At 63.3% G+C, this 52,514-nt stretch carries 52 protein-coding genes (1 of these 52 cut by a window edge); 37 read left to right on the top strand and 15 right to left on the bottom strand.

What is annotated here, in order from left to right; translation table 11 throughout:
* Nucleotides 1-181: 181 nt before the first annotated feature.
* A complete protein-coding gene (locus tag ASN89_RS09075; RefSeq protein WP_035821285.1) occupies nt 182-1,135 on the bottom strand; it encodes a chemotaxis protein in 954 nt (317 codons plus the stop codon).
* Nucleotides 1,136-1,698: 563 nt separating this feature from the next.
* Between ASN89_RS09075 and zwf the strand changes: the two genes are divergently transcribed.
* From zwf to tal, 3 genes are all read left to right on the top strand, one after another.
* Complete coding sequence (gene zwf / locus ASN89_RS09070) at nt 1,699-3,171, top strand: glucose-6-phosphate dehydrogenase (protein ID WP_046685898.1); 1,473 nt, start codon at nt 1,699-1,701, stop codon at nt 3,169-3,171.
* 87 nt (nt 3,172-3,258) lie between these two features.
* Nucleotides 3,259-4,113: an SIS domain-containing protein gene (locus ASN89_RS09065; RefSeq protein WP_034750862.1), complete on the top strand. Its 855-nt coding sequence runs from the start codon at nt 3,259-3,261 to the stop codon at nt 4,111-4,113.
* Nucleotides 4,114-4,267: 154 nt separating this feature from the next.
* Complete coding sequence (tal, locus tag ASN89_RS09060; RefSeq protein WP_034753971.1) at nt 4,268-5,203, top strand: transaldolase; 936 nt, start codon at nt 4,268-4,270, stop codon at nt 5,201-5,203.
* Between the two features lie 67 nt (nt 5,204-5,270).
* Here tal and ASN89_RS09055 read toward each other — a convergent pair whose 3' ends face one another.
* Entirely contained in the window at nt 5,271-6,140 is an 870-nt protein-coding gene (locus ASN89_RS09055; RefSeq protein WP_058049032.1) for a hypothetical protein, read from the bottom strand.
* Nucleotides 6,141-6,344: 204 nt separating this feature from the next.
* Between ASN89_RS09055 and ASN89_RS09050 the strand changes: the two genes are divergently transcribed.
* The 3 genes from ASN89_RS09050 to ASN89_RS09040 all read left to right on the top strand — a co-directional run bounded on the left by ASN89_RS09050 (nt 6,345) and on the right by ASN89_RS09040 (nt 10,600).
* Nucleotides 6,345-7,418, top strand: a complete 1,074-nt coding sequence (locus tag ASN89_RS09050) for a FabD/lysophospholipase-like protein (RefSeq protein WP_046685900.1) — start codon at nt 6,345-6,347, stop codon at nt 7,416-7,418.
* A gap of 122 nt (nt 7,419-7,540) precedes the next feature.
* Nucleotides 7,541-9,271: a methyl-accepting chemotaxis protein gene (locus ASN89_RS09045; RefSeq protein ID WP_046685901.1), complete on the top strand. Its 1,731-nt coding sequence runs from the start codon at nt 7,541-7,543 to the stop codon at nt 9,269-9,271.
* A gap of 153 nt (nt 9,272-9,424) precedes the next feature.
* Complete coding sequence (locus ASN89_RS09040; RefSeq protein ID WP_046685902.1) at nt 9,425-10,600, top strand: tetratricopeptide repeat protein; 1,176 nt, start codon at nt 9,425-9,427, stop codon at nt 10,598-10,600.
* Here the strand turns inward: ASN89_RS09040 and hemW are convergent.
* From hemW to rph, 3 genes are all read right to left on the bottom strand, one after another.
* The gene (hemW, locus tag ASN89_RS09035; protein WP_058049031.1) at nt 10,597-11,871 is read right to left on the bottom strand and encodes a radical SAM family heme chaperone HemW; all 1,275 of its coding nucleotides are present in this window, start codon (nt 11,869-11,871) and stop codon (nt 10,597-10,599) included. The two genes, ASN89_RS09040 and hemW, sit on opposite strands and share 4 nt — an antisense overlap.
* Complete coding sequence (gene rdgB / locus ASN89_RS09030; protein ID WP_046685904.1) at nt 11,868-12,452, bottom strand: RdgB/HAM1 family non-canonical purine NTP pyrophosphatase; 585 nt, start codon at nt 12,450-12,452, stop codon at nt 11,868-11,870. Before rdgB ends, hemW begins: the two co-directional genes overlap by 4 nt.
* A gap of 138 nt (nt 12,453-12,590) precedes the next feature.
* Nucleotides 12,591-13,319, bottom strand: a complete 729-nt coding sequence (rph, locus tag ASN89_RS09025; protein WP_046685905.1) for a ribonuclease PH — start codon at nt 13,317-13,319, stop codon at nt 12,591-12,593.
* A 302-nt stretch (nt 13,320-13,621) separates the two neighbouring features.
* On the opposite strand from rph, the gene ASN89_RS09020 reads away from it, so the two are divergent.
* Nucleotides 13,622-14,512 carry a YicC/YloC family endoribonuclease gene (locus tag ASN89_RS09020; protein ID WP_046685906.1) on the top strand — a complete coding sequence of 297 codons (891 nt, stop codon included), beginning with the start codon at nt 13,622-13,624 and terminating at the stop codon, nt 14,510-14,512.
* A gap of 10 nt (nt 14,513-14,522) precedes the next feature.
* On the opposite strand, the gene ASN89_RS09015 is transcribed toward ASN89_RS09020, so the two are convergent.
* Nucleotides 14,523-14,933, bottom strand: coding sequence for a DoxX family protein (locus tag ASN89_RS09015; protein WP_082654489.1), 411 nt, complete (start codon nt 14,931-14,933; stop codon nt 14,523-14,525).
* Between the two features lie 209 nt (nt 14,934-15,142).
* Between ASN89_RS09015 and gmk the strand changes: the two genes are divergently transcribed.
* The 3 genes from gmk to ASN89_RS09000 all read left to right on the top strand — a co-directional run bounded on the left by gmk (nt 15,143) and on the right by ASN89_RS09000 (nt 18,404).
* Entirely contained in the window at nt 15,143-15,781 is a 639-nt protein-coding gene (gene gmk, locus ASN89_RS09010; RefSeq protein ID WP_080753685.1) for a guanylate kinase, read from the top strand.
* Nucleotides 15,782-15,835: 54 nt separating this feature from the next.
* The gene (gene rpoZ / locus ASN89_RS09005) at nt 15,836-16,039 is read left to right on the top strand and encodes a DNA-directed RNA polymerase subunit omega (protein WP_010400723.1); all 204 of its coding nucleotides are present in this window, start codon (nt 15,836-15,838) and stop codon (nt 16,037-16,039) included.
* A gap of 82 nt (nt 16,040-16,121) precedes the next feature.
* Nucleotides 16,122-18,404 (top strand): RelA/SpoT family protein, encoded by a 2,283-nt coding sequence (locus ASN89_RS09000; RefSeq protein WP_046685908.1) that lies wholly within the window; start codon nt 16,122-16,124, stop codon nt 18,402-18,404.
* Between the two features lie 55 nt (nt 18,405-18,459).
* Here ASN89_RS09000 and greB read toward each other — a convergent pair whose 3' ends face one another.
* A complete protein-coding gene (gene greB / locus ASN89_RS08995; RefSeq protein ID WP_058049030.1) occupies nt 18,460-19,026 on the bottom strand; it encodes a transcription elongation factor GreB in 567 nt (188 codons plus the stop codon).
* A gap of 115 nt (nt 19,027-19,141) precedes the next feature.
* Here greB and ASN89_RS08990 point away from each other — a divergent pair, with 115 nt between their 5' ends.
* The 4 genes from ASN89_RS08990 to ASN89_RS08975 all read left to right on the top strand — a co-directional run bounded on the left by ASN89_RS08990 (nt 19,142) and on the right by ASN89_RS08975 (nt 23,697).
* Nucleotides 19,142-19,729, top strand: a complete 588-nt coding sequence (locus ASN89_RS08990; RefSeq protein ID WP_058049029.1) for a hypothetical protein — start codon at nt 19,142-19,144, stop codon at nt 19,727-19,729.
* 17 nt (nt 19,730-19,746) lie between these two features.
* Complete coding sequence (locus ASN89_RS08985) at nt 19,747-21,249, top strand: sensor histidine kinase (protein WP_235501918.1); 1,503 nt, start codon at nt 19,747-19,749, stop codon at nt 21,247-21,249.
* A 30-nt stretch (nt 21,250-21,279) separates the two neighbouring features.
* The gene (locus ASN89_RS08980) at nt 21,280-21,927 is read left to right on the top strand and encodes a response regulator transcription factor (protein WP_034753998.1); all 648 of its coding nucleotides are present in this window, start codon (nt 21,280-21,282) and stop codon (nt 21,925-21,927) included.
* A 198-nt stretch (nt 21,928-22,125) separates the two neighbouring features.
* Nucleotides 22,126-23,697 (top strand): diguanylate cyclase, encoded by a 1,572-nt coding sequence (locus tag ASN89_RS08975; RefSeq protein WP_046685911.1) that lies wholly within the window; start codon nt 22,126-22,128, stop codon nt 23,695-23,697.
* 90 nt (nt 23,698-23,787) lie between these two features.
* Here the strand turns inward: ASN89_RS08975 and ASN89_RS08970 are convergent, their stop codons facing one another.
* The 3 genes from ASN89_RS08970 to ASN89_RS08960 are packed head-to-tail and all read right to left on the bottom strand — an operon-like array spanning nt 23,788 to nt 27,961.
* Complete coding sequence (locus ASN89_RS08970) at nt 23,788-24,999, bottom strand: class I SAM-dependent methyltransferase (protein ID WP_058049028.1); 1,212 nt, start codon at nt 24,997-24,999, stop codon at nt 23,788-23,790.
* On the bottom strand, nt 24,996-25,937 hold the full coding sequence (locus tag ASN89_RS08965) for a UDP-glucuronic acid decarboxylase family protein (RefSeq protein WP_046685913.1): 942 nt from the start codon (nt 25,935-25,937) through the stop codon (nt 24,996-24,998). Before ASN89_RS08965 ends, ASN89_RS08970 begins: the two co-directional genes overlap by 4 nt.
* Nucleotides 25,934-27,961, bottom strand: coding sequence for a tetratricopeptide repeat protein (locus ASN89_RS08960; protein WP_058049027.1), 2,028 nt, complete (start codon nt 27,959-27,961; stop codon nt 25,934-25,936). The genes ASN89_RS08965 and ASN89_RS08960 overlap by 4 nt, the downstream gene beginning before the upstream one ends.
* A gap of 443 nt (nt 27,962-28,404) precedes the next feature.
* On the opposite strand from ASN89_RS08960, the gene ASN89_RS08955 reads away from it, so the two are divergent.
* From ASN89_RS08955 to ASN89_RS08920, 8 genes are all read left to right on the top strand, one after another.
* Nucleotides 28,405-29,892: a flagellin gene (locus ASN89_RS08955; protein WP_058049026.1), complete on the top strand. Its 1,488-nt coding sequence runs from the start codon at nt 28,405-28,407 to the stop codon at nt 29,890-29,892.
* 84 nt (nt 29,893-29,976) lie between these two features.
* Nucleotides 29,977-30,345 carry a flagellar protein FlaG gene (locus ASN89_RS08950; RefSeq protein WP_058049025.1) on the top strand — a complete coding sequence of 123 codons (369 nt, stop codon included), beginning with the start codon at nt 29,977-29,979 and terminating at the stop codon, nt 30,343-30,345.
* Nucleotides 30,346-30,585: 240 nt separating this feature from the next.
* Nucleotides 30,586-33,264: a flagellar filament capping protein FliD gene (gene fliD / locus ASN89_RS08945; RefSeq protein ID WP_235501917.1), complete on the top strand. Its 2,679-nt coding sequence runs from the start codon at nt 30,586-30,588 to the stop codon at nt 33,262-33,264.
* 21 nt (nt 33,265-33,285) lie between these two features.
* Nucleotides 33,286-33,732, top strand: a complete 447-nt coding sequence (fliS, locus tag ASN89_RS08940) for a flagellar export chaperone FliS (RefSeq protein WP_058049024.1) — start codon at nt 33,286-33,288, stop codon at nt 33,730-33,732.
* A gap of 3 nt (nt 33,733-33,735) precedes the next feature.
* Entirely contained in the window at nt 33,736-34,062 is a 327-nt protein-coding gene (locus ASN89_RS08935) for a flagellar protein FliT (protein WP_058049023.1), read from the top strand.
* Nucleotides 34,063-34,088: 26 nt separating this feature from the next.
* A complete protein-coding gene (locus tag ASN89_RS08930; protein ID WP_058049022.1) occupies nt 34,089-35,270 on the top strand; it encodes a flagellar hook-length control protein FliK in 1,182 nt (393 codons plus the stop codon).
* A complete protein-coding gene (locus ASN89_RS08925) occupies nt 35,263-35,589 on the top strand; it encodes an EscU/YscU/HrcU family type III secretion system export apparatus switch protein (RefSeq protein WP_034787205.1) in 327 nt (108 codons plus the stop codon). Before ASN89_RS08930 ends, ASN89_RS08925 begins: the two co-directional genes overlap by 8 nt.
* 25 nt (nt 35,590-35,614) lie before the next feature.
* Nucleotides 35,615-36,361, top strand: a complete 747-nt coding sequence (locus ASN89_RS08920; RefSeq protein ID WP_082654487.1) for a flagellar brake protein — start codon at nt 35,615-35,617, stop codon at nt 36,359-36,361.
* Between the two features lie 139 nt (nt 36,362-36,500).
* Here the strand turns inward: ASN89_RS08920 and fliE are convergent, their stop codons facing one another.
* On the bottom strand, nt 36,501-36,803 hold the full coding sequence (gene fliE / locus ASN89_RS08915; RefSeq protein WP_235501919.1) for a flagellar hook-basal body complex protein FliE: 303 nt from the start codon (nt 36,801-36,803) through the stop codon (nt 36,501-36,503).
* Between fliE and ASN89_RS29460 the strand changes: the two genes are divergently transcribed.
* The 14 genes from ASN89_RS29460 (at nt 36,700) to fliR (ending at nt 48,401) form a co-directional block, all read left to right on the top strand.
* Entirely contained in the window at nt 36,700-37,044 is a 345-nt protein-coding gene (locus ASN89_RS29460) for a hypothetical protein (RefSeq protein WP_235501920.1), read from the top strand. The genes fliE and ASN89_RS29460 overlap by 104 nt on opposite strands.
* A 75-nt stretch (nt 37,045-37,119) precedes the next feature.
* Nucleotides 37,120-38,835, top strand: a complete 1,716-nt coding sequence (fliF, locus tag ASN89_RS08910; RefSeq protein WP_058049019.1) for a flagellar basal-body MS-ring/collar protein FliF — start codon at nt 37,120-37,122, stop codon at nt 38,833-38,835.
* Nucleotides 38,828-39,826 carry a flagellar motor switch protein FliG gene (fliG, locus tag ASN89_RS08905; protein WP_034787109.1) on the top strand — a complete coding sequence of 333 codons (999 nt, stop codon included), beginning with the start codon at nt 38,828-38,830 and terminating at the stop codon, nt 39,824-39,826. Before fliF ends, fliG begins: the two co-directional genes overlap by 8 nt.
* A gap of 43 nt (nt 39,827-39,869) precedes the next feature.
* A complete protein-coding gene (locus ASN89_RS08900) occupies nt 39,870-40,571 on the top strand; it encodes a flagellar assembly protein FliH (protein WP_058049036.1) in 702 nt (233 codons plus the stop codon).
* A gap of 89 nt (nt 40,572-40,660) precedes the next feature.
* Nucleotides 40,661-41,977, top strand: coding sequence for a flagellar protein export ATPase FliI (gene fliI, locus ASN89_RS08895; RefSeq protein ID WP_235194273.1), 1,317 nt, complete (start codon nt 40,661-40,663; stop codon nt 41,975-41,977).
* A gap of 32 nt (nt 41,978-42,009) precedes the next feature.
* Nucleotides 42,010-42,450, top strand: coding sequence for a flagellar export protein FliJ (gene fliJ / locus ASN89_RS08890; RefSeq protein ID WP_046685922.1), 441 nt, complete (start codon nt 42,010-42,012; stop codon nt 42,448-42,450).
* Between the two features lie 19 nt (nt 42,451-42,469).
* Nucleotides 42,470-43,708 carry a flagellar hook-length control protein FliK gene (locus ASN89_RS08885; RefSeq protein WP_058049018.1) on the top strand — a complete coding sequence of 413 codons (1,239 nt, stop codon included), beginning with the start codon at nt 42,470-42,472 and terminating at the stop codon, nt 43,706-43,708.
* A gap of 186 nt (nt 43,709-43,894) precedes the next feature.
* Nucleotides 43,895-44,407, top strand: a complete 513-nt coding sequence (fliL, locus tag ASN89_RS08880) for a flagellar basal body-associated protein FliL (RefSeq protein ID WP_058049017.1) — start codon at nt 43,895-43,897, stop codon at nt 44,405-44,407.
* Between the two features lie 6 nt (nt 44,408-44,413).
* Nucleotides 44,414-45,400, top strand: coding sequence for a flagellar motor switch protein FliM (gene fliM / locus ASN89_RS08875; protein WP_034754035.1), 987 nt, complete (start codon nt 44,414-44,416; stop codon nt 45,398-45,400).
* A 48-nt stretch (nt 45,401-45,448) separates the two neighbouring features.
* Entirely contained in the window at nt 45,449-45,883 is a 435-nt protein-coding gene (gene fliN, locus ASN89_RS08870; protein ID WP_034754038.1) for a flagellar motor switch protein FliN, read from the top strand.
* Nucleotides 45,880-46,473 carry a flagellar biosynthetic protein FliO gene (gene fliO, locus ASN89_RS08865; protein ID WP_058049016.1) on the top strand — a complete coding sequence of 198 codons (594 nt, stop codon included), beginning with the start codon at nt 45,880-45,882 and terminating at the stop codon, nt 46,471-46,473. Before fliN ends, fliO begins: the two co-directional genes overlap by 4 nt.
* A gap of 7 nt (nt 46,474-46,480) precedes the next feature.
* Nucleotides 46,481-47,239, top strand: a complete 759-nt coding sequence (gene fliP, locus ASN89_RS08860; protein ID WP_409929630.1) for a flagellar type III secretion system pore protein FliP — start codon at nt 46,481-46,483, stop codon at nt 47,237-47,239.
* A 9-nt stretch (nt 47,240-47,248) separates the two neighbouring features.
* Nucleotides 47,249-47,518 carry a flagellar biosynthesis protein FliQ gene (gene fliQ / locus ASN89_RS08855; protein ID WP_034754044.1) on the top strand — a complete coding sequence of 90 codons (270 nt, stop codon included), beginning with the start codon at nt 47,249-47,251 and terminating at the stop codon, nt 47,516-47,518.
* Nucleotides 47,519-47,534: 16 nt separating this feature from the next.
* On the top strand, nt 47,535-48,401 hold the full coding sequence (gene fliR, locus ASN89_RS08850) for a flagellar biosynthetic protein FliR (protein ID WP_046685926.1): 867 nt from the start codon (nt 47,535-47,537) through the stop codon (nt 48,399-48,401).
* Between the two features lie 9 nt (nt 48,402-48,410).
* On the opposite strand, the gene ASN89_RS08845 is transcribed toward fliR, so the two are convergent.
* Nucleotides 48,411-49,055 carry a LysE/ArgO family amino acid transporter gene (locus tag ASN89_RS08845; protein WP_046685927.1) on the bottom strand — a complete coding sequence of 215 codons (645 nt, stop codon included), beginning with the start codon at nt 49,053-49,055 and terminating at the stop codon, nt 48,411-48,413.
* A gap of 73 nt (nt 49,056-49,128) precedes the next feature.
* Between ASN89_RS08845 and ASN89_RS08840 the strand changes: the two genes are divergently transcribed.
* Nucleotides 49,129-50,025, top strand: a complete 897-nt coding sequence (locus ASN89_RS08840) for a LysR family transcriptional regulator ArgP (RefSeq protein WP_058049014.1) — start codon at nt 49,129-49,131, stop codon at nt 50,023-50,025.
* Nucleotides 50,026-50,034: 9 nt separating this feature from the next.
* Here the strand turns inward: ASN89_RS08840 and ASN89_RS08835 are convergent, their stop codons facing one another.
* From ASN89_RS08835 to flgL, 3 genes are all read right to left on the bottom strand, one after another.
* A complete protein-coding gene (locus ASN89_RS08835) occupies nt 50,035-51,294 on the bottom strand; it encodes an MFS transporter (RefSeq protein ID WP_058049013.1) in 1,260 nt (419 codons plus the stop codon).
* Nucleotides 51,295-51,339: 45 nt separating this feature from the next.
* The gene (locus ASN89_RS08830; RefSeq protein WP_058049012.1) at nt 51,340-51,783 is read right to left on the bottom strand and encodes a MarR family winged helix-turn-helix transcriptional regulator; all 444 of its coding nucleotides are present in this window, start codon (nt 51,781-51,783) and stop codon (nt 51,340-51,342) included.
* A 168-nt stretch (nt 51,784-51,951) separates the two neighbouring features.
* Nucleotides 51,952-52,514 carry the end of a flagellar hook-associated protein FlgL gene (gene flgL, locus ASN89_RS08825; RefSeq protein WP_058049011.1) on the bottom strand. The gene runs 679 nt beyond the window's last position, so only the last 563 of its 1,242 coding nucleotides appear in the window; its start codon lies off the right edge, out of view; the stop codon is at nt 51,952-51,954.

Raw genomic sequence — 52,514 nt, 5'->3', positions numbered from 1 at the left:
CGACCTACCGGACTGCCACGTGCCCAGAGGCGTGGCGGACCAGCCGTAATCGTTTGCCAGCAAGAAAAAGCGCCGGCACCCGCGAGGGTCCGGCGCTTTTTCTTGCGCAACGGCGTAGGTCGGATTAGCGGGACGAAGGCCCGCGTAATCCGACAACCGTGTTGACCATGGCCGCGCCGGATTAGCGCGACAATACCTTGCGGATCGTCTCGGCCAATTCAGCCGCCACAAACTTGGCCACATACCCATCGGCGCCGACGCCCTTGACGTGGTCTTCGTTGGTCGAGCCCGTCAGCGACGAGTGGATCACCACGGGAATGTTGGAGAAACGGCCATCGTTCTTGATGTTGCGCGTCAAGGTAAAGCCATCCATTTCCGGCATTTCCAGATCGGTCAGCACCAGCGCAACCTTGTCTTTCGCCGTCTTGCCTTCCGTCGCCGCCTGGGCAGAGATCGCCTGCAGGCGTTCCCACGCTTCCTTGCCCGTCTTGGTCATGATGAAAGGCACGCCCATCGCTTCGAGGCCTTTTTCGATCAGCGAGCGGGCCAGCGAGGAATCGTCGGCCGCGAGGATCACGGCGCCGGCCGGCAAGCGCACTTGCGGGCCGATGCTGTTTTCGTCCACGTCCGGGTCGCCTGACGGCAACACGTTGCGCAGAATTTGCTCGACGTCCAGCACTTGCGCCAGGCGCGTCTTGTCCGTGTCGCCATCGAGGCGGGCGATGCTGGTGACGAGGCCGCCACCGACGCTCGATTCGGCCGACAGGACCTGATTCCATTCCAGGCGCACGATTTCATCGACCTCTTCCACGGCAAACGCCTGTGTCGAGCGGGCAAATTCGGTCACCATCAGGATCTTCAAACCATTGCTCTTGCAGCCGACCGCCATCGGCAAGTCGATCACGGGCACGATCTGGCCACGGATATTGACCACGCCCAGCATGTGCGGGTGCGAACCGGCTACCGCCGTGATGGCCGGCATTTCCATGATTTCACGGACTTTGAACACATTGATGCCGAACAGTTCGCGGCTGGTCGAGTGATCACTGGTGCCGAGCTTGAACAGGAACAGTTCGAATTTGTTATTGCCTGTCAGGCTGGTGCGTTCATCGACATCTTGCTGCATTGAATTCATTGTGTCCCCTTGAGCCGTCTTGTAAAGTTAAGTCGCCTGCCCCTGATGCTGCGGACAATGCGGACTGCACGTCGCATGGACGTCGGATGGCGGGTTCGGGGCATGGCCGGCGCTAGCGGTGCAGTGTGTATCGTACAATTTCTTACAACCAATAGTTGCTATCGATTCGAGCTTGAATTATACGGTTTTTTACTTTCTCCAAAGCTACTTTACGCTGCCAACGGCGATCCTGACAGCATTTCTTGATGCGCTTGTTGCTACAGCGCAAATGATGACGTAGAGAATCGAACATTTCCCTGGCAACCATGGTTGCTTTGAAAAGCCAGGTGAACATCACGATACTGCGTCGGCGCCGGCGAACGGCATATAATGGCCATGCCGGCATCGCGGGCAGGGATACAGGGCAAAATGGCGACGGCAGCCGTTGGAATGTAGTAAAATTTCTTGCAATTGCCTGTTCTACGTAGTAAATTTACACCACCGATTATAGTAGCGACAGACTGGCACTTCCGGTCGGCTTCCTCCCCGCTCCGGCCCTTTTACTTTTGCGACGACACTCACTTATGGCACTTACCGATTTTGACCTGGTCCTGTTTGGCGGCAGCGGCGATTTAGCAATGCGCAAGTTGTTGCCTGCAATGTATGCGCGCGACGTCGCGAACGATTTGCCGCCGACGGCGCGCATCATCTGTGTGGGCCGCCAGGACAGCGGCCAGGATGCATTCCTGAAAATGGTGGAAACCAACTCGCGCCCGCATATCAAGGCCAGCACCTTGAATGCCGCCACCTGGAGCAAATTCTGTGCGCGCATCGTGTATGTGTCGCTCAACGCCAGCGATGCGGCCACGTACGCGCCGCTGGTTGAAGCGCTGCGCGGCGATGCCGACCTGACCCGCGTGTACTACCTGGCGACGCCGCCGCATTTGTTCGCCCTCATCTGCGACAACCTGGAAGACAACGGCCTGGTGACGCCGAACTCGCGCGTGGTCCTGGAAAAACCGCTGGGCCGCGACCTGGCCAGCGCCAAGCAGATCAATGCCGAAGTGGGCAAGGTCTTCCAGGAATCGCAGATCTACCGTATCGACCATTACCTGGGCAAGGAAACTGTGCAGAACTTGCTGGCCCTGCGCTTCGGCAATATCCTGTTCGAACCGCTGTGGCGCCGTGAATGGATTTCCGACGTGCAGATCACCATCGCCGAAAAGCTGGGCGTGGGCAACCGCATGGGTTATTACGACACGTCGGGCGCGCTGCGCGACATGCTGCAAAACCACTTGCTGCAACTGCTGTGCATCGTCGCCATGGAACCGCCGACCTCGATCGCGCCGGACGCCGTGCGCGATGAAAAGCTGCAAGTGCTGCGCTCGCTGAAAAAATTCACGCCCACCACCCTGGCGCAAAACATCGTGCGCGGCCAGTACCGCGCCGGCCACGTGGACGGCGCCACCGTGCCGAGCTACCGCGACGAGCCGGATGCGCCGGAACATTCGCGCACCGAGACCTTCGTTGCCCTGAAGGCGGAAATCGACACCTGGCGCTGGGCCGGCGTGCCGTTCTACCTGCGCACGGGCAAGCGCATGGCCGACAGTCTGGCCGAGATCGTCGTGCGCTTCAAGCAGATCCCGCACTCGATCTTCAACCAGCCCACGTCGAGCTTCCAGCCGAACTGCTTGGTGATCCGTTTGCAGCCGGACGAAGGCTTGCGCATGAACCTGATGGCAAAAACCCCAGGCGACGGCATGCGTTTGAAACCGGCGGAACTGGAACTCGATTTCCGCGAATCGTTCAAGACCCCGCGCATGGATGCCTACGAGCGTTTGCTGCTCGACGTGCTGCGCGGCCAGCTGACCCTGTTCATGCGCGGCGACGAACTGGAAGCGGCCTGGGAATGGGTCGAACCGATTCTCGACAGCTGGGAACAGAACGACAGCGCGCCGATTCCGTACACGGCCGGCACCTGGGGCCCTGCCGCCGCCAGCGCCCTGATCGGCCGCGATGGCTTGCAGTGGCGTGAAGAAGCACTACCCGAGGATTAACAGGCAATACAAGGGCCTGCCCGCAGATGGGCAGGCCCTTTATCTATCATCCCCACACTCCTGAACACCTACCAGAAGACTACCCTGATGCTGCTTGATTCCATCCGCACCCAGCTCGATTCGCTCTCCAAGTCGGAGAAGAAGGTCGCGCTGGCCGTGCTTGACCAGCCTAACCAGACGGTCAGCCAGAACATCACGGCGCTGGCGAAAAGCGCGCAGGTGTCGGAACCGACCGTGGTGCGCTTTTGCCGCACCCTGGGCTACGACGGCTGGCATGAATTCAAGCTGAAGCTGGCGCAGGGCCTGGCCCTGGCCATGCCGGGCGCGAACGAGCAGCCGGCGCAGGACGACCTGGCGGCCGACCTGGTGAATAAAATCTGCAGCCGCTCGATCAACACCCTGCTCGACCTGCGCAACAACCTGAACCCGGAAGCGATCCAGCGCGCGCTCGACATCCTGTCGCGCGCCAGCAAGATCGAATTCTATGGCCAGGGCACGTCGGGCATCGTGGCGGCCGACGCGCAGCACAAGTTCTTCCGCTCGGGCGTGCCGACGGTGGCCTACAGCGACCCGAACATCCACAGCATCGCCGCTGCCCTGCTGCGCGGCGGCGACTGCCTGGTGGCCATCTCGCAGCGCGGCAACAGCCCCGCCCTGGTCCGCTCCGTGAAACTGGCGCGCCGCGGCGGCGCCGACGTTGTCGTGCTGGCCCCATCGGGCACGCCGCTGGCCGACCTGGCGACCGTGCTGATCCCGATCGACCTGGTCTTCAACACCGACCCCTACACCCCGATTTCCGCGCGCCTGGCCTACCTGGTCGTGATCGACGTGCTGGCCGTGGGCCTGGCACTGCAACGGGGACCGGAGTTCCGCAAGAAGATGCAGAATGCGCAGAAGGCGCTGCAGGAATTCGACATGCAGTTTGATTCTTTTATTGGCTAGGCAGCAGAAATCCGGGGTCTGACCCGCCGGGTCTGACCCCGGCTCTCAATTTTGGGTTCCTGCCACTGCATTTCTTCCGCACCAAAAGGACTGAACCGCGCCCCGGATTATGTACAATACCCCGGCAAGCCCATTCACTCTTTCCCGTGCAGCCATGAACCAACTCGAACAACTGAAGCAATTTACTACCGTGGTGGCCGACACCGGCGACTTCCAATCGATCCAGGCCTACACGCCGCGCGATGCGACGACGAATCCGTCGCTGATCCTGAAGGCCGTGCAGAAGGATGAATACAAGCCGCTGCTGGAAAAGGCCGTGCGCGACCATCCGAACGCCTCGACCGCCGAAATCATCGACCGCCTGCTGATCGCCTTTGGCGTGGAAATCCTGCAAACCATTCCCGGCCGCGTCTCCACCGAAGTCGATGCGCGCCTGTCGTTCGACACGGAAGGCACCGTCGCCAAGGGCCGCGACCTGATCGCCCTGTATTCGAACGCGGGCATCCCGCGCGAGCGCGTGCTGATCAAGATCGCCTCCACCTGGGAAGGCATCCGCGCCGCCGCCATCCTGGAAAAGGAAGGCATCCGCTGCAACATGACCCTGCTGTTCTCGCTGGCCCAGGCGATTGCCTGCGCCGAAGCGGGCGCCCAGCTCATTTCGCCGTTCGTCGGCCGCATCTACGACTGGTACAAGAAATCGACGGGCATCGACTACATGGGCGCGGAAGACCCGGGCGTGCAATCGGTCCGCCGCATCTACAATTACTACCGCAAGTTCGGCTACAAGACCGAGGTGATGGGCGCGAGCTTCCGCAACACGTCGCAAATCCTCGAACTGGCCGGCTGCGACCTGCTCACCATCAGCCCCGACCTGCTGCAAAAACTGGCCGACAGCGATGCGCCGGTGGAACGCAAGCTGAGCGCCGAAGCGGCGCCATCGACCAACATCGTGCAAATGTCGCTGAACGAGGAAGCCTTCCGCTTCATGATGAATGAAGACGCGATGGCGACGGAAAAACTGGCCGAAGGCATCCGCGCCTTCTGCGTCGATTCCGGCAAGCTGAAACAGATGATCGCGGCGCTGCGTTAATTCCGGCGCGCGAAAAAAAAGCGGCGTCCGTGCATGGCACGGCGCCGCTTTTTTCATGCCCGCGGGATCAGGAGCAACGGAACGTGGCCACGCCCTGGTAATTGGCGCCATTCGCCAGCTGCGCCTTGTAGGCGGCGATCAGCAGATAGCGGCCGGCGCCGCCGTCGCCCAGCATCAGCTGCGCGCCCGTGCCGCTCGACAGGTAGCCGCCGGTGATGCTGCTCGACGCAGGCGAAGCGATGGTCGTCGAAGCCGATACCTTGCCCGTGCTGCCGCCAGCGCTGGCATCGATGGCCAGCGCTATTTTGGCGCCGGAGGCATCGAAGGACATGCTGGCCGTGCCGCTGGCAGTGCCGAAGTAGCCGCTCGACGAGACGTTCGTGCCGCCCGTATAGCTTGGCGCCGTGAACGTACCCGCATCGCAGGTGAACGTGCCGGTCGCCGGCAGCGCGGCGAGCACGTTATAGGCGACGTAATGCGCGCTGGCATTGTTGCCGGTCAACGTCGTGGCGCCAGAGATACTGCTGAACGAGCCCTTGAACCAGCGTCCCTGCGCAAAAGCGGCGTCGCCGCTGATTTCGCGCGTCACGGACGGGTTGCCCGTCAGGACGATGCTGCCGATATTGCTCACGGCGCCCGAGGTATCTTGCACCAGCAGGCTGGCCTTGCCACTGCTCTGCAAGCCGATAGCCGTGAAGATGAAGCGGCTGTTGTCGCCATTCACGAAACGCGCGCTGACGGCGCCCGTGTTTTCGCCGGTGGCGGTCGGCGTGACAGGTACCACTGGCGGCGTAACAGGCGTCACGGGCGTCACGGGTGGATTCACGGGTGGATTCACGGCAACCGCCGTGTCGGATGGGGAAGAAGAACCGCCGCCACCGCAAGCGGCGAGCGAAGCGGCGATCAGGGTCAGAACAACAGCGTGATTCAGTTGCATACGATTCCAATAAAAAAAGCAAGACATAAGGAATCCTTGGCACATGCCAAAAATTCAACGTCCAATATTATGCAACATTTCTCAAGAGAATGGTTGCCTTAAAGAAATTTATTAATACTAACAATGTGACTATAGCGAGCGCGACTGTGTCGTGGCGCCACGCTGGCGGTAAAATAGCTGACTACCGGCCGCCAACGACTACTCATGCAATCACCGATCACCATCCGCCTGGGCCGCCGCGCCCGGACGCGCATCGCCGAACACGGAGTGCGCGCCAGCGACATTGCCATCGTCCCTGCCGCCGCGGGCGGGCCGAAAGGCTTGATCCTGCACCAGCTCGATTGCTGGCTGTTCGGCGATTTTCTACCGCAGGCGCCACGCCAGCGCCACTTCGTCGGCGCCTCGATCGGCGCCTGGCGCATGGCCGCCGGCGTATTCCCCGACCCGGTGGCCGCACAGCGCCGCCTGGTGCGCGAATACGTGGGCCAGCGCTATCCCGACAAACCCGAGGCGGCGCACGTCAGCCGCACGTGTCGCGCCCTGCTCGACGCCGTCCTCGACGGCCAGGACGCGCAGCTGCTACAGCACGAGCACCACAGCCTGTCGGTGCTGGCCGTGCGCGGCATCGGCGCGCTGGCGCAGCCAGGCAAATGGCGCGACCGGCGCGGCTTCCTGCTGGCGGCCGCCGGCAACGCCGTGGCGCGCGCGCGTCTGGCCGCGTCGCTGGAACGCGCCGTGTTCCATGCCGGACCGGACGGCGCCAGCTGGCTGCGCTCGCGCTTCGACGCCTTTCATTCCCACTTCGTGCCGCTGGCGCAAAACAACCTGCGCGACGCGCTGCTGGCCTCCGGCTCCATCCCGCTGGTACTCGATGCGGTCACGGACATCGTGGGCGCGCCGCCCGGGCGCTACTGGGACGGCGGCCTGGTCGACTATCATCTGCACCTGCCCTACCAGCGTGAACCGGACCTGGTGCTGTACCCGCATTTTGCCGACCATATCGTGCCGGGCTGGCTGGACAAGGCCATGCCCTGGCGTCGCGCGCGCAGCGGCGACAGCGCACTCGACAACATGATCCTCGTCTCGCCTTCGCCCGCCTTCGTGGCCAGCCTGCCCAATGGCAAACTGCCGGACCGGCGCGACTTCCCCCATTACGGCCAGGACCACGCGGCGCGCATGCGCGACTGGCGCCGCGCCATCGCGGAAAGCGAACGCATGGCGGCCGCCTTCGCCCGCTGGGCCGAGCAGCCGGACTTGCGCCAGGCGGGCGATCTGTAGCACGGGCGTGGCTGCAACAGGCGCAAAAACAAGCGCGCGTTTCCCTCGCCTCTTGGTCACTTCTCAGTGCATACTATGTCGCACAGGCAATTTAAATCCCCTCTGCGACAGGAGTTCCGACCATGCACGCCCTCTCCCACCTTCGTATCGGCACGCGCCTGGCTGCAGGCTTTGCGCTGGTGCTGCTGCTCTCCGTGATTTCCACCTCGTACGCGCTGTACAGCGCCCACGTGAATGCCGACGCAACGCGGCAAATGATGGAAAAACCGCTGGCCAAGGAACGCCTCGTATCGGACTGGTACGTGCTGATTTACTCGGCCATCGCGCGCACCTCGATGATCGCCAAAAGCACGGACGAAACCCTGTCCAGCGTGTTTGCCGACACCATCGCCGACAGCACCAAACAGGGCAGCGAACTGCTGAAGAAAATCGAAGCGCTGCTCGACAGCGATGAAGAAAAAGCCATTTTCAAGGCGTCCATCGCCGAGCGCGTCAAGTACCAGGATGCCAAGACACTGGTGATGAATGCGCGCAAGGCCGGCAACGCGGCGCAGGCGGAAAGCGCCTACCGCGACAGCTTTGCCCCCGCGGCCGCCAAGTACCAGAACAACGTCAAGGCCCTGCTGTCGCAGCAGCGCCAGGCCATCGACGCCACGGCGCACGCCATCGAGGCGGCCAACGGGCGCAGCTTCACCCTGCTGCTGACCTTGTGCGCGCTGGTGGTGGCGCTGGGCAGCGTCTGTGCCTGGCTGATCACGCGCTCGATCACGCAACCGTTGAAGGCCGCCGTGAAAGTGGCCGAAACGGTGGCCGACGGCGACTTGCGCACGCATTTCGGTAAAGCCGCCAGCGATGAAATCGGCGACCTGATGCGCGCGCTGCACGGCATGAACGAGGCGCTGCGCAAGGTGGTGTCGGAAGTCCAGACGGGCACCAATGCGATTGCCACGGCGTCGGGCGAAATCGCCGCCGGCAACCAGGATCTGTCGGCGCGCACGGAGCAGCAAGCCAGCTCGCTGGAAGAGACGGCGTCGTCGATGGAAGAACTGACCAGCACCGTCAAGCAGAATGCGGACAATGCGCGACAAGCCAACCAGATGGCGGTGGCCGCCTCCGGCGTTGCCGAACGGGGCGGCAGCATCGTCAGCCAGGTGGTCGACACCATGGGCGCCATCGATACGGCATCGACGAAAATCGTCGACATCATCGGCGTCATCGACGGCATCGCCTTCCAGACGAATATCCTGGCATTGAACGCGGCCGTCGAAGCGGCGCGCGCCGGCGAGCAGGGACGCGGCTTTGCCGTCGTCGCCACGGAAGTACGCAGTCTGGCGCAGCGCTCGGCTGCTGCGGCGCGCGAAATCAAGACCCTGATCGGCGACTCGGTGGAACAGGTCAACAACGGTACGCGGCTGGTGCATCAGGCCGGCAGCACCATGGGCGAAGTGGTCGACAGCGTGCGCAGGGTGACCGACATCATGGCCGAGATCACGGCCGCCAGCGCCGAGCAAAGCATGGGTATCGACCAGGTCAACCAGGCCATCGCGCAAATGGACCAGGTGACGCAGCAGAATGCGGCCCTGGTGGAAGAAGCGGCGGCCGCGGCCGAAAGCATGCAGGACCAGGCGGCGCGCCTGGCGCAAGTGGCGGCCGGCTTCCAGCTCGAACACATGACTGCTACTGCGCCGGTGCGCGCCGCACGGCCGGCCAAGACGGCCATTGCCAGCACGCCAAGGCTCGCGCCACGCTCCCCCGAGGCCAAGGCAAGCAAACCGGCAGCGCCGAAGGCGGCCGGTGCTGCGGCGCACAAAACGCCATCGCACATCGCCGGCGACGACTGGGAAGAATTTTAAGCCCGGCTTTCAAGCACAGTTTCAAGCGCCGCGCCGGCGGCGGCAAGGCGCTTGAAACTATTTGACAGCGGCGCCAGGCGCGCCGATACTGGTTTCAGGTGGGACTGGCGCGCCACCGCGACATGAGACAGCCGGCGCCTCCAGGGAGAGACCATGCGCCCCTATCTTGTTGCCGCCCGTTGTTTCAAGCATCTGGGCGCCGCCCTGCTCTGCGGCGCTTTGGCGGCTTGCAGCGTCGCACCGCCCGCCAGCCTGCCCCCCATCTTCAACGACAGCGATTTCGCGCCGGCCGCCGCCATTGACGCCAGCCAGGTCTTTGCCATCGACGAGACCATGCGCCAGTATGTGGGCACGCAAGTGCGGCGCGAGGCGCGCAACAAGAATAACCGCGCGGCGCTCTATGACGCCCTGTACGACAAGAGCAGGCTGAAACTCGAATACGATGCGGCCATGACCCGCAATGCGCGCGAAACGTTTGCCGCGCGCCAGGGCAACTGCCTGTCGCTGGTGATCATGACGGCGGCGCTGGCGCATGAATTGGGTTTGCAGGTGCGCTACCAGGAGGTGCTGGGCGAGGAAAGCTGGAGCCGCAGCGGCGACATGTATTTTGTCGCCGGCCACGTCAACCTGGTGCTGGGCCAGCGCCTGGGCGAAAACCGGAATAACTACGATACCAAGGGCACGCTGGTGATCGACTTCCTGCCGTCCGGCGACGTGGCGGGCTACCGCACGCGCGAAATCAGCGAAGCGACCGTGCTCGCCATGTACATGAACAACCGCGCCGCCGAAACCATGAGCGAGGGCCAGCTGGACCAGGCGTACTGGTGGGCCCGGGCCGCACTGCTGCAAGATCCCTCGTTCAGCGGCGCCTACAACACCCTGGGCGTGATCCAGTTCCGCCATGGCGACCTGGCCGCGGCGCGGCGCACGCTCGCCCATGCGCTGATACGCGCGCCGGACAACACGGTGCTGCTGTCGAACCTGGCACAGGCGCTGGAAGCGTCCGGGCTGCCCGATGAAGCGCTGCCGCTGCGCCGGCGCCTGCTGGCGCTGCAGCCGCAGCCGCCCTTCCACTACTTCAACCTGGGCAAGGCGGCCATGCAGCAAAACGATTACGTGCGGGCGATACAGCTGTTTTCACGTGAAATCGCGCGCGACCCGTACTACCACGAATTCCACTTCTGGCTGGCGCAAGCCTATGCGCGCCTGGGCCAGCTGGAGCAGGCCGGCAAGCAGCTGGAACTGGCGATGAGCAACAGCACCACGCGCGGCGACCACACGCTCTATGCGGCCAAGCTGCAGCGCCTGCGCGCCGTCACCACGCATTAATCTTCCAGGAACATCTGCTGCAAATCGTTCAGGAAGCACAATCCCCGTTCCGTCGGGCGGATGACCTGGTGGTCGCGGTACAGCAAGCCTTTCGCTTCGGCCGCATTGAGCGGCTGCTCGATGGCGTTGAGGGCCAGGCCCGTGCGCTCGGCGAACAGGTTCGGCGCAAAGCCCTGCGTCAGGCGCAGGGTATTGAGCATGAATTCAAAACCCATTTCCTCGCGCGCCAGTTCGCGCTCTTCCTGCACCGGCTTACCGGCCAGTACCGCGTCCATGTAGGCGCGCGGCTGCTTGTAGCGGGCCTGGCGCAGCACGCGGTGCGGGAACGAGATCTTCGAATGCGCGCCCGCGCCAATGCCCAGGTAGTCGCCGAATTCCCAGTAATTGCGGTTGTGCTTTGCCTGGCGGCCCGGCTGCGCATAAGCCGACACTTCATAGCGGCCGTAGCCCGCCTGCGCCGCGCGCGCGGCGACCATGTCGGCGATGTCGGCGCTCTCGTCGTCGTCCGGCAGCACGGGCGGATACTTGGCGAACAAGGTGTTCGGCTCCAGCGTCAGGTGATACAGCGACAGGTGTGGCGGCGCGAACGACAGCGCCGTTTCCAGGTCCTGCCGCGCCTCGTCCAGCGTCTGCGTGGGCAACGCATACATCAGGTCGAGATTGAAATTGTCGAAGTTGGCGTGCGCGATCTCCACCGCCCGGCGCGCCTCGTTGTCGTCGTGGATGCGTCCCAGCGCCTGCAAATGGCGGCCATTGAAGCTCTGGATGCCGATCGACAAACGGTTGATGCCGCTGGCCCGGTAGGACTTGAATTTTTCCGCTTCAAAGGTGCCCGGATTGGCTTCCATGGTGATTTCGCAATCGGGCTCCAGTGGCAGCAAGGTGCGCACGTCCGACATCAGGCGGTCCAGGCCCGCCGCCGACATCAGGCTGGGCGTGCCGCCGCCGATGAAAATGGTGTGGATCTTGCGGCCCCAGATCAGCGGCAGCGCCATTTCCAGGTCCAGCCGCAGGGCGGCCAGATATTCCGCTTCCGGCAAGTCGCCGCGCACCTCGTGCGAATTGAAGTCGCAATACGGGCATTTTTTCACGCACCACGGGAAATGGATGTACAGCGACAGCGGCGGCAGGGCCGTCAGGTTCAGCGCGCCCGGCTGCAGGTATTTCAGGGCCGCCCCGGCCGCGCCGGAAATGCCTTCCTGCGGCGCGGGAGCGGCACCGGGCCTGGCTGCCGACTTGGCAACGGCGCCCACCAGTTTGATCGGGATCATCGCAGCTTTTCCACCAGCGCGCGCAGGGCCTGGCCACGGTGCGACAGCGCGTTCTTTTCATCGGACGTCAGTTCGGCCGCGCACTTGCCCAGCGCGGGAAGATAGAAATGCGGATCGTAGCCGAAGCCGCCATTGCCGCGCGGGGTGGCGATCATTTCGCCATTCCAGCGGCCGTCGGCGATCACCGGCTGCGGGTCGTCCGCATGGCGCACGTACACCAGCACGCAGTAGTAATACGCGGACTTGTCGGCATGCGCCTCGAGGTCGGCGATCAGCTTGGCGCTGTTGGCCGCATCCGATTTCGGCTCGCCCGCATAGCGGGCCGAGTACACGCCCGGCGCGCCGCCGAGCGCATTGACGCACACGCCCGAATCGTCGGCCAGCGCCGGCAAGCCTGTCAGGCGCGACGCGTGGCGCGCCTTTTGCAGGGCGTTTTCAACGAAAGTGTGGAACGGCTCGTCGCTTTCCGGGACGTCATACTCGCCCTGGGCGTGGACGGAAAAACCGATGGTCGAGAGCAGCTCGTTGAATTCCTTGAGCTTGCCGGCGTTGTTGGAGGCGAGGATGAGGCGTTGGGTCATGTCAGTAGTCCGGTTGAAGTGCCGACATTGTAAACCTTTTGCGCTCCCCTCACCTTGCCACGCCGCTGCCGCAAGAAGCGGCAGGCGTGAGCTTTTTGCCCGGCGCGGCGGGCAATGACATGTAAATCTGTGTAAAGATTACATGCCGAGGGCTTGCTTTTGCAGGGCGATCAGATCGGCGATGCCGCCTTGCGCCAGGTCCAGCAAACGGTTCATGCCGGCGCGGTCGAACGCGGCGCCTTCGGCCGTGCCCTGCACTTCGATGAAGTGGCCCGCTTCCGTCATCACCACGTTCATGTCCGTGTCGCAGCCCGAGTCTTCCACATAGTCCAGGTCCAGCACCGGCATGCCCTGGTAGACGCCCACCGAGATGGCGGCAACAAAGCTTTTCACGGGGATGGCGGCAATCGCGCCGCGCGCCTGCAGCTGGGAAAACGCGTCATACGCGGCCACCATGGCGCCCGTGATCGAGGCCGTGCGCGTGCCGCCGTCGGCCTGGATGACGTCGCAATCGAGGTGCAGGGTGCGTTCGCCGAACGCCTGCAAATCGAAGGCGGCGCGCAGCGAGCGGCCGATCAGGCGCTGGATTTCCTGCGTGCGGCCGGACTGCTTGCCGCGCGCCGCTTCGCGGTCCATGCGCGTGTGCGTCGAGCGCGGCAGCATGCCGTACTCGGCCGTCAACCAGCCCTGGCCCTTGCCCTTCAGGAAGCCCGGCACCTTGTCTTCGATGCTGGCGGTGCAGATGACCTTGGTGTCGCCGCACTCGATCAGCACCGAGCCTTCGGCATGCTTGGTGTACTGGCGGGTGATGCGGATGGCGCGCAGCGCATCGACGGCGCGGCCGCTCGGGCGGGATTCGAATGTCATGGGGATGTCCTGTGTGATTGGGGTTGCGGCAGCGATTCTACCACCGCGCGCCCGTCTATTTGCGGCCATGCAACAGCGCAAGGCGCAATGGCGGGCGGCGCACACATGATCCATACAATCCTGCCCCGCCAAACACAATTTTCTTTACAATGCCGTAAAACGCACACTATTCAGCAATTTCCAGGCCATCGAGCACTTCGGTCCTGTTTTGCGGCGCGGGCGGTATTGCCTGCGCTGGCTGATTAAGTGTATAAGTGACTGTATACAAGACCAAATCGGGGAATCCTTTGAGCATTTCAAGCATGACAGGCTACGCGGTTGCCACCAGCGAAGGTGCTGCAGGCACACTGACAATTGAAATCAAGAGCGTCAACTCGCGCTTTCTCGACCTGCAATTCCGGATCAACGACGATCTGCGGGCTCTGGAGCCTGATTTGCGCGCCGCCGTCATGTCCGCCATCACGCGCGGCAAAGTCGAGGTACGCCTGAGCTTTGGCCGCAAGGCCGCCACAAACGGCACGCAGGCGCTGAACCTGCCCCTGCTGACGGAACTGGCGCGCCTGCAAGCCGAAGTGGGCCAGCATTTTGTCTCCGCCCCCGTCATGACGGTGGCCGAACTGCTGCGCTGGCCAGGCGTCATCGAAGAAGCGCAAGTGGGGCAGGAATCATTGCAGGCGGACGTGGGCGCGCTGACCAAGCGCACCGTGGCCGCCTTCGTCGACAGCCGCAAGCGCGAAGGCGCGGCGCTCGAAGCCGTGCTCGTGTCGCGCATCGAAGCGATGGAAGCCATCGTCAAGCGCATCACGCCATTGATACCGCAAGTGGTGGCGGCCTTCCAGCAAAAAGCCATCGAGCGCATGCAGGATGCGCTGGGCCTGGCCAGCCAGGGCTCGAATTCGGCCCTGTCGCGCCAGGACGCCATGGAACGCATCCGCCAGGAAGTGATTTTGTACGGCATCCGCATCGACGTGTCGGAAGAACTGGCGCGCCTGTCGGCCCACCTGGGCGAAACGCGCCACATCCTCACCAAGGGCGGGCAAGTGGGCAAGCGCCTCGACTTCATGATGCAGGAACTCAACCGCGAAGCCAATACCCTGGGCGCCAAGGCGTCAGTCAAGGAACTGGCCGACGCCTCGATGGACTTGAAGCTGCTGATCGAGCAGATGCGCGAACAGGTGCAGAACCTGGAATAATCGCTCCGCCTCAGGCCAGGTGCGCTCCGGCGCGCCCCCTGTCGCTGGCGGCGATGACGACGCAGGCGACAAACAGCACGATGCTGTATTCCACGCCGCCGGCGCCATGTTCGCCCACGAACCAGCCCTTGGCCGCATGCACGAGGGCGATGCCGCCGACGCAGATGACCATCAATCCGGCCGCCGCCCAGCGCGTGTATTTGCCGGCGATGAGCAAACTGCCGCAAACGATCTCGACGACGGTAATCGCCCACACGACGGCCAGGCCACAGATAAATCCCTTGTCTTCCAGGAAACCGGCAAAGCGGGGAATGGTGCCGTTGGCGATGCGCGTGATGGCGTGCGCCATGAACATCACGGCGATGGCCACGCGCAGCAGCAACATGGCCTGGGCAACACTGAGAAACGGGAAATTTTTCATGCGCGCATCCTGTCGGCAAATAGTTATCAAGAAAAAAGCATTCCAAATTAGATAACTATTTCTTCAAGATAACAAGCAAAATATGCGCAGGGCTGGCGGCAAGGCGCATCGCGGGGCTGGCTCGCCGCCTTGCCTCTTGGTAAAATACCGAATTGGGCGGCGCCCATGCAGCGCACACGCCGCCATCACACGTATATGGAAAGATCCGCATGAGCCACCCTACCGCCTTCTCCGGCAGCCTGTTCGTGGTCGCCGCGCCATCGGGCGCCGGCAAATCGACACTGGTCAATGCATTGCTGGCGCAAGAGCCCGGCATTAAGCTGTCGATCTCGACCACCACGCGCGCGCCCCGTCCGGGCGAGCAGCACGGCCGCGAGTACTATTTCACGACGGCGGAAGACTTTGTCGCGCGCGCCGACCAGGGCGAATTCCTGGAATGGGCGGAAGTGCATGGCAATTACTACGGCACCTCGCGCATCATGGTGGAACAGCAAATGGCCGCCGGCACCGACATCCTGCTGGAAATCGACTGGCAGGGCGCGCGCCAGGTACGCAAGCAATTCCCCCGCGCGGCCGGTATTTTCATCCTGCCGCCGTCGATCGATGCGCTGGAAGAACGCTTGAACAAGCGCGGCCAGGACGAGCCGCACGTGATCACGCGCCGCCTGCTGGCGGCCGGCGGCGAAATCGCACACGCTCCCGAGTTCGAGTATGTTATTATCAATGAAGAGTTTACGGTCGCTTTGTCCGAACTGAGCGCGATCGTGAGAGCGGCCCGTTGCCGGTTTGCGCAACAAGCGGCCCGCAACGCATCGCTATTCGCCCAGCTGGGCCTGCACGCAGAATAATCGTCTCTGCACGCCAGTTCACACAGCACCACGCACACAAATTTAGGAGTTACTATGGCCCGTATCACAATCGAAGATTGCCTGAAGCAGATCCCTAACCGTTTCCAGCTGACCCTGGCTGCGACTTATCGCGCACGTCAGTTGTTGCAAGGCCACACCCCTAAGGTGGAAGCCAAGGACAAGCCTACCGTTGTCGCACTGCGTGAAATCGCTGCCGGTAAAGTCGGCATCGAAATGCTGAAAAAGGTCCCGATGTAATTGGGAACCCGCGTGCCGGAACAGTGCTGACCCCTGGTTCTACCGTATCCTTTATTCACACTGTGAAGCAACGCGACGTTTTATGAGTCTGACCCCAGCCGACACGACTTCCGCAGCACTGCCGCCCCTGGCCCCGCGCCAGGCGGCAAAATCGCAGGGCGCTTCCGCGCCCGGCGCCGGCACGTCCGGCAGCAACACCCCCGCAGTACCGCCAGCGCCAGCCCTCGGCGTGGCTTCCGTCAGCCACCTGGCCGACAAGCTGGCCGAATACCTGTCTCCTGCCGACCTGAAAAAAGTCAAGGAAGCCTACCGCTTCTCCGACGAAATGCACCTGGGCCAGATGCGCCGCTCGGGCGAGCCGTATATCTCGCACCCGATCGCCGTCGCCGAAATCTGCGCCGACTGGAAGCTCGACGCGCAAGCCATCATGGCCGCCCTGCTGCACGACGTGATGGAAGACCAGGACGTCAAGAAGGATGAATTGATCGAGCGCTTCGGCGCCCCCGTGGCGCACCTGGTCGACGGCCTGTCGAAGCTGGAAAAGATCGAATTCCAGAGCCAGATCGAAGCGCAGGCGGAAAACTTCCGCAAGATGCTGCTGGCCATGGCCTCCGACGTGCGCGTGATCCTCATCAAGCTGGCCGACCGCCTGCACAATATGCGCACGCTGGACTTCATGACGGCGGCAAAAAAGCGCCGCATCGCCAGCGAGACCATGGAAGTGTACGTGCCGATCGCGCACCGCCTCGGCCTGAACAACATCTACCACGAACTGCAGGACCTGTCGTTCTCGCACCTGTACCCGATGCGCTACCGCACGCTGGCGAAAGCCGTCAAGGCGGCGCGCGGCAACCGGCGCGAAGTGGTCAACAAGATCATGGAAGCGGTGAAAAGCACCTTGTCCATGGCCGAGCTCGAGGCCGACGTCACGGGCCGCGAAAAGACGCTGTACGACATCTATAAAAAGATGCGCAGCAAGCATTTGTCGTTCTCGCAAGTGCTGGACGTGTATGGCTTCCGCGTGGTGGTGAGCAGCTTTGCCGACTGTTACGTGACCCTGGGCACCCTGCACAGCCTGTACAAGCCGATGCCGGGCAAGTTCAAGGATTACATCGCGATCCGCAAGCTGAACGGCTACCAGTCGCTGCACACGACCGTCATCGGCCCGTACGGCACGCCCGTGGAATTCCAGATCCGCACGCAGGAAATGCACCGCACGGCCGAGTCTGGCGTGGCGGCGCACTGGCTGTACAAGAGCGGCGAATCGAACCCGTCCGACCTGCAGCAGCGCACCCATGCGTGGCTGCAATCCCTGCTCGACATCCAGCAGCAGACGGGCGACTCGGCCGAATTCCTCGAACACGTCAAGGTCGACCTGTTCCCCGATTCCGTCTACGTGTTTACGCCGAAGTCGAAGATCATCGCCCTGCCGCGCGGCGCCACGGCCATCGACTTCGCCTACTCGATCCACACGGGCATCGGCGACCAGACCGTGGCCGTCAAGATCAACAACGAAACCTCGCCCCTGCGCACCGAGCTGCACAATGGCGACATCGTGGAAATCATCACCGATTCCTCGTCGCGCCCCAGCCCGACGTGGCTGTCGTTCGTGCGCACCGGCAAGGCCCGTTCGGCCATCCGCCACCATTTGCGCACGATCAACCTGCCCGAATCGATCGCCCTGGGCCAGCAATTGCTGTCGCAAGCGCTGCACACCCTGAACATCGACGCCGACCTGCAAGCGCCATTGGTCGAACGCCTGCTCAACGAATCGAGCGCCAATTCCATGGACGAGTTGTACGCGGACATCGGCATCGGCAAGCGCATGGCCACCCTGGTGGCGCGCCACATTTTTGGTTTGATCGGCGGCGAAGCGGCCAGCATGCCCGTGGAACACAACAGCGGCAGCGAGCTCGACCCTGTCACCATCTGCGGCAGCGAAGGCGTCTCCGTGCAACTGGCGCCATGCTGCTTGCCGATCCCTGGCGACCAGATCATCGGCCAGCTGCGCCGCGACCAGGGCTTGCTCGTCCACACCAGCGACTGCTCGCAAGCGAAACGCCAGCGCGCCAAGGAACCGGACCGCTGGATCGCCGTGCGCTGGGGAACCGAACTGAACCGCCGCTTCGACTGCCGCATCAAGGTGCTGATCAACAGCGAACGGGGCATCCTCGCCAGAGTCGCCGCCGAAATCGGCGAATCCGACGCCAACATCATCTATGTGGGCATGGACGAAGACAAGGACAACGTCCTCGACCAGCTGCGCTTCACCGTGCAAGTCAAGGACAGGGTCCACCTGGCCGCCCTGCTGCGCAATGTGCGGCGCGTCGCGGGCGTCAACCGCATCCTGCGCGAGCGCAATTAAAAAACGGCTGGCCAGATTCTCTGCCCAGCCGTTTTTTCATGCTTCCCGCATCACTTCAAGCTCCCCCAGGTGCCGGATACGTCACTTCCAGCAATTCCAGTTCCTGCTCGCCCAGTGGCGTGGTGAGGGTGATCACGTCGCCTTCGCGCGCCTTGGTGATGGTGCGGGCCATGGGCGAGACCCAGCTGATCTTGCCGTTCAGGGGATCGAACTCGTCGATGCCGACGATGGTGATGGTGTGCGTTTCGCCGTCGCTGGTGCGGTAGGTTACCGTGGCGCCGAAAAACACCTGGTCGTTGCCATGGTGCACGCTGGGGTCGACGATGGCGGCCAGGTCCATGCGCTTGGTGAGGAAGCGGATGCGGCGGTCGATTTCGCGCAGTCGGCGCTTGCCGTAGATGTAGTCGCCATTTTCCGAACGGTCGCCATTCGACGCCGCCCAATGGACGATGCGCACCACTTCCGGACGGTCGACGTCGATCAGCTGCAGCAGCTCTTCCTTGATGCGCTGGTAACCGGCCGGCGTGATGTAGTTCTTGGCGCCGGCGGGAATGGCCAGCGCCAGCGCGGCCGCTTCTTCATCGTCGTCGTTGTCGGATTCTTTTACAAAGGCTTTATTCATCTGTCTATTGTAGCCCCGCCAGGGAGCCGCGGGCACACGGGATGCGGGGGCAAACGGGCTTTTTTGACGTATCATCGTGGCAAACGCGGCAAACGTGGGCCGCACACGGAGACGGATGAAAAAATTCTACAGAGTCAGGCGCTGGCTGTTCGCGCCGCTGGTCTACCTGGCCGCCATCTTCCTGCTGATCGAGGAATGGCTGTGGGCGACAGGCGCGCGCATCATGCAGGTGATCGCGCAATTTCCGCCCCTGCATGCGCTCGAAGCGTGGATCAAGCGCCTGCCGCCGTACTGGGCGCTGGCCATCTTCGTGCTGCCGGCCGTGCTGCTGTTTCCCGTCAAGCTGCTGGCCCTGCTGGCGATCGCGCGCGGCCATGCGTTTTCCGGCATCGGCGTGATCGTCATCGCCAAGCTGGGCGGCGCGGCCGCCGTGGCGCGCCTGTACAGCCTGACGCGCCCTACCCTGTTGACCTTGCCGTGGTTTGCGCGCTGGCATGGCTTGTTCATGGAAACCAAGGATCGCTGGATCGCCCGCCTGCGCGCCACGCGGCCATGGCGCCGAGTCAGCCGGCTGTCGGCCGCGCTGGGCCGCGCCCGCCGTGCCTGGTGGCAACGCTTGCGCAAGGGCACGCCAGGACGCCATAATTCGCGCCCGGCCAGGGTCCTGCGCCGCTTCGCCGCCTTCTGGCGCGCCCGCCGCTGATGAAGAAAGGCAACTCCATGCACGACACGCCCCGGCTGGCGCCCGCCCTGCGCGCGGCGGCGCCTGAAATCTACCTGTTTGATGCGGCCAGCTTGCAATTGCTGGATGCCAACGATGCCGCCTGCGACAACTTGCAGTACGCGCGCAAGCAATTGCTGGCGATGACGCCCTTCACCCTGGCGCCGCAGCTCGACGCGCAGCAACTGGCCGCCGTGCTGGCCACCCTCGACGACAGCATCGGCTCGCAAGCCCGGCTGCACGTGCAGCAGCGCCGCCGCGATGGCAGCCTGTATTCGCTCAGCCTGCAGTTGTCGCGCGCCAGCCGCCAGGGGCGCTCCCTGATCCTGGCCGAAGGCGAAGACTTGCGCACGCCGCAAGCGACGGCCGCCGCTCTGGCGCAGGTGCAGTCGCGCTTCAACGCCATCGTGTCGAACACGCCGGGCCTCGTGTACCAGTTCTGCCTGCATGCGGATGGACGGGCGTCCTTTGCCTACCTGAGCGACGGTTGCCAGGCCCTGCTGGGTCTGAGCCCGGCACAGCTGCACGCGCGCCCGGAACTGTTTTACCAGTTGATCCTGGCCGACGACCGCGCCTCGTATCTGGAATCGATGCAGGCCTCAAAAAACGCCTTGTGGAGCTGGAACTGGGAAGGCCGCATCTGGATCGATGCCTGGAAGGACGTCAAATGGATCAACCTGCGCTCCACGCCGCGCGCGCTGGCCGACGGCACGGTGCAGTGGGAAGGCATCATGACGAATATCACGGAAAGCCGGCTCGAGCAGATCGAAGTGCGCCAGTCGCGCGCCCGCCTGGCCGAGCTGACGGCGCATATCGACAAGGTCAAGGAGCACGAACGCACGCGCCTGGCGCGCGAATTGCACGATGACCTGGGCGGCAACTTGACGGCCATCAAGATGGCCTTGGCCATGCTGGCGCGCCGCCTGCCGCCGGACGACCCGCAACTGCAGGAAAAAGCCGACTATGTCGACGCCCTGGTCGACCGCAGCATCGACGCCGTGCACCGCATTTCGCTGGACTTGCGCCCCTCCATGCTGGACCTGGGCCTGGTCGCCGCGCTGGACTGGCAAGTCAAGGAATTCGCGCGCCAGGCCGGCATCGAATGCCAGTTCATTTCCAACCGCCAGCACATCGAACTGGAGCTCGACCAGGCGACCAGCCTGTTCCGCATCGCCCAGGAGGCGCTGACGAATATCGCCAAGCATGCGCAAGCGAGCAAGGTCAGCGTGCGCCTGGCCCGGCAGCGCCAGCATATCAGCCTGTCGATCGCCGACAATGGCGTCGGCATGCGCCTGTCCGACCGCGCCAAGCCGCAGTCGTTCGGCATCCGCGGCATGGCCGAACGGGCCAGCGCGCTGGGCGGCACCTTGAGCCTGATGGACGGGCCCGATGGCGGCACCATCCTGAGCATAAAAATCCGGCTGACCACGGCGCGAGAGGCGATAATAGCGGCTGCAGCCAGTGCGCCAGCGCACAGCGGGCCGCCGTCAGACGCGGCCTAGTGGGTGAATTAGATAGGAAACAACGCAGTCATGAAAGAAAAAGCCACCATCCGGGTATTCATCGCCGACGATCACGCGATCGTGCGCGAAGGCTTGAAGCAAATCCTCGCCGACACGAAGGACATCATCGTGGCCGGCGAAGCCGAAAATGGCCACGACGCCATCAAACTGTTCCGCGGCTCGAAATGCCAGGTATTGCTGCTCGACATCTCCCTGCCCGACCGCAGCGGCATCGAGGTGCTCAAGCAGATCAAGAAGGAAAAACCGGAACTGGCCGTGCTGATGCTGTCCATGCACCGCGAAGACCAGTACGCCATCCGTTCGCTCAAGGCGGGCGCGGCCGGCTACCTGACGAAACAGAGCGCGCCGCGCGAGCTGGTCACGGCCATCCGCCAAGTGGCGCAGGGTTTGAAATACATCAGCGCCTCGCTGGCCCAGGAACTGGCCAACACGGTGGGCGAAGACCACGAAACGGCCTTGCACGACACCTTGTCGGACCGCGAATACCAGACCCTCGTCATGATCGCCTCGGGCAAGGCCGTTGGCGCCATCGCCGAGGAACTGAAATTGTCCGTGAAAACCGTCAGCGAATACCGTGCCCGCTTGCTGGTCAAGATGAAACTCAAGAACAGCGCGGAACTGACGCATTACGCCATCCGCAACCAGCTGGTGGATTGACGGCAAAGCGGCATGCCCGCTGGCATCGGGCGAATTGACAGGACTTCTCCTTGCTTCTCGCACAATAAGTTCTTTGCCAACTCGCATATCATGGGGATAATGAGAAATATCTGAAAAGGCTGTGCCTACATGTCCAGTAAATTGCCATCTTCACCAGCAAGCGCTCCCGCTGGCGCCACGAATACCGCCGCCGCGGCGATGAACCCGGCCGATATCGCCCGCGAAGCGTTTCGCCGCCTGGCCACGCGCCGCATCGCCCCGACGCCGAGCGCCTACCGCGATATCTACAATGAAATCGCCGGCATCAGCGAACCGGCCGAGACGCCAGCTGCGCCGGGAGCGGTGCTGGCCGCCAGCGCCCCCACGGAGAGCGGCGCGGAAAACGTGCTGACGCAATTCGCCGCCAAGATGAGCGAATCGGCGGGCGAACTGGGCGACTTTGGCAAGCGTTTCCAGCGCGCCCTGAAGGCGCGCGACTGGGACAGCTATGCGCGCACCCTGGCGCAGCTGGCGGAGAAACAGGTCAAGAAAGGCGGCGGCATCGAATTGCCGCCCCTGCCGGACGGCGAACAGACGCGCACCCTGCGTGAATTGCTCAGCCGTACCCTGGGCTTTGCCGTCGCCACCTTGCTGACGGGCACGCCCGCGCTGGTGGAAGAGGCCGAATCGCTGGGCGCGGCCATCAAGCAGGCCCATACGGAAGAAGCGCTGAACGAAGCGGCCCTGCGCCTGAAGCAGCTGTGCTACCAGATCGAACTGAAAAGCGGCGACACGGCCGAGCAGCAGGAATTGCTGCTGCGCCTGTTCAAGCTGCTGCTCGACAACGTCAGCCAATTGCTGGACGACGACAGCTGGCTGCGCGGCCAGGTCGATGCCGTGCAAAACCTGATCGCCGGCCCGCTCGACCAGCGCGCGCTGGAAGACGCCACGCGCAGCCTGAAAGAAGTCATCTACAAGCAAAGCCAGCTCAAGCACAGCTTGTCCGACGTCAAGCTGACGGTCAAGAACATGATGATGACCTTCATCGACCGCCTGGGACAAGTGGCGGCCAGCACGGGCGACTTCCATGAAAAGATCGGCGGCTATTCGGAAAAGATCAGCCAGGCGGAAAATATCAGCGAACTGAACAGCGTTCTCGACGAAGTCCTGCGCGAAACGCGCATGGTGCAGAACGAGGCCTTGCGCGCACGCGACAAGATGGTGCTGGCGCGCCAGGAAGTGCAGGATGCGGAACAGCGCATCCACACCCTGGAAGCAAAGCTCCAGCACATGAGCGAACTGGTGCGGGAAGATCAGCTGACAGGCAGCCTGAACCGCCGTGGCCTGGACGACGTGTTCGAACGCGAGACGGCCCGCTCCGACCGCCGCGGCACGCCGCTGTGCATCGCCATGCTGGACCTGGACGACTTCAAGCGACTGAACGACACCTATGGCCACCTGGCCGGCGATGCCGCTTTGAAACACCTGGTCAAAATCGTCAAGGAAACACTGCGCTCGATGGACGTCATCGCCCGCTTCGGCGGCGAGGAATTCCTCATCCTGCTGCCGGAAACCACGGTCGAGGCGGCCTCGTCGACGATGACGCGCTTGCAGCGCGAGCTGACCCGGCATTTCTTCCTGCACGACAACGAGAAAGTCCTGATCACCTTTTCCGCCGGCGTGGCCCTGCGCCTGCCCAACGAAGACCAGGCCGAACTGGTCAAGCGCGCCGACCGCGCCATGTACCAGGCCAAGCAGACGGGCAAGAACCGCGTGGTGGTGGCGGACTGAACCACTTCAAGCGGTACGCGCCAATAAAAATGCCGCTCATCGAGCGGCATTTTTGCATTCCGGCGCCAGCTGGGCACCTGGCGGGGAACATCAGCGGTAAGGATGCTCGTCGGCAAAGAAATCGATCAAGCCGCCTTCGTGCTCGATCAGGATGGACTTGGCGATAATGCCCTCGCGCGCCATTTCCGCCGCGATATCGCGCGCGCGCCACTGCGTGGGGATGATGACCACGTCGACGGGATCTGTTTTCAGCACGTCGCGGTAGACGATTTGCTGGCCCAGGCCCGGCACGAAGGTGCCGGCCTTGTCCGGGTCGGAATCGACCACCAGCGGGAAGCGCTGCGCGTCAGCGCCGAACTGGTGCATGAAGGCGGCGGCCTTGCCCGTGCCGCCCCAGATGGCCACGCGCTGGCCGCCGCTGGCCAAGGTATCGAGCTGGGCGGCAATGGTCTTGCGGCTGCGCTGGGCGGCGACGGCAAACGCATTGCTGTGGCGCGCCTGCTCGCGCAGGGCCTTCGGAATCTGCAGGCGCACCAGCGCATACACGACTTCGCCGTCATAGCCATGCGCCAGCTGCACCACCTCGCCAGCCCGCTGCATCAGGGTACGGAACGATTCCGTCGTGAAATGCGACATGTGTTCATAGAAGAAATCGGCCAGGCGGCCCGTGGCGAAGACCCGGTCAATGCACGGCACTTCGGCAAACAGCCAGCAAGGCTTGTCCGAACGGGAGGCGGCCCACGCCATCTGCTCCACCAGCGCGGCCGGATCGGTCAAGTGTTCCAGCACATGGCGGATCACCAGCGCATCAGGCGCGAACTCGGGCAGGTCCTGCAGCGGCTGGAAATAGCGCGCGTGAAACTCCACGCCGCGGCCCGTTTCCGGCGTGGCATTCGGGTCGAAACCGATGAAACGGCCCTGCTCGCTGCGGGCATCGGCCAGCGCGCGCACGAAATGGCCTTCGCCGCAACCGATGTCGATCACCGTGGGCGAAGCCGGCAACTGGGCCAGCAGCACGTCGCGCGTATCGGCCAGGTGGCCTTTCCAGATGCCGCCCTTGTTGAACATGCGGTTAGGATTGTTTTGGTAGGGAATGGCGTCATAGGAAAACGCGCGGTTCCATACGTGCGTGCACTGCGGGCACTGCACGAAATCGTGCGGCTGCACGGCCATTGCCTGCGCTTCGGCCGCGCTGGCCGGCCAGCCCAGGGTAGCCAGGGCTTGCTGGCCGCCATCAAAAAACGCTGCCGCCACCGTGTGGGCGCAGACCGGGCACACTGCCGGGAGCAATTGCTGTTTCATGCAAAGATCACTTTCTTGAAGTAGGCGATGGTTTCTTTCAATCCATCATGCAGGCTCACCGTCGGCTCCCATTCCAGGGCGGCGCGCGCCTTGGCGATATCGGGCTGGCGGCGCACGGGGTCGTCGGCCGGCAAGGGGCGGAAGACCAGTTCGCTTTTCGATTCCGTCAGGCGCAGCACCAGTTCGGCCAGTTCGCGGATGGTGAATTCGGCGGGATTGCCCAGATTCATGGGGCCGATTTCCTGCGTCTGGTTCATCATGCGGACCATGCCTTCGATCAGGTCGTCGACATAGCAGAACGAGCGCGTCTGCTGGCCGTCGCCGTACAGGGTGATCGGATCGCCGCGCAGCGCCTGCACGATGAAGTTGCTGACGACGCGGCCGTCGTTCGGATGCATGCGCGGGCCATAGGTATTAAAGATGCGCACGACGCGGATATCCACGGCCGACTGGCGGTGATAATCGAAAAACAGGGTTTCCGCGCAGCGCTTGCCCTCGTCGTAGCAGGCGCGCGGACCGATCGGGTTGACGTGGCCCCAGTAATCCTCGCGCTGCGGATGCACCTGCGGGTCGCCATACACTTCCGAGGTGGACGCCTGCAGGATGCGCGCGCGCTTGCGCTTGGCCAGGCCCAGCATGTTGATGGCGCCCAGCACCGAGGTCTTGGTGGTCGATGTGGGGTCGTTCTGGTAATGCACGGGACTGGCCGGGCAAGCCAGGTTGTAGATGCGGTCCACTTCCACGTACAGCGGCAGCCAGACGTCGTGGCGCAGCAGCTCGAAGCGCTTGTGGCCCAGCAGGTGGCGGATATTGTCCTTGCTGCCCGTGTAGAAATTATCCACGCACAGCACATCGTGGCCATCGGCGATCATGCGGTCGCACAGGTGCGAGCCGAGGAAGCCGGCGCCGCCGGTAATCAGGGTGGTACGGGCCATCATTGTTCTCCTACGTTATCAATCACAGCCATCCGCGCCTGCCACATGCCCCACATGGCGTCTTCGAAATGGCGCGCAAAGCGGGGCGCGTCGTACAGGGGCGAGGCCAGCACCTGCTCGCGCAAGCCGGCGCGCAGGGCCGCCAGCTGCGCCAGGTCGCCGGCCTTCTCGGCTGCAATGGCCACATATTCATCATCACCCGCGGCGACCCAGTCCGGCAAGCCCGCATTGTGCATGATCGACTCGCCCAGGTGCGACAGGAAACTTTCACCACAACGCGTGACGATGGGGAGACCCATCCATAATGCTTCCATGCTGGTAGTGCCGCCTGGATACGGGAAGGGATCGAGCACGATGTCGGCTTGCTGGTAGGCGGCCAGCAGCTCGGCGCGCGGCAAGGCGCCTTCCAGTTGCAAGCGTTCGGCGCCGATGCCGCAACTGGCAAAACGGGCAATGGTACGGCTGCGTACGGCGGCGTCACTCAATTGCAGCGCTCGCAGCAGCAATCGGGAACCGGGCACGGCGTGCAGCACTCTAGCCCACACGGCCACCACGCCATCATTCATCTTGTTCAGTTTATTGAAGCAGGCAAACGTGACAAAGCCGTTTTCCAGGGCGGGCAAGGGGCTGACGGAAATATCAAAGGCCGGCGGACTGAAGCAAAGATAGCTGTCCGGCATATGCCACAGCGTTTCCGTGAACGCCCCGCTCTCTTCCAGCGGCGCGACAAAGCGGTCGCCCAGCAGGTAATCCATCTGCTGCACGCCCGTGGTGGCGAAATAGCCGAGCCAGGTGGCTTGCACGGGGGCGGGCCGCCAGGCAAACAGCGGCAGGCGGTTATCGGCCGTGTGGCCGGCCAGGTCGAGCAAGACATGCACGCCATCGGCTTCGATCATTTTCGCGGCCTCTTCGTCTGTCTTGTCGACAATGGGGCGCCAGGCGGAGAAATAAGGAGCAATGCGGTCGGTCAGCTCATCGACCTTGATGACGGTGGGATAGGCGATCAGTTCGACTCGCCGCGTGTTCAGCGATGCCAGCATGCTTTCCAAAAAATAGCCGACCGGATGCTTGCGCAGGTCGCCCGAGACGATGCCGATGCGCAAGCGCGCGGCGTCGCGCCGGCAGGACCAGGTTTCGAAAGGCTTGCTGGCACTGGAAGCCACGGCTTTGCCGTAACGCTTGGCTTCGGCCAGATGGCGGCCAGTGGCGCTCGTGGCGCTGTAACTTTGCAGCATCAGCAAGTTGCTATGGGCACTGAAAAACTCGGGCATCATGGTGATCGCCCGGCGATAGCTGAGCTCCGCCGGGCCGAGCCGCCCCAATTCCTGCAGAACCAGTCCCATGTTGTTCTGCACTTCCACATCGCGCGGCAATAGCCGGATGGCCTTTTGTATACATGGCAGTGCAGAGCGGAGGTGTCCCTGCATCAACAAGGCCAGTCCCAGCATCTTCCAGGCCACGCCGTCATTCGCCTTGCGGCGGGTCAGCGCGCGCGCCTCGCGTTCCAGTTCCGGATAGCGCTGCTGATTGAATAGGACATTCATACGGGCATTGACCGGCTGATCGGACTCGGCCGGCGTCTCTTGCGGCACCGGCTGCGTTGCTGTCGCATCGGGTATGCCATTCATGCGCAAGGTCAATGCCTGTTGCAAGCGGTCCGTATCCAGGCTATCGAGCCCATGCTGGCGCCCCAACGCCAGCATGGGCTGTGCCGTTTCATGCTGACCAGACAGGATCAGCGCTTCAATATAGTCGAGCCAGCTCGTGGATTGTTCAGGTTGCGCCGCGAGTACGACAGCAAAGTAAGGCACGGCAGCGGCCGCATCTCCAACCCGCATGGACAACAAGCCGAGTTGGCGATTGGCAAATGGTTCCTGCGGCGCCAGCTCCAGGACCGCCAGGAACAGTTGTGCGGCAACGTCCAGCTCGTCGTCACGCAAATGCTGCTGCGCCATGTCCAGCGCCGCATTGATGGTCTGTGTCACGTCTTGCGGCAGCGGCACGGCGGCAGAGCTGTTTGCGTCCATATCAGTCGTTATCATAAAAGCTCGAAGTTAGGCCAGATCGCGCTGCCACGACAGCCACGGCAGGCGGAATGTGCAATTTGGTAACAATATTACCAGCTATGCCACGCGCCAAGACGAGGAGTATGGGGGGAAAGGCGGTGCTTATAGATGCTTTGCAGAACGATAACGCTGACTGGCATGACTGCTGGACAAGGAAAGCCGGCGCGCAAAGTAGTGAAAATAAACATTTTTCCACCCTCAAGTTTTTCCCGCCCCTGTCGTTTAGCGTGCCGCAGCAGGGAAAAATGAGGGTAAAAAAATAAAATAAAGAATGTTTTTCCCTATCAACTTTTTCAGGCAGCCACCGATAAACATTACAACGACGGTTTGATTGCTTCAAAGTACAGAGGCAGACCAACGTGACTAGCACATAGCGCAATGTAGTACCTGTCTGGAGAATTAAAATGGCTGCAGTAATTAACACCAACATCGCTTCCCTGAACTCGCAACGCAACCTGTCGACCTCGCAATCGGCCTTGAGCACCTCGCTGCAACGCCTGTCCTCCGGTCTGCGTATTAACAGCGCCAAAGACGATGCCGCCGGCCTGTCGATTTCCGACCGCATGACGTCGCAAATCAACGGCATGACGCAAGCAACCCGCAACGCCAATGACGGCGTGTCGCTGGCCCAAACGGCTGAAGGCGCACTGTCGAGCTCGGGCGACATCCTGCAACGCATCCGCCAACTGGCCGTGCAATCGTCGAACGCCACCAACTCGGCCAGCGACCGTCAAGCGCTGCAAACCGAAGTCGGCCAGCTGAACTCGGAACTGAACCGTATCGCCACCACCACCTCGTTCAACGGCCAGGCTTTGCTGGACGGCACGATGGGTACGGCCAACTTCCAGGTCGGCGCAGATGCCAACCAACTGATTTCGGCCAATGGCGCGAACTTTCTGACCAGCACCTACGGCAACAACCGCGTGGAAAATGCTGCAGTGCAAGCAACGACGGCCAGCGGCGCTCTCGCTTCCGGCAAGCTGGCAATCTCGGGCAAGTTTGGCGCCGCCACCGTCGACACCACGACCACCTCGTCGGCCAAGTCGATCGCTGCCGCCGTGAACGCCAAGACGGCCAACACCGGCGTGACGGCAGATGCCCGTACCGATGTCAACCTGGGCCTGAACGCTGAAGCATATTCGTTCAAGATCAATTCGGACAATACGGCTCCGACCGATGCTGTCACCGTATCGTTCGCTGTAACGGGTTCGGCCAATACGGCTGCCGACTATGCCGCAGGCATCAACGCGATCAATGCGCAAACGGCAAAAACCGGCGTGACCGCCCAGTATGACTCGGTCAGCCAAGGCATCAAGTTGACCAACGCTAGCGGCGCGGACATCAAGATCAGCAATACCCAGGTGAACACCAAGCTGAATGTATCGACCTACGATGAAAAAGGCGTGAAACTGGCTACTGCTGGTGCCGATGCTTCGACCGCCAGCGGTGTTGCAGTCGCTAACGGCCGCGTCACCTTCGACGGCGACAGCAGCTTCTCGGTCAGCGAAACGGCCGCAACCGGCCTGAAACTGACGGGTGCCGCCGCTGTTGGCGCCAACCAGGGTTCGGCCCTGAAATCGGTTGCCACGCTGGACGTGACCACGTTTGAAGGCGCCCAGCTGGCATTGAAGATCACGGATGCAGCCTTGTCCACGGTCAACAGCCAACGCGCCCAGTACGGTGCTTTGCAATCGCGCTTCTCCTCGGCGATCAGCAACCTGCAATCGACGACGGAAAACCTGTCCGCATCGCGCAGCCGCATCGTCGATACCGACTTTGCTGCAGAAACGGCCAGCCTGACCCGTGGCCAGATCCTGCAACAAGCTGGTACCGCCATGCTGGCACAGGCAAACTCGCTGCCAAACGGCGTGCTGAGCCTGCTGCGCGGCTAATCTTCGATTAGCAACGCCACATCGCTGGACTCAGGTTCCCCTGCCGGATTTCTTCGGCAGGGGAATTTTCACTAGGGGAGCAACATGACTATCGACACCATAGCTGCCGCCTCCGCAGCGCGCATCGACAAGAACTACCCATCCGCGGAGCCGGCCACCGCACGCCCGCAGGCGGTACGCAGCACGAACAACGACAGCGACGCGACGGCCAGCAAAGCCAAGGAACCGAGCCGGGAAGAACTGGACCAGGCTGTCTCGGAGCTGAATCAGTCGCCGCAGGTCAAGACCCAGGGCTTGCAATTTTCCATCGACGAAGACAGCCAGCGCACCGTGGTCAAAGTGATCGACCAGGAAACGCAGGAAGTCCTGCGCCAGATCCCCACCCGGGAAGCGCTGGAAATCGCCAAGTCATTTGCCTCGGCAAAAGGCCAGCTGATCAGCCAGAGCGCGTGAGCCTATGCCGACCGCAAGCGCAGGGCCAGTGCAATATAGCAACATAGCAACGGAACCGCGAGCAAGGGCCAGCCAGTCACTTCTGGACTGGCCCTGTTTTTAATGTATTTCACATAACAAAATCCTGTCATTCCCGTCCGGCTTTTCAGCCAGCTGAAAACAGGACCATAAAACCCCCTCTCAAGTCCTGATTGATTCTGCCGATAACAGCTTATATTAGTGTTTTCCTAGGAGCAGACAGTGGCCATCGCACCAACCTTATCCTCCCCGGGCATCGGCAACAGCATCCTGGACGTGAATGCCATCATCGAAAAGCTGATGACCTCCGAATCGGCGCCCCTGGCAGGCTATGACAAGAAAACCGCGTCCTACCAGGCCAAGTTGAGTGCGCTGGGCACCCTGAGCGGCGCCGTGGGCGCGTTCCAGACGTCGCTCTCCGGCCTGAGCAACAGCAATAATTTCCGCGCCGTCTCGGCCAGTCCCGGCGACCCGCTGGTGTTTACGGCTTCGGCTGGCGCCAAGGCCGTGGCCGGCAATTACAATATCAATGTCAGCCAGCTGGCGCAGTCGCAAACCTTGACCTCGGCCGGCTACGCCAGCAAGATTTCCACCATCGGCTCGGGCGCCAAGACAACCATTTCCTTCCAGCTCGGTAAAGTTGCCGGCGGCACCTTCGGCATGAACGGCACGGCGCTCAGCGGCGCGACTTTGCAAAACGGCATCAGCAACGGTTCCCTGAGCCTGAATGGCACGGCCATTCCCACCGATAGCACGACCAAGAGCGCGCGCGCGCTGGCCGAAGCCATCAATGCCAAGAGCAGCACCACGGGCGTGACGGCCACGGCACAGCCGGCCGCCAGCAGCGCCACCCTGTTCGCCGGCTACGGCAATGTTGCCACGGGCGCCGATGGCACTTATTCGCTGTCTGTCGGCGGCATCAATATCGTTACGCAGGGCAATGGCGTGGGTGCCGGCGCAGGCATCACGGGCGCCTCGCTCGACACCACCCTGGCCGGCCCGAACGCCATCTCGAATGCGCTGGCCGAAGCCAACATTACCGTCAGCGGCAAGGCTGCCGACGGCACCTTGCAATTTACGCGCGCCGACGGCACGAATATCCAGATCGAAGAAGTCGTCACGGGCGACGTCAAGGGCGGCATCGGCCATGCGTCCACGGCCACCAACACGGGCTTCAACGTCAACGTCGCCAGCTCGATCACGCTCAGCTCGACCAATGGCAGCCCCATCACGGTTGCCGGCAGCAATCCGGCCGCCGCCGGCCTGACGGCTGGCGCGGGCGGCGCGTATATCGGCAGCAGCTTTACCCAGGATGCCACGCAGGCGACGGGCACGGTAGTCATCGACGCCACCAATAACTCGCTGCAAGGCATCCGCGATGCCATCAATAATGCGGGCCTGGGCGTGACCGCCAGCATTGTTTCCGATGGTTCGGACAAGCCGCACCATCTGGTGCTGAGCTCGGCAAAGTCCGGTGCCAATTCGAGCATGAAAATTTCGCTCAGCGGCAGCGATGGCCAGCCCGCCGACAGCGCGCTGAGCGACTTGCTGTCGTACGACGCGTCGGGCACGCAAAACCTGAAGCAGAACAGCGCCGCGCAAAACACCATGCTCAGCGTCAACGGCATCCCCATCACGAACAGCTCGAACAGCATCGACAGCGCCATCGAAGGCGTGACCTTGAACGTGCTGAAAGTGGGCAGCAGTTCCTTGTCCGTGTCGAAAGACACCTCGACGGTCAAGACCAGCGTCACCGCCTTCGTCAAGGCCTACAACGACCTGAACGCGTCGATTTCCAAGATGACGTCCTACAATGCGGAGACCAAGCAGGCTGGCGTCATGCTTGGCGATTCGACCACGCAATCGATCCAGTCGCAGCTGCGCAAGCAGCTGAGCACATCGATCAGCGGCCTGACGGGCAACCTGAAGACCCTGGACCAGGTCGGCATCACCTTCCAGAAAGACGGCAGCCTGGTGCTGGACTCGGCCATATTGGACAAGGCCATCAGCGCCAACTTCTCGGACGTGGCCGGCCTCTTTTCAGCCTTGGGTAAAACTACGGACAGCAACGTCAGCTTCACCAGCTCGACGGCCGCCACCAAGCCAGGCGCGTATGCGCTGAACATCACCAACATGGCCAGCCAGGGCACACTGAGCGGCGCCCTGACCTTGCCGGCATCGACGACGATCGCCAGCGATACGACCTGGAGCGTCACCCTGAACGACACGGACCCTGCGGCGGCCAAGAATACGGCCACCGTGACCATTCCTGCCGGCAACTACACGCCTGCCCAGCTGGCCGGCATGATCCAGTCCTCGATCAACGGCGTCAAGAGTTTCAGCGAAAACGGCTCGTCCGTGACGGCATCCATCGACGGCAGCGGCCGCCTGGTGGTGGCATCGGCCCGTTACGGCTCCGTCTCTAACCTGGCCGTGGCCAGCGTGACCGGTACGGGCGTGGAATCGCTGATCGGCGCTGGCATCACCCCGACCAAAGGGACGGACGTAGCCGGCACCATCGGCGGCCAGCCCGTCATCGGTTCGGGCCAGACCTTGACAGGCGCGCCCGGTTCGCCAGCCGATGGCCTGAAGATCGAAGTGACGGGCGGTGGCGTGGGCGACCGCGGCACGGTGAGCTTTTCGCAAGGCTACGCCTACCAGCTGAACAACCTGGCCGCCTCCTTCCTCGGCACGGATGGCCTCATCACGGGCCGCACCACGGGCATCAATAACAGCATCAAGGATGTGGCCGACCAGCGCCAGCGCTTTGCCGACAAGCTCAATACCATCGAGGCGCGCTACCGCGCCCAGTATTCGCGCCTGGACGTGACGCTGAGCAAATTGACATCGACGCAAACTTATTTGACCCAGCAGCTGGCCTCCATCGCCGCCAACCGCTAAGCCCAACCATCAGGAGAACATATGTTTGGAACCCAACAACGCGGCGTCAACGCCTATGCCAAGGTCGGCCTGGAAACGGGCATCGTTTCAGCCTCCCCGCACAAGCTGATCGTGATGCTGTACGACGGCGCCCTGGTGGCCGTGCTCAGCGCGCAGATGCACATGAAATCGGGCAATGTGCCGGAAAAAGGCAAGTCCATCTCGAAAGCCATCCAGATCATCGACAATGGCTTGCGCGCCAGCCTGGACAAGGAAGCGGGCGGCCAGATCGCCGAAGGCCTCGACGCCCTGTATGAATACATGAGCGCGCGCCTGCTGACGGCCAACCTGAACAACGACATTACCCTGCTGGAAGAAGTGCAGCGCCTGCTGACCGACCTGCGCGAAACCTGGAACGCCATAGGCGCCACCCCCGCCGCCACCCCCGGTGCCGATCTGAAACGTATGCCCAGCCTTGCGAGCGCCTGACCCATGATGACCAATCAAGAAGTCCTGACCACCTACGAAGCCATGCAAACCCTGACGGGTCAGATGGTGACCGCCGCCACCAATGCCGACTGGGATGAGCTCGAAGCGCTGGAACAGCGCATCAGCGCGCATGTAGCCACGCTGAAGGCGAACGAGGAAAAAGTCGTGCTGGAAAGCGCCGGCCGCCAGCGCAAGGTTGCCCTGATCAAGCAGATCCTGGAAGACGACCGCAAGATCCGCGACCTCACCCTGCCGTGGATGGCGCAATTGTCCAAGCTGATCAACAGCACCGGCACTGAGCGGCGCCTGGCCAACGCCTACGGCGCGTAAGCGCATACGGGGCAAGGTCAGCTATCATGTTGCCGAAGATGGATGCGATCGGCATGACGCCCCTGACCCCGGTCAAGGCCACGCGGGTGGCCGATGCCGTCGCCGATCCGCGCCAGGCAGAGTTCCAACGCTCGCTGCAGGGACTCATCGGCAAATCCATGCAGGGACAGGTGCTGGCCCGCATGGGCGACGGCAGCTTCCTCGTGCGCGTGGCCGGCACGCCGGCCCGCATGCAGCTGCCCGCCGGCGCCCAGCCGGGCACGGAAATCCCGCTGACCTTGATCGGCATCAATCCCCGCCCCTCTTTTCAAATCGGCAATAACCGCGACCAGCCCGCCAGCGCCCTGCTGACGTATGCGGACGCGGAAGCCGAGCCCGAGGCAACCGATCTGCGCGGCCCCCAGGCAGGCGCCGCCCAGGCCGGCACGCGCGCCAGCAGCACGGCCGCCACCCTGCTCAGCCGCGCGCCCCTGACACCCGCCAACCTGCTGCCCGCCCTGGCCAGCGACACGCCCGCGCCCGAGCTGAGCACCACCGCGCGAGCCATCAGCACCGTGCTCAGCCAGGCCGAAAGCGTGCCCGGCGCGCCCCTGTCCCTGGTCGGCAAGACGCCGCTGATGGCCACGCCGGGCGCCGCTCCGGCGCAAGTGGCCCAGAATCTGCGCGATGTGGTCGGCAGCAGCGGCCTGTTCTATGAATCGCACGTGGCCGAATGGGCCGAAGGCAAGCGCCCGCTGGCGTCGCTGCTGCTGGAGCCGCAAATGCAGAAGGCGGCGCAGGGCGACATGGCCAGGACGGGTACCGATTTGGCATCGGCGCAACTGATCAATTTGCAGCTGCATACGCACGAACAGGCGCGCGTGCAGTGGCAAGGCGAAGCCTGGCCAGGCCAGAAGATGCAGTGGGATATCAGCCGCGATGCGCCGGAAGGACAGCAGCACGCTGGCACGGAGGCCGACGAGGAAGCGACGGCCTGGCGCAGCAATGTGCGCTTCCAGTTCCCCCTGCTGGGCGACCTGGCCGCGCACGTGGTCTTGCAGGGCGGCCGCGTGGCCATCCAGCTGCAAGCGGTCAGCGAAGGCAGCGCCGACACCTTGCGCCAGCATGCGGCGCGGCTCGAAGCGTCGCTAGCCGCGGCGGGATGGCCATTGTCGTCGTTGACGATCGCCGGCAAGCCGGACGCTGCTGCTGGAGAAGACGATGCTTGACGACACCAGGCGCAAGGTGCCGCAGACGGCCGTCGCGCTGGCCTACCAGAGCGGCACGCCGGCGCCCAAGGTGGTGGCCAAGGGCAGCGGCCTGATCGCGGACCAGATCATCAGCACGGCGCGCGAACACGGCGTGTTCGTGCATGAATCGAAGGAATTGGTGGCGCTGCTGATGGATGTCGACCTGGACCGCCAGATTCCGCCCGGCCTGTATCGGGCGATTGCGGAACTGCTGGCCTGGTTATATCATATTGAATCTGCGAATGGCGGGCCGATCCCGCCGCCGCCCGACACCAGCGTCAACCTCACCGATACATAGACAGGCATCAATGCAAGCACATATTATGGATTCCGGCCTCGAAAACTGGCATGATTTTGAAGTGGAATCGCGGCGGGAAATCATCGCCTTGCTGCGTGGCATCAGCGAAAAAAATCAGCTGATCCGCATGCTGATCCACGGTGAATCCGATGTGTGCGTCACGTCCATCCTGGAAGTCGATGCCGACCACAATACCGTCATCCTCGACCGTTCCGTGAACGCCGACCAGAACCGGCGCATGGTGTCCGCCACGGGCATTTCGTTTGAAACCTCGCTCGACAAGATCCGCATCCTGTTTGCCAGCGCCCTCGTGGAAGAGTGCACTTACGACGGCACGCCCGCCTTGAAAATTGCCATTCCAGAAACACTGATCCGCTTGCAGCGGCGCGAGTATTACCGCATGACGACGCCCGTGAGCAACCCCGTGCGTGTCTCGATTCCCCTGCCCCCTTCGCTGGGCGGCGCCGACACCCTGTTCCCGCTGGCCGACATCAGCTGCGGCGGCATCGCCATCCTCGACAATAAACTGATGCTGGGCGAGACCATCGGCAGGGACTATCCCGGCTGCCGCATCGACTTGCCCGACGTCGGCATCGTCACCGCGACTTTGCAAATTCGCAATTCGCTGGACATGACCCTGCTGAACAACAAACTGAACCGCCGCCTCGGCTGCCAGTTCGTCGACCTGCCGCGCAGCATGCTGGCGCACGTGCAGCGCTATATCACGCGGCTGGAACGCGAGCGCAATGCGCGCATGGCTGGATTGGGGTAAGGCAGAATTGAAGGCCACCAAACGTCCCGCCAAAGCGTAGCGAGCGGCGATGATTTGCGGCCGAGACGCGCAGCTGTACTGAAGTACAGCGAGCATCGCAGGCCGCAAAGGGCGCCGCGCAGTAGCTTTGGTGCGACGTTTACACCTGCATATTCATGATCTCGTGGTACGCCGATACGAGCTTGTTACGCACCTGCACCGTCGCCTGGAATTCGATGCTCGACTTTTGCATCGATACCATCACATCCGACAGGTTGACCTTTTCGTCGCCCATGGTAAAACGCTGGCCCAGCGCCGACGAAGCCTTTTGCGCGCCGCTCACGGAGTCCAGCGCGCTCTTGAAGGCATCGGCAAAATTCACCTTCGCCGCCGGCATCTCGGTCTGGATCGCCGGTATTTTCGCCTCCGGCCGCGTGGCCGCCGACTTCAGTTGCGCGATCATCGCCTCGATCCTGCTGCTATCGATACCGCCTGTTTTCACTTTGCCTCCCAATTCTGGTCTATTTCTGCCTGTTGCACCCAGAGAACAAAACCCTGGCTTGCAAGGCAACGACGGGTACAATAACTTCCGTCACATGTTGCCAGGGTTCCACAATACCAGCGCCAACGCCAGCCGCTCGGCCGAGCAGGCGGCAAAAGCGCCTTCTATTTGGACGATTGAAGCGCGTGACAGTGGCGGATAATTCTGCATATCGCCCCCTCCTCCAGTGGAAGCGGCCCCCACTCATTAGCAAACATACGCGCCCCGGAAGGCAATCATGGCTGTAGCCGAAGAAATCGATGTGAACCGCATACCGCCGGAACCGGCGCCTGCCCGCTCGCCCGTGGAGTCCGTGCAAGCGTTCGCCAAGACGCCGATGGGCAAGAATTTCCTGCGCGGCCTGGGCGTGGCGGCACTGATCGCCATCGGCGTGGCCCTGTACATGTGGAACCAGCCGCCCGAATACAAGGTCCTGTTCTCCAACTACACGGACCGCGACGGCGGCGCCATCACCGCTTCGCTGGACCAGCTGGGCATCAAGCACAAGTTTTCCGAAGGGGGCGGCGCCATACTCGTGCCATCCGAGCAAGTCCACGACGCGCGCTTGAAACTGGCCGCGCAAGGCTTGCCGAAAGGCGGCAACGTGGGCTTCGAGTTGATGGAAAACCAGAAGCTGGGCGTGTCGCAATTTTTGGAACAGGTCAATTTCCAGCGCGCACTGGAAGGCGAACTGGCCAAATCGATCGAATCCGTTTCCGCCGTCGACACGGCGCGTGTCCACCTGGCCCTGCCGAAACCGTCCGTCTTCGTGCGCGAACAACAAAAACCGACGGCGTCCGTGCTGCTGAACCTGCATCCTGGCCGCGGCCTCGACCAGTTGCAGGTGAGCGCCATCGTGCACCTGGTGGCGTCCAGCGTGCCGGAATTGCTGCCAATCAATGTTACCGTGGTTGACCAGGCCGGCACCTTGCTGTCGAACCAGGAAAAAGACAAGGACCGCGCCAACGGCATCAAGAGCCTGGACCCGAACCAGCTGAAGTACGTGCAGCAATTGCAGCAAAGCGTGATCAAGCAGGTCGAATCGATCCTGCTGCCCATCGTCGGCGAAGGCAATGTGCGCGCCGAAGCGACGGCGGATGTCGATTTCTCGCAAAGCGAGCAGGCGGCCGAAACCTACAAGCCGAACTCGCCGCCGGAAGCATCCACCATCCGCAGCCAGCAAACGAGCGAATCGACGGGCGCCGGCAATGCCAACCCGTCCGGCGTGCCGGGCGCGCTGTCGAACCAGCCGCCAGGCGTGGCGACGGCGCCGCTGACGGCCGAGGCGCCTGGCGCCCCGGGCGGCGCGCCGACGGCACCGACACAGAAGGAATCGACGACGAATTACGAAGTCGACAAGACCGTGCGCTACGAGCAGAAATCCATGGGCGGCCTGCGCCGTCTGTCGGTCGCCGTCGTCGTCAACTACCGCCGCAGCTTCGACAAGGATGGCAAGGTCACGGTCAAGCCGATTTCCCCTGCTGAAATGGTCCAGATCAATAATCTGGTCAAGGAAGCGATGGGTTACAACAAGGAACGCGGCGACAGCTTCAGCGTGGCCAACTCGCCCTTCGACGGCATCGACCGCGCGCCGGAAGGCAAGCTCGAGTGGTGGCGCGACCCGGCCAACTTGCCGCTGGCCAAGGAGCTGGCGAAATTCCTCATCACGGCCCTGATCCTGCTGTACATCTTCATCAAGATCGTGCGCCCGATGCTGCGCCCCGTGATGCGCAAGATCGACGATTTCGGCGCCCCGCCGCCCGTCATCGAGCCGGAACTGGCCAAGGACGGCGAAGAAAACGAAGTCCTGCTCAGCGAAGCGGAGCTGGAAGAACTGGAAGAAGATACGGCCCGCGGTTATCGCGAAAACCTGGCGATGGCCAGGAAACTGGCGCAGGAAGACCCGCGCGTGGTGGCCAACGTAATCAAAGCATGGATAGGCAATAATGACTGAGACAACGGGACTGCAAAAAGCATCGATCCTGATGCTGGCACTGGGCGAGAGCGAAGCGGCCGAGGTCATGAAATTCCTCGGCCCGCGCGAAGTGCTGAAACTGGGCGCCGCCATGGCCACCATGAAGGGCATCGCGCACGAACAGGTGGTCGAGGTGCTCGACGACTTCCGCGCGCAGACGGAACTCAATTCCACGGTCGGCCTCGATTCGGACGAATACATCCGGCAAGTGCTCACCAAGGCGCTGGGCGACGACAAGGCGTCCGTGCTGCTGTCGCGCATCCTGGGCGGCAAGGACGCGTCCGGCATCGAATCGTTGAAATGGATGGATTCGCAATCCGTGTCCGAGCTGATCCGCAATGAGCACCCGCAGATCATCGCCACCATCCTCGTCCACCTGGAACGCGACCAGGCTTGCGAAATCCTCGGCCATTTCACGGACCGCCTGCGCAACGACGTCGTCTTGCGCATCGCCACCCTGGACGGCGTGCAGCCGGCCGCCTTGCGCGAACTCAACGACGTGCTGACGAAACTGCTGTCGGGTAACGAAAACATCAAGAAATCGTCGCTGGGCGGCGTGCGCGCGGCAGCCGAGATCCTGAACTTCATGAGCGGCGAGCAGGAAGGCTCCGTCATGGACAATATCAAGAACTACGACAACGACATGGCGCAAAAGATCATGGACGAAATGTTCGTGTTCGACAACGTGATCGATATCGACGACCGCGGCATCCAGCTGCTGCTGCGCGAAGTACAGTCGGAAATGCTGATCATCGCCCTGAAAGGCGCCTCGCAAGAGCTGCGCGACAAGATCTTCAAGAACATGTCGCAGCGCGCCGGCGAGATGATGCGCGAAGACCTCGAGTCGAAAGGCCCTGTGCGCCTGTCCGAAGTGGAATCGCAGCAGAAACAGATCCTGCAGATCGTGCGCCGCCTGGCGGACGAAGGGCAGATTGTCTTAGGCGGAAAAGGCGAGGATTCGTTTGTCTAATTTGATTCCCAAAGAGCAGCAAACCGCTTATCAGCGCTGGGAAATGACCTCGTTTGGCGACGAGCGTCCCAGCGTGGTGGCGGCGCGCAAGCTGCTCGAACCGGACCCCGAGCCCGAGCTCGACCCGTTTGCCGAACTGCACGAGGAAGAGCTGGCCCCGCCGCTCGAATACCCGACGCAGGAAGAACTCGACGCCATCCGCGAGGAAGCGCGCGCCACGGCCTTCGAGGAAGGCCGCGCTGCCGGCTATGCGGAAGGCCATGCGGCCGGGCATGCCGATGGCCACGCCGAATCGTATGCGCAAGGCAAGGCTGCCTCCGCCATCGAGCTGGCGCACCTGCAAACCATCGCCGTTGACTTCGGCACGGCCATGCACCAGGCCGACGAACTGATCGCCAATGACGTGATGGAACTGGCCCTGCAGCTGGCCAAGGGCATGCTCAAGACTGCCTTGCCCGTGCGCCCCGAACTGATGCTGCCCATGGTGCGCGAAGCCATCGAATACTTGCCCGTGCTGCAACAACCGGCCTTGCTGATGCTCAACCCGGAAGACGCGCAAGTGGTGCGCGACGGCATCGGCGACGAGCTCGACAAGGGCGGCTGGCGCGTCATCGAAGACCCGAGCGTGGAACGCGGCGGTTGCAAGATCGACACGGCCAGCAACCAGATCGACGCGCAGACGTCCACCCGCTGGCAGCGCCTGACGCATGCGCTGGGCAAAGACCTGGACTGGCTGGCGCCGTGAGCGAGCCCGTCAAAGGCCCCACTGCCCATGCGGCGCGCTGGCGCGCCTACCTGAGCGACTGTTCGGCCGTCGTCGGCTTTGTCGAACCGATGCAAATTTCAGGCCGCGTCACGCGCGTGGCCGGCCTGGTGATGGAAGCCGTGGGCTTGCGCCTGGCCGTCGGTGCCGCCTGCACCGTGCCGCTGCCGAATGGCGGCCGGGTCGAAGCGGAAGTCGTCGGTTTCGAAGGCGAGCGCCTGTTTTTGATGCCGCAAAGCGACGTCGAGGGCATCGTGCCCGGCACGCGCGTGTTTTCCGTCGAACCGGCCATCCCCCGCCCCGGCAGCGTGGCGCACCCGCGCCGCCGCCCCAGCGACCGCGCGCGCCACTTGCCCGTCGGTCCGCAACTGCTGGGCCGCGTGCTCGATGGCGCGGGACGCCCGCTCGACCAGCTCGGCCCGCTGCACACGGTCGACAGCGCGCCCATCAATGTACGCCCCGCCAATCCCCTGGGCCGCGCGCCCATCGTCGACACGCTCGACGTGGGCGTGCGCTCGATCAACGCCATGCTGACCGTGGGCCGGGGCCAGCGCATGGGCCTGTTCGCCGGTTCCGGCGTCGGTAAAAGCGTGCTGCTGGGCATGATGGCCCGCTACACGGAGGCAGACGTGATCGTCGTCGGCCTGATCGGCGAACGGGGACGCGAGGTGAAGGAATTCATCGAACAGATCCTCGGCGCCGAAGGCCTGGCCCGTTCCGTCGTCGTGGCCGCCCCGGCCGACACGCCACCGCTGATGCGCCTGCAAGGGGCCGCGTATGCGACGGCGATTGCCGAGTATTTCCGCGACCAGGGGCAAAACGTGCTGCTGATCATGGATTCGCTGACCCGCTACGCCATGGCGCAGCGCGAAATCGCCCTGGCCATCGGCGAGCCGCCCGCCACCAAGGGCTATCCGCCGTCCGTCTTCGCCAAGCTGCCCGTGCTGGTGGAGCGGGCCGGCAATGGCGAGGAAGGCGGCGGCTCGATCACGGCCTTCTACACCGTGCTGACCGAGGGCGACGACCAGCAGGACCCGATCGCCGACTCGGCGCGCGCGATTCTCGATGGCCACATCGTGCTGAACCGCCGCCTGGCCGAAGCGGGTCACTACCCGGCCATCGACATCGAGCAATCGATTTCACGCGCCGCCCACTCGATCACCACGCACGAACACCAGCAACAGGCGCGCAAGCTGAAACAGCTGTATTCGCGCTATGAACGCAGCCGCGACCTGATCAGCGTGGGCGCCTACAGCGCCGGCACCGACCCCGTGCTGGACCAGGCCATCGCCCTGCATGAAAAGATCGAGGCGTTTTTACAACAGCAAATCACGGAGCGGGTCAGCATGGACGAGAGCTTGGGGCAACTTACCGCTCTATTCGACTGATTAGGACTTGCATAGCGGGAATATAATCAGCCATGGCTTCTCCTTCCCAACTTGCAACCCTGATCGACCTCGCCCAGCGCGAAACGGACGACTGCGCCAAGCGCCTGGGCGCGGCCCTGAAAGCGCTCGACGATTGCCGCCAGAAGCTCGACATGCTGTCCGGCTACCGCGACGACTATGCCAAGCGCTTCGAAGCGAGCATGAGCAGCGGCATCACGCCCATGGCTTACCGCAACTTCCAGGCTTTCATGGTCAAGCTCGACAGCGCCATCATGGGCCAGCAGCAAGTGGTCGAACATGCGCAGGCGCGCAGCGACAATGAAAAGATGCGCTGGCAGCTGGCCGAACGCAAGCGCATGTCCTACACCACCCTGAACAACCGGGCGCAGGAACAGGCGCTGAAGCTGGAAAACAAGCGCGACCAGAAGGCAATGGATGAGCACGCGGCGCGACAAGCCTATTACAAACGCTAAGCAACACTGAGGCAGCATCATGCAAACCCAGCCAACTCCGATTTCCCAGATTACCTCGCCAAACGCCACGCCCGGTGCCGCCAACCGCAGCCAGCCGTCCACCAGCGGCGCGGCGGGCGACTTCCAGCGCACCCTGAACCGCCAGATCGAGCAACGCCAGGCCAGCCGCAATATGGCGCAAGCACAGGCGCCGGCGGCCCGTCCTGCCAGCCCGGCCGCCGCGCCAGCGTCCGCCCCGGCACCCGCCAACGAAGCGAAGCCGGCGCAAGCGGGCACCGACCAGGCGGCCAGCAGCGAACAGCCGCCAGCACAGGCCAGCGAAGCGGCGGCACCCGCCGCCACCGACAGCAGCACGGCCGAGGCCAGCGCACCCGCCATCCCCGCCGAGACAGCGCCGCCAGCCGATCCGGCCGCCGCGATGCTGGCCCTCGTGGGCAGCATCCAGCTGGCCATCCAGCCGCCAGCGGCCAAGGCCGTGCCGGAACTGCCCGCGCGCAACGGCATCAAGGCCGACGGCAAGGGCCTGGCAACGGGTCCATTGGCCGCCACCGCCGCCGCTGCGGCAGTACAAGCCGACAGCGGCGACTTTGCCGACAGCCTGGGCAAGGCCGCCGCCACGCGCGGCGCCAACGTGCCGGCCAGCAAGGCCGAACCGGGCAAGCTGGCCATTGACGCGCAGCTGGCAGCGACTGCCAAGGCAGGCGCCGCCTTAGCCGAACCGATCCTCAAGGAAACGCCTGCCGACCTGAGCCGCCTGGCGGCCCAGCTGCAGCCGGGTGCGCTGCAACAGGCGGCGGCCGCCGTGGCCGTGCCGGCCGACAAGCTGACGGGCCGGGTCGGCACGCCGGCCTGGGACCAGCAACTGGGGCAGAAAGTCGTGTGGATGGCGGCCGGCGGCGACCAGAGCGCTACCCTGACCCTGAATCCGCCCGACCTGGGTCCCGTGCAAGTGGTCTTGACGGTGACCAATGACCAGGCCGATGCCGCCTTCATGTCGGCCCAGCCGGAAGTACGCCAGGCGCTGGAAGCGGCCATGCCGCGTCTGCGCGAGATGATGAGCGAAGCGGGCATCGCCTTCGGCAGCGCCACCGTGTCGGCCGGCACGCCGGAACAACAAAACAATGGCGAGCGTGCCGCCTCGGGCGAGCACCGTGGCAATGGCCAGGGCGGCGGCGTCTCCGGTGGCGAGATCGCCATCGCGCCGGCGACGAGCGGACGCGGCCGGCCCAGCCTGAGTGCCGTGGATACCTTTGCCTGAGGACAATTCGTCGTCCGCAGACCACAGGCGCACCCCAGGGCATAACTTTTCGTCTAAAAACAGAGAGTTGAGGGCGCTTCCGCCCTCTTTTCACTGCATCCTTCTGCGCAGAATTTGCCGATAATGACATAATGGCGTCGTGATCCACTTCCATGCACCCGAGTACCATTGAAAGCAAATCCAAAAATGAAAGCAGATCCGAAAGCAGATGCAGGCCTGGCTCCCGCCGGCGCCTCGAAAAAGAAGCTTCTGATCATTGTGCTGGCCGCGGTGCTGGTGGCCGGCGGCATCGGTGGCGGTGCCGCCTGGTACTTCCTGCATGGCAAGGCCGATAAAGAAGAGTCGGCCCCGAGCAAGAAAAAACATGCCGCTTCCAAGGCAGGTCCACCCGTATTCGTGCCCGTCGATGCCTTCACCGTCAACTTGCAGCCGGAAAATGGCGAGCAATATCTGCAGATCGCGTTTACCCTGCAGGTGAGCAGCCCGGAAGAAATGGATTCCATCAAGCTGAACATGCCGAAGGTGCGCAGCCGCTTGCTGTTGCTGCTGTCGGGCAAGAAGGCATCCGAACTCAATACCGTGGAAGGCAAGCAGCAACTGGCGGCCGAAATCATCAATCAGGTGAACCAGCCGTTCGAGGACAAAGGGCCGGAGCAGGACGTGACGGACGTATTATTTACCGCATTCATCATTCAATAAGCAGCCATGGCCGATAATTTCCTCTCCCAGGAAGAAGTCGATGCCCTTCTGAAGGGCGTCAACGGAGACCAGGACGACGCGCAGGCGCCGGAAGATGTCACGGGAGTTCGTACCTACAACCTGGCAACCCAGGAGCGCATCGTGCGCGGCCGGATGCCAACGTTGGAAATTATCAACGAGCGTTTCGCCCGGCTGCTGCGCGTGGGCCTGTTCAACTTCCTGCGCCGCAGCGCCGAAGTGTCGGTCGGATCCGTGCGCGTGTCGAAATACAGCGAGTTCATCCGCAACCTGGTGGTGCCGACCAATCTGAACCTGGTGCACATGAAGCCGCTGCGCGGCACGGCCCTGATGGTCTTCGATCCGGGCCTCGTCTTCCTGCTGGTCGACAACCTGTTCGGCGGCGACGGGCGCTTCCATACGCGCGTCGAAGGGCGCGACTTTACGCAGACGGAGCAGCGCATCATCCTGCGCATTCTCGACATCGTTTTCGAAGCCTATACCAAGTCGTGGGAACCGGTCTTCCCCGTCGAGTTTGAATATATCCGTTCAGAAATGAACACGCAGTTCGCCAACATCGCCACGCCGAACGAGGTGGTGGTGGCGTCCACGTTTACGGTGGAACTTGGCTCCGTTTCCGGACAAATCCACTTCTGCATGCCGTATTCGATGATCGAGCCGATCCGCGATTCGCTGACCTCGAGCCTGCAGGGCGAGGCGCTGGAAGTGGACAAGCGCTGGATCCGTCTGATGACGCAGCAGATCCAGATCGCCGAAGTCGAGCTGGTGGCCTCGCTGGGCACGGCGCGCGTGTCGTTCGACGAAATTCTGAACATGAAGGTGGGCGACATCATCCCGCTGAATATTCCGGAACTGATCGCCGCCACCGTCGACGGCGTGCCCGTGATGGATTGCACGTATGGCGTGTTGAACGGACAATATGCGCTCAAAGTCGAAAAATTGCTGGCTAACGCCGACAACATGAATAACCATTAAGAAATACCCGGGCCGCTGCGGTCCGCATCAGTACAACAGGAGAAACACATGTCTGACAACCAAGACGACCAAAGCGCGGAAGACGATTGGGGCGCGGCCATTGCCGAGCAGGCCAAGGCGGAAGCCGAAGCGCTGCAGAACCAGGCCGCCAATACGGCCAGCGCGGCCAGCGCCGCCGTGTTCAAGGACTTTTCCAAGCAGGCGTCGAAGTCGGAAACGCACAACGATATCGATTTCATCCTCGATATCCCCGTGCAGCTGACGGTCGAACTGGGCCGCACCAAGATCGCCATCAAGAACCTGCTGCAACTGGCGCAGGGTTCCGTGGTCGAGCTCGACGGCCTGGCCGGCGAACCGATGGACGTGCTGGTGAACGGCTGCCTGATCGCCCAGGGCGAAGTGGTGGTGGTCAATGACAAGTTCGGCATCCGCCTGACCGATATCATCACGCCTTCCGAACGCATCCGAAAATTGAATAAATGAAGCCTGGCCTGTTGATTTCCACTGTGCTGCCGCTCATGGCGGCATGCAGCATTGCGCTGGCTGAAGCGCCAGCCGCGTCCGCACCAGCGGCGGCCAGCGCCGCCAGCGCTTCCGTCGAGGCGGCCAGCGAGACACCGCCAGCCGCCGCGGCAGAGGCGCCAGCAGCTTTGCCGGCTGCCTCGCCTGCCGCCGCCCTGCCCGCCATGCCGCCCGGCGCACCGGCGACGATGGCGCCGACAAGCTCGGCCGGCAGCCTGCTGCAAACCATTTTCGCGCTGATGTTCGTGCTGGCCCTGTTGATCGGCCTGGCCTGGTTCATGAAGCGCTATGGCCCCAAAGTCATGGGCGGCAACAACAAGATGCGCGTCGTCAGTTCGCTCAACCTGGGCGGACGCGAACGCATCGTCCTCGTCGAAGTGGCCGACCAGTGGATCGTCGTCGGCGCCTCGCCCGGCAGGATCAACGCGCTGGCCACCATGCCGCGCCAGGAAGGCGACCTGCCGCAACTGGCCGCGGCGCAAAACGGCCCCGCGGCCGCCAATTTTTCCGAGTGGCTGAAACAGACCATCGAAAAACGCAATGGGAAATAAGCGGCAGATGGCGTGGTCCACCTTGAAGACTCCCCTGACCTGGCTGCTGGCGGTTGCCGCCCTGGCCTTGCCGCTGTGGGCCATGGCCCAGCCTGGCATCCCGGCCTTCAACAGCACGCCGGCGCCGGGCGGCGGCCAGAATTACTCGCTGCCGGTGCAGACGCTCATCCTGATGACGTCGCTCACCTTTTTGCCGGCGGCCCTCTTGATGATGACCTGCTTTACGCGCATCATCATCGTGCTGTCCCTGCTGCGCCAGGCCATCGGCACGCAATCGGCGCCGCCGAACCAGGTGCTGGTGGGCCTGGCCCTGTTCCTGACCCTGTTCGTCATGGGCCCCGTGTTCGACAAGATCTATACGGATGCCTACCAGCCCTATCAGGAAAACAAGATCACCATGCAGCAGGCGATGGACAAGGGCGTCGATCCCCTGAAAACCTTCATGCTGAAGCAGACGCGCCAGGCCGACCTGGCCCTGTTCGCCAAGATGTCGCGCTCGGCGGCCCTGCAAGGTCCGGAAGACGTGCCGCTGCGCATCCTCGTGCCCGCCTTCGTCACGAGCGAACTGAAGACGGCGTTCCAGATCGGCTTTGCCATCTTCATTCCGTTTTTGATCATCGACATGGTGGTCGCCAGCGTGCTGATGTCGATGGGGATGATGATGATGTCGCCCGCGACGATCTCGCTGCCGTTCAAGCTGATGCTGTTCGTGCTCGTCGATGGCTGGCAGTTGCTGCTGGGCTCGCTGTCACAGAGTTTTTACTAGGGGAAGCAGATGACACCCGAAAGCGTCATGACCCTGGGCCGCCATGCGATGGAAATCACGCTGATGGTGGCCGCGCCCATGCTGCTCGTCGCCCTCATCATCGGCTTGATCGTGAGTATCTTCCAGGCGGCCACGCAGATCAACGAGGCGACCCTGTCCTTCATCCCCAAGCTGGTGGGCATTTTCGTTGCCATCGTCGTGGCGGGTCCGTGGATGCTGTCCGTCATGCTCGACTACATGCGCCAGGTGTTTACCGGCATCCCGAACCTGGTGGGCTAGTGCCGCGATTACCGCCATGCTGACCCTGTCCAGCATCGAACTGAACACGTGGATCGCAGCACTGCTGTGGCCGCTCAGCCGCATCCTCGGCCTGATCGCGGCCGCCCCCCTGTTCGGCAACGCGGCCCTGCCGGCCACCGTCAAGGTGACCCTGGGCGCGCTGCTGGCCATGATCATCGCCCCCACCGTGCCGGCCTTGCCCGCCGTCAACCCGATGTCCCTGCCCGGCTTGCTGATCCTCACGCAAGAGATGCTGGTGGGCCTGGCCATGGGCTTTTCCATCCGCATCGTGTTTTCCGCCATCGAAATGGCCGGCGAACTCAGCAGTCTCACCATGGGCCTGGGCTTCGCCTCGTTCTTCGACCCGCAAACCAAGGGCAGGTCGTCCGCCATCAGCCAGTTCCTCGTCATGCTGGCCACCTTGATGTTTTTGACCGTCAATGGCCATCTGGTCTTGCTGGCGGCGCTGGCGGAAAGCTTTGTCAGCCTGCCGATTTCATCGAGTCCCATCAGCGGCGGCGGTTTCCAGCAATTGGCGGCTTGGGGCGGGGAAATCTTCCGTTCCGGCCTGCAAATTTCGCTGCCCATCATCGCCGCCCTGCTGCTGACCAACGTGGCGCTGGGTATCTTGACGCGCGCCGCACCGCAGCTGAACATTTTCGGTATCGGCTTCCCCGTTACCCTGGGCGTGGGTTTGCTGGTGATCGGCATGGTCCTGCCCTACCTTGCCACGCCATTCCAGAACATGTTCCTGCGCGGCATAGAAACGGCGCGTCTGCTGCCGCGCGGCTTTGCTGCGCGCGACCGGCCGCCACCGCCAGCGCCGCCGAATCCCTTGCGTCCCGCACTGCCGGCGCCGGCGCCGCTGACGCCCGCGCGCTGACCAAGGCTATCAGCCCAGCGCGTGGCGCAGCAGCAGCGCCGACAGCACGAACATGGTCACGCCGATCAAGCCATCGAGCACTTGCCAGGCCCGGGGCCGCGCAAACCACGGCGCCAGCCAGCGCGCGCCATAGCCCAACGATGCAAACCACAGCAGGCTGGCCGCGCTGGCGCCAACGATAAACCAGCCGCGCAGCGCGCCCGGCTGCTGGGCACCGATACTTCCCACCAGCAATACCGTATCCAGATAGACATGGGGATTGAGCAAGGTAAAGGCGGCCGCCTGCGCCAGGATGGCAGCCAAGCCCAGTCCGATACCGCCCTCGGCGGCGCGCAGCTGCTGCGGACGGCGCGCACGCCGCAGCGCTTGCCAACCGTAGACAGCCAGAAAAATGGCGCCGCCCAGCGCCAGCGCGCTGGCCAGCAGGGGGCGCTGCCCCAGCGCCCGGGACATGCCCAGGACGCCGGCGGCAATCAGCGCCGCATCGGCCAGGGCGCAAAACAGCACGATGGCGCCCACGTGTTCGCGGCGCAAGCCTTGCCGCAAGACAAAGGCATTTTGCGAGCCGATGGCAACGATGAGTCCCAGGCCCAGGGTCAAGCCCTGGAAAAAGACGGAAAAAACGAGTGGTGTGGTGGCGGTGGAGAGTGTCATGCGGCGATCTTGCCAGCCGCATGGAATGAAGGCAAACTACCTTTTCTACAGCCAATTAAGGAAAACTTCATTCATGCTCGATTATGCCGCCCTCGCCGCCCTGGCCGCCGTCATCCGCGAAGGCAGTTTCGAGCGTGCGGCGCGCGCCTTGCACGTGACGCCATCGGCCATTTCGCAGCGCATCCGCCTGCTGGAAGAGCGCGTCGGCTGCGCGCTGGTCGTCCGCGACCAGCCCTGCCGCGCCACGGAAACGGGCCGCCGCCTGTGCCAGCACGTGGACCAGGTGCAATTGCTCGAGCAGGATTTACAGGGCACCTTGCCGGCGCTGGCAGCGCAGAGCATGTCGCGCGCCAGCGTGCCCGTCGCCGTGAACGCCGACAGCCTGGCCACCTGGCTGGCGCCGGCCATCGCCGTCTTCGCGGCCGGGCATCCGGTGCTGCTGCAAGTGGCCGTCGACGACCAGGACCATACGGCCGAGTGGCTGCGCAGCGGCGCCGTGCTGGCGGCCGTCAGCGCCACAGCCCGGCCCGCATCGGGCTGCAACAGCCGTCCGCTGGGCGCCATGCGCTACCTGGCGGCCGCCAGTCCCGCCTTCATGCGGCGGCATTTTGCCCACGGCGTGGGCGCCGCCAGCCTGGCGCTGGCGCCCAGCCTCGTCTTCAATGCCAAGGACGAGCTGCAGGCGCGCTGGGTGCGGCGCCTGTGCCACCGGCACGTGGAACTGCCGCGCCACACCCTGCCCTCGTCGCACGCCTTCGTCACGGCAGCCCTGGCCGGCATGGGCTGGGGCTTGCACCCGCAGGCGCTGATCCAGTCCCATCTCGACAGTGGCAGCCTGGTCGAACTGCTGCCCGCTACGCCCCTCGATGTGCCCCTGCACTGGCACACGGCGCGTGCCGCATCGAGCCTGCTCGACGGTTTGAGCGGCGCCATCCTGGCCGCCGCCCGCACGGGCCTGCTGCCGCCCTGATGGCCAGCCTCAGTGCTGGTCGCTGCTGAGCGCGAAGCGCCAGCGCCGCACGTCTATATTCAAACGCAACTGGTGATATTTGACCAGGTAGCGCACGCCGACGAGGGCCGCCGCCAGACCGGACAAAGCGCCGATGCCCAGCGCCCAGCGCGGGCCGAAAGTGTCGGCCACCCAGCCCACGATGGGCGCGCCCAGCGGCGTGCCGCCCGCCGAGATAGCCAAGAGTATCGCCATGACTCTGCCCCGCATGGCGGGCGCCGTCGACAGTTGCACGCTGCTGTTGACGCTGGTGGTAAAGGTTTGCGCGGCGATGCCGATGACCACCAGCATCATGCCGAACAGCCAGTAATTGGGCATCACGGCAGCCAGCGCGCAAGCCAGGCCGAACAGCGCGGCCGCCCCCAGCAGCAAGGCCAGGGTGGGCTGGCCGCGTCCCGCCGCCAGCAAGGCGCCGGCCACGGAACCGCAAGCCATCACGGAGCTGAGTACGCCATACTGGCCGGCGCCCGCATGGAAGGCCGTCACGGACATGGTCGACAGGAAGATGGGGAAATTCAAGCCGAAGGTGCCGATCAGGAACAGCATCAGCAGGATGGCCATCAGGTCGGGCCGCTGGCGCACGTAGCGGAAACCCTCGCCCAGGCTGGCGCGGGTGGCTTTCAGGCGCGGTGCGCGGCGCAGCAATTCCACGCGCAGCAGCAACAGCGAACCGATCACGGCGGCAAACGAGACGGCATTGATGATGAAGACCCAGCCGCTGCCGACGCTGCTGATGAGCAGGCCGGCGACGGCCGGGCCCAGCATGCGCGCCGCATTGAACGAAGTGGAATTGAGCGCCACGGCATTGCTCAGGTCTTCCTCGCCAACGATTTCGGACACAAAAGTCTGGCGCACGGGCGAATCGAAGGCCGTCACGCAGCCGAGCAGGAAAGCAAACACATACACATGCCACAGCTGCACCAGCCCGCTGATGCACAGCAAGCCCAGGCCCAGCGCCAGCAATCCCATGGCCGCCTGCGTGAACAACAACAATTTCCTGCGGTCCAGCAGGTCGGCCGCCATGCCCGTCAGGGGCAGCAACAGCAGTTGCGGGCCGAATTGCAAGGCCATGACGATGCCGACGGCGCTGGCATTGTGCTGCGTCAATTCGCTGAGCACCAGCCAATCCTGCGCCGTGCGCTGCATCCAGGTGCCGATATTCGACACGAGGGCGCCGCCGGCCCAGATACGGTAATTGGGAATGCGTAGCGAACGGAATGTGTTGTTCATCTGGGCGTGCGGGCTCCTTGCCGAGTGTTAAGGTCTAGCAGCGGATCATTCCGCCAAGCGTTTGAGTAATGCCACCGCATGGTTCAGTTCGGTGACTTCGTCCGGCGTGAGCCGGGTTTCGATGGTACGCGCCAGCCAGTCTTCGCGCGCGGCGCGGCTGGCCGCGATCCAGGCGCGGCAGCTGTCCGTCAGGGTCAATAGCGTTTGCCGGCCATCCGCCGGATCGGGCGAACCCGTTACCATCCGCGCCTCCGTCAAGGCTTGCACGGTGGCGGCCATCGACTGGGGCCGCATGCCTTCGGCACGCGCCAGGCTGCTGGCCGTGGCGGGGCCGTCGCGCTCAAGGCGGCTGAGCACGGACGCCTGCGACATGCTGACGTCCCCCAGGTGCGCCTCTTCACGCAGGCGGCGGCGCAATTTGCCGACCAGGATGCGCAATTCGCCGGCCAGTTGCAGAACTTGTTCGTGGTCTTCTTGTGGGGTGCTCATGTTAGCGGGATGATGGATCAACGGACTCCACTATAACATATATGCAGGTAGACTGCACAGTTTGCCTGCGTATATTGTCTAAGTGACCAGAATGCGGACGTAAAAAAGCCGGGGCGGGAGATATTCTCCCCGCCCCGGCTTGCCGCTCATCGTGCCGATGCCGGACGCTTAGCTGATGTAATTGAACAGCGACAGGCCCGAGATCGAGGTGAACGATTTCTGCGCCGCCTGCAGGGTGATCTGCTGCTGGCTGAAGGTGGAAATGGCTTTCACCATGTCCAGGTCCTGCAAGCCCGACAGGGTGCTTGCATATTGCAGGTCGAGGTCGTCGCCGGCGCTGTCGAGCGTATCGAGTTCCTTCAGGCGCGAACCGACTTCCGCGCGCACCGACAGCACATTGTCGTAGGCCGTGTCAAGCAGATCGTGCGCCGTGTTCAGGCTGGCCGTCAGGCGCGCCTGCCCCGCGTCGCCCGTGGCCGGCTGGCCCAGTGCGCCGATCAGGTTGGTAATCGTGGTAAAGATCGATTCCTTGCCGCTGGGCTCCAGGGTGAACTTGTCCAGGTCGGCGGGCTTGCCCGCGACATTGACTTGCTGGCCGTCAAAGTTGATGGCGTCGCCCGATTTATAGGCCACCGGCACGGCGGGATTTGGAATGGTCTGGCCCAGGGTCACGTCCGTCACGGTATAGGTTGTCTTGGCATCCGTGCCCGTGCCTGTCACCTGGAAGTCGA

It is taken from the genome of Janthinobacterium sp. Ant5-2-1, from assembly GCF_001445815.1.
Lineage (GTDB): Bacteria > Pseudomonadota > Gammaproteobacteria > Burkholderiales > Burkholderiaceae_D > Janthinobacterium > Janthinobacterium lividum_E.
This window is presented reverse-complemented; position numbering and strand designations above follow the sequence as displayed.

Excerpts from the sequence above, each read along its gene's own strand:
- ASN89_RS09045 (WP_046685901.1), top strand. The coding sequence starts at position 7,541 with ATGCACGCCCTCTCCCACCTTCGTATCGGCACGCGCCTGGCTGCAGGC.
- rph (WP_046685905.1), bottom strand. The coding sequence starts at position 13,319 with ATGACATTCGAATCCCGCCCGAGCGGCCGCGCCGTCGATGCGCTGCGC.
- fliI (WP_235194273.1), top strand. The coding sequence starts at position 40,661 with ATGCAAATTTCAGGCCGCGTCACGCGCGTGGCCGGCCTGGTGATGGAA.
- ASN89_RS08990 (WP_058049029.1), top strand. The coding sequence starts at position 19,142 with ATGAAAAAATTCTACAGAGTCAGGCGCTGGCTGTTCGCGCCGCTGGTC.
- fliL (WP_058049017.1), top strand. The coding sequence starts at position 43,895 with ATGAAAGCAGATCCGAAAGCAGATGCAGGCCTGGCTCCCGCCGGCGCC.
- fliF (WP_058049019.1), top strand. The coding sequence starts at position 37,120 with ATGGCTGTAGCCGAAGAAATCGATGTGAACCGCATACCGCCGGAACCG.
- fliR (WP_046685926.1), top strand. The coding sequence starts at position 47,535 with ATGCTGACCCTGTCCAGCATCGAACTGAACACGTGGATCGCAGCACTG.
- ASN89_RS08985 (WP_235501918.1), top strand. The coding sequence starts at position 19,747 with ATGCACGACACGCCCCGGCTGGCGCCCGCCCTGCGCGCGGCGGCGCCT.
- ASN89_RS08885 (WP_058049018.1), top strand. The coding sequence starts at position 42,470 with ATGCAAACCCAGCCAACTCCGATTTCCCAGATTACCTCGCCAAACGCC.
- zwf (WP_046685898.1), top strand. The coding sequence starts at position 1,699 with ATGGCACTTACCGATTTTGACCTGGTCCTGTTTGGCGGCAGCGGCGAT.
- fliG (WP_034787109.1), top strand. The coding sequence starts at position 38,828 with ATGACTGAGACAACGGGACTGCAAAAAGCATCGATCCTGATGCTGGCA.
- fliE (WP_235501919.1), bottom strand. The coding sequence starts at position 36,803 with ATGATCGCGCAACTGAAGTCGGCGGCCACGCGGCCGGAGGCGAAAATA.
- ASN89_RS08840 (WP_058049014.1), top strand. The coding sequence starts at position 49,129 with ATGCTCGATTATGCCGCCCTCGCCGCCCTGGCCGCCGTCATCCGCGAA.
- ASN89_RS09000 (WP_046685908.1), top strand. The coding sequence starts at position 16,122 with ATGAGTCTGACCCCAGCCGACACGACTTCCGCAGCACTGCCGCCCCTG.
- ASN89_RS08835 (WP_058049013.1), bottom strand. The coding sequence starts at position 51,294 with ATGAACAACACATTCCGTTCGCTACGCATTCCCAATTACCGTATCTGG.
- ASN89_RS08970 (WP_058049028.1), bottom strand. The coding sequence starts at position 24,999 with ATGAAACAGCAATTGCTCCCGGCAGTGTGCCCGGTCTGCGCCCACACG.
- fliO (WP_058049016.1), top strand. The coding sequence starts at position 45,880 with ATGAAGCCTGGCCTGTTGATTTCCACTGTGCTGCCGCTCATGGCGGCA.
- ASN89_RS08900 (WP_058049036.1), top strand. The coding sequence starts at position 39,870 with ATGACCTCGTTTGGCGACGAGCGTCCCAGCGTGGTGGCGGCGCGCAAG.
- ASN89_RS08845 (WP_046685927.1), bottom strand. The coding sequence starts at position 49,055 with ATGACACTCTCCACCGCCACCACACCACTCGTTTTTTCCGTCTTTTTC.
- ASN89_RS08955 (WP_058049026.1), top strand. The coding sequence starts at position 28,405 with ATGGCTGCAGTAATTAACACCAACATCGCTTCCCTGAACTCGCAACGC.
- rdgB (WP_046685904.1), bottom strand. The coding sequence starts at position 12,452 with ATGACCCAACGCCTCATCCTCGCCTCCAACAACGCCGGCAAGCTCAAG.
- gmk (WP_080753685.1), top strand. The coding sequence starts at position 15,143 with ATGAGCCACCCTACCGCCTTCTCCGGCAGCCTGTTCGTGGTCGCCGCG.
- ASN89_RS09020 (WP_046685906.1), top strand. The coding sequence starts at position 13,622 with ATGACAGGCTACGCGGTTGCCACCAGCGAAGGTGCTGCAGGCACACTG.
- fliQ (WP_034754044.1), top strand. The coding sequence starts at position 47,249 with ATGACACCCGAAAGCGTCATGACCCTGGGCCGCCATGCGATGGAAATC.
- greB (WP_058049030.1), bottom strand. The coding sequence starts at position 19,026 with ATGAATAAAGCCTTTGTAAAAGAATCCGACAACGACGACGATGAAGAA.
- fliJ (WP_046685922.1), top strand. The coding sequence starts at position 42,010 with ATGGCTTCTCCTTCCCAACTTGCAACCCTGATCGACCTCGCCCAGCGC.
- ASN89_RS09050 (WP_046685900.1), top strand. The coding sequence starts at position 6,345 with ATGCAATCACCGATCACCATCCGCCTGGGCCGCCGCGCCCGGACGCGC.
- tal (WP_034753971.1), top strand. The coding sequence starts at position 4,268 with ATGAACCAACTCGAACAACTGAAGCAATTTACTACCGTGGTGGCCGAC.
- hemW (WP_058049031.1), bottom strand. The coding sequence starts at position 11,871 with ATGATCCCGATCAAACTGGTGGGCGCCGTTGCCAAGTCGGCAGCCAGG.
- fliP (WP_409929630.1), top strand. The coding sequence starts at position 46,481 with ATGGCGTGGTCCACCTTGAAGACTCCCCTGACCTGGCTGCTGGCGGTT.
- fliN (WP_034754038.1), top strand. The coding sequence starts at position 45,449 with ATGTCTGACAACCAAGACGACCAAAGCGCGGAAGACGATTGGGGCGCG.
- ASN89_RS08935 (WP_058049023.1), top strand. The coding sequence starts at position 33,736 with ATGATGACCAATCAAGAAGTCCTGACCACCTACGAAGCCATGCAAACC.
- ASN89_RS08960 (WP_058049027.1), bottom strand. The coding sequence starts at position 27,961 with ATGGACGCAAACAGCTCTGCCGCCGTGCCGCTGCCGCAAGACGTGACA.
- ASN89_RS08980 (WP_034753998.1), top strand. The coding sequence starts at position 21,280 with ATGAAAGAAAAAGCCACCATCCGGGTATTCATCGCCGACGATCACGCG.
- ASN89_RS09065 (WP_034750862.1), top strand. The coding sequence starts at position 3,259 with ATGCTGCTTGATTCCATCCGCACCCAGCTCGATTCGCTCTCCAAGTCG.
- ASN89_RS09040 (WP_046685902.1), top strand. The coding sequence starts at position 9,425 with ATGCGCCCCTATCTTGTTGCCGCCCGTTGTTTCAAGCATCTGGGCGCC.
- ASN89_RS08830 (WP_058049012.1), bottom strand. The coding sequence starts at position 51,783 with ATGAGCACCCCACAAGAAGACCACGAACAAGTTCTGCAACTGGCCGGC.
- fliM (WP_034754035.1), top strand. The coding sequence starts at position 44,414 with ATGGCCGATAATTTCCTCTCCCAGGAAGAAGTCGATGCCCTTCTGAAG.
- ASN89_RS09055 (WP_058049032.1), bottom strand. The coding sequence starts at position 6,140 with ATGCAACTGAATCACGCTGTTGTTCTGACCCTGATCGCCGCTTCGCTC.
- rpoZ (WP_010400723.1), top strand. The coding sequence starts at position 15,836 with ATGGCCCGTATCACAATCGAAGATTGCCTGAAGCAGATCCCTAACCGT.
- fliS (WP_058049024.1), top strand. The coding sequence starts at position 33,286 with ATGTTTGGAACCCAACAACGCGGCGTCAACGCCTATGCCAAGGTCGGC.
- ASN89_RS08975 (WP_046685911.1), top strand. The coding sequence starts at position 22,126 with ATGAACCCGGCCGATATCGCCCGCGAAGCGTTTCGCCGCCTGGCCACG.
- ASN89_RS08950 (WP_058049025.1), top strand. The coding sequence starts at position 29,977 with ATGACTATCGACACCATAGCTGCCGCCTCCGCAGCGCGCATCGACAAG.
- ASN89_RS08920 (WP_082654487.1), top strand. The coding sequence starts at position 35,615 with ATGGATTCCGGCCTCGAAAACTGGCATGATTTTGAAGTGGAATCGCGG.
- ASN89_RS09015 (WP_082654489.1), bottom strand. The coding sequence starts at position 14,933 with ATGAAAAATTTCCCGTTTCTCAGTGTTGCCCAGGCCATGTTGCTGCTG.
- ASN89_RS08925 (WP_034787205.1), top strand. The coding sequence starts at position 35,263 with ATGCTTGACGACACCAGGCGCAAGGTGCCGCAGACGGCCGTCGCGCTG.
- ASN89_RS09075 (WP_035821285.1), bottom strand. The coding sequence starts at position 1,135 with ATGAATTCAATGCAGCAAGATGTCGATGAACGCACCAGCCTGACAGGC.
- ASN89_RS08930 (WP_058049022.1), top strand. The coding sequence starts at position 34,089 with ATGTTGCCGAAGATGGATGCGATCGGCATGACGCCCCTGACCCCGGTC.
- ASN89_RS08965 (WP_046685913.1), bottom strand. The coding sequence starts at position 25,937 with ATGATGGCCCGTACCACCCTGATTACCGGCGGCGCCGGCTTCCTCGGC.